Below are 57671 nucleotides of genomic sequence, written 5' to 3' on the forward strand. Positions count from 1 at the left end.
GCGCGAGACTAGATCGTCAAAGATCATAAACGTTTGTGTGTCCACAACCCCCGACAGCGGCTGAATTTCATCAAACACCACCCGACGCAGATCTGCGGTATCTTTGGCCCGGACTAACAAGATGACATCCATCGGCCCGCCGGTCAGGGTCACGTGCCAGACTTCTGGAATGTCGAGCAACTGTTGACGCAGCGCACGCCAGTTGTGTTGGCGCAGCTTGAGAATGACATGGGCTGATGCCCCGAATCCCAGTTTGAGTGGATCGACGTTGACGGTGAAACCCGTGATGACGCCGGTGTCTTGCAAATGCTGGAGTCGGGCATGGCAGTGAGCGCGCGAAATGTGGACCTGCTCAGCCAGCGCGGTCATCGATATCCGACCGTCTTGGGCCAGCACCGAGATAATGTTCCGGTCGATGGTATCCAGGGCAGGGGCTTGTGCTGACCACTCTTCGGGCATCGTCACCGGCATCACCACTTTGTTATCGCATACCCAATTTTTTGAACAATGTGTTCTTCAGTCTAGGTAAATTTTGGTGATCTGTCGCTGATTCTCCAACAAGCGCCCACTGATCGATTTCACTCGCCATACTGGATTTACTGTTATGCCGCTCACGTGAGAGGACCATCAGCCATGATGCCGGAAAATGCGCAACCTGATCTCTCAGAAGAAAAAGCCAAGAAACTCGGGATTAGTCTCGAAGATTATTTACTGCCCACTCACGGCCGGATCCAAATGATCTCGGAAACCGGTGCCCTGCTACCACCCGAGGAACAAGGCCACACCCCGGGGCATGAATACCCGATGCCCGAGATCGAAGAACTGTTAGAAGGCTACCGCCAGCTAGTCATCGGTCGTCGTGTCAACGATCAAAACTACGCGCTCGTTCGTCAGGGCCGCATGGCAGTCTACCCCTCCTCCCACGGTCAAGAGGCTTCCGAAGTCGCCGCCGCACTGTGTTTATCCCCCACCGACTGGCTGTTTCCCACCTACCGTGACACGGTTGCCGTAATCGTACGCGGGGTGGATCCGGTCCAGGTGATGACCAACTTCCGCGGCGACTGGCACCAGGGCTACAACCCGCATGAACACAACACCTCAATCCAGTCGACGCCGTTGACCACCCAGCTGCTCCACGCCGTGGGCATGGCGCACGCGGCCCGGCTCAAGGGCGAAGACGTGGTCGTGCTGGGCATGGTCGGGGAAGGGGGCACCTCCGAAGGTGACTTCCACGAAGCCCTGAATTTTGCGGCCGTCTTCCGGTTGCCGGTGATCTTTTTTGTTCAAAACAATAAGTATGCGATCTCAGTGCCGCTCTCCCGCCAGACCGCGGCCCCATCGCTTGCGCATAAAGCGGTTGGTTATGGCATGGCCGGGGAACTCGTGGACGGCAACGACCTGGCCGCACTGCTGGCCGTATTAGGTCGGGCCGTGAAATTGTGTCGGGAAGGCGGCGGACCGTTCTTGGTCGAAGCAGACACCTATCGAATCCAATCGCACACCAATGCCGATGACGCCACCCGCTACCGGCACAGCAAAGAAGTCGATGAGTGGACCACAAGGGATCCCATCACCCGGATGCGCACCTACCTGCGCTCCGAAGGTGCCTTAACCGAGGAGCTGGAGGCCCAGTATCACACCGATGCTGAAGACGTGGCATCGGTACTACGTGAGGCCATGGGGCAACAGCCCGATATTCAACCGTTGGACCTATTCGATCATGTCTACTCGGTGCAAACCCCACAGCTGGCTGAACAACGCTCCCAGTTGGCAGAAGAACTCGCCCGCGATTCCCACACCGACAATACGAGTGCCTAAGGAGCCTTAGCATGAGCAAGGAAAAATCTACCCTGACCCTGGCTGCAGCACTCAATGCGGCCCTGGCCGATGAGATGTCGGCCAATGACATGGTTGTGGTCTTCGGTGAGGATGTCGCCACGCTGGGTGGCGTGTTTAGAATTACCGAGGGCCTGAGCCAACAATTCGGCGACGACCGCTGTTTTGACACCCCGCTGGCCGAATCCGGCATTGCCGGCACGGCCATTGGGATGGCGATCGGCGGGGTGCGCCCGGTGATCGAAATGCAATTCGATGCCTTCGCCTATCCCGCATTTCAGCAGATGATCAGCCACATGGCCAAGATGCGCAACCGCACCAAAGGTGCTGTCTCGCTGCCCATCACCGTGCGCATCCCCTACGGCGGCGGCATCGGCGGCGTCGAACACCACTCGGATTCTTCCGAGACCTTCTACGCGCATGCCGCGGGCCTGAAAATTTATACCCCGGCCAGTGTTGAAGACGCGTACCTCATGCTGCGCTACGCGATCCGGCTCGATGACCCGGTCATCTTCATGGAACCCAAGAAACTCTATTGGACCAAGGCCGATGTGTCGCTGGAACAACTGCGTGAAGAATTCACCACCCGCTGGGCCCAGGTCGAGGATCGGCGCGAACACGGTGAAGCCTACGCACGAGCCGCCGTTGTTCGCCAGGGCGAGGACGCCACGCTGGTGTCCTACGGCCCATCGGTGGTGACGTGTTTATCTGCTGCCGAAGCTGCCGCTGCCGAAGACATCAGCGTCGAAGTCATCGATTTACGCACCATCAATCCGCTGGATGAGCAGACCATCATCGCCTCGGTTACCAAGACCGGTCGCGCCGTCGTCGTCGCCGAGCCACAAGGTTTCGCCTCGGTGGCCTCTGAGCTGGTCGCACGCATTCAGCAGCGGTGTTTCCACTCGCTGGCCGCCCCGGTGCTGCGGGTGACGGGCTTTGACATCCCGTATCCACCACCAATGTTGGAGAAGTACTACCTGCCCAATGTTGACCGCATTCTGGATGCCATTGATGACCTGCAATGGGATGACACACCCGTGGATTACCGTCCGATCGTGACCGCAGGAGGCAACCGATGACCACCCAAGTATTTCAACTGCCAGATCTGGGCGAAGGCCTCACTGAAGCCGAACTCGTCAAATGGCTCGTGGCCGTGGGCGACACCATTACGGTGGATCAACCCATCGCCGAGGTCGAAACCGCCAAAGCCCTGGTGGAAGTCCCCTCCCCGTACGCCGGGACGGTCGAAACCCTGCACGGCACCCCGGGCGATACCCTTCATGTGGGCAATCCACTGATCACGATTGCCCTGACCACCGACGACGGCGCGCCGCGCCCCGGTGCCCTGGATTATCGGGAAGAAGAACGCGCCGGGATCACGGTGTCCGAAGACAGCGACGACGAGGCGTCCGGTAATGAGCTCATCGGCTACGGCACCTCCGGGGGTGCCACCACCCGGCGCACACGTCGATCCAAACGCGCCACCAAGGTTTCTGGCAATGGCACCGCGGATCCCAGCCGCACCTCGGCTGCTGTCAGCGCACCCCGGGTGATTTCCCCGCTGGTACGGCTCTTGGCCAAGCGTCACGGGGTTGATATTAGCCGGCTGACCGGTAGCGGACCCGACGGCGTGATTCTGCGGGCGGATGTGATGGCCGCGATCGACCAGCCCGTCCAACAGTTTGAGGCCGCAACGCCGCAATCCACCCAGCCTGTGACCAAATCGGCCGCCGAGCATGTCGATGCACCGGCTGGCCTGGCGGTTTCCGAGCGCGTCCCGGTCACCGGCGTGCGCAAGATGATCGCCGATCAAATGGTGCGCTCACGGTCGATCATTCCGGATGCGACGTCCTGGATTGATGTTGATGTCACCGAATTGCTCGAACTGCAGGCCCGGCTCAAAGCAGATAACCCTGAGACCGCCCCGAGTCTGTTGGGGCTGATCGCCCGATTCGTCACCGCCGCACTTCGCCGCTATCCGGTGCTAAATACACGGTTTGTTGAGTCCGACGACGGCGCCGAGCTGGTGTATTTTGACGGGATCAACTTAGGCATTGCCACCGATAGCGAGCGCGGGCTCGTGGTGCCGGCGGTTGAACACGCCGAACGATATTCAGCTCGTGAGCTCACCGGCCAGATCAAGGAATTGGTGGATAAAGCACGCCGTGGTCAGTGCACGGTGGCTGAGCTGACCCGCGGTACCTTCACCCTGAACAACTATGGGGTGCTGGGTGTTGATGGTGCTGCGGCGATTATCAATGCGCCCGAGGTTGCCATCATGGGTGTCGGGCGCATCATCGACCGGCCGTGGGTTGTCGAGGGAGAATTGGCGGTACGAAAAGTCACCGAACTGACACTGTCATTTGATCACCGTGTCACCGACGGCGCCACCGGATCAGCATTCTTAACTGCCGTGGCCGATGCGATGCAGCATCCAACATCAGTGCTCGCCGACCTATAAGCACGTCCACACACCAAGTTATGCTTCCATCAATGACATTGTCTGGCTGATCAGTGCGGTGAGTCCAAACTGAAACGGCGGGTCGGCATACTGGTTTCGCGCGTCAACATCCATCCCATCAATGGCGGGATCGCTCTGGATTCTGGAGGCTTTCACCACGCGATCCAACCACGCGCTATCTGCGGTGACGTCGTCGGTATCAAAGATGGTCGACGGCGCGTCGACGTCCAAGGCCGAACCAAATAAGAATGATTCAAACGCTACGATCACCTTGATCACCAGGGCGTCAGGGATGCCAGCGCTAGCCAGGGCTTGGGCGACCGTGTTGTACATGTGCAAGGTTTTGGGTGACTCGGAGACCGCAGTGACGGCGATCGTAGGGATCAGTGAAGGGTATTCGGCAAATACGGCACGATAGGACAACGCCCAATCGCGCAGGGCCTCTTCGAGCGTGGCCTGCTGGGCAATGAGTCGCTGCATGCCTTGCAGCGAGACTTGGGATACCAGCGCGTCTTGAATCAGTAACACGATGTCGGCTTTATTTGTCACGTGGTTGTAGAGCGCCGAGGCCGCGACCTTGAGCCGCTTGGCAAGGTTCGTCATGGTTAGTTGTTCAAGCCCTCGTGCGGTGACGAGTTCCAGTGCTTGTTCACCAATGAGCTCGCGACTGAGCACCGGTTTGACGGGGCGACCTGCGGTGCGTTTGATGCTCTTCACTGTGTCCTCAAATCCAGATGTGATACATCGACCATCCTACAATTCCGGCGCGCTTTCCGAATGGATTTCCTTCGACTAGGCAACATCACCTGCAATGTGTATCATATCACTAAATGAACCGTATTCATTATTGAGGGAAGCCGTGACAAGTCTTTACGCAACAGCAGAAAACCGCCCAACCATCGAGCGCGACGTCGTCGTCATCGGCGCCGGACCAGCCGGCATGATGGCCGCATACACACTGAAGAAAGCAGGCAAATCGGTGGCAGTGCTTGAGGCGCGTCCACGCGTAGGCGGGCGCACCTGGAACGGCAAAGTACAAGATGCCTCCGGCAAAGAACACTTCATTGAGATCGGCGGGCAATGGATTTCTCCTGACCAGACGCGCCTGATTGACCTCGTCGAGGAACTGGGATTGACCACATTCTCCCGCTACCGCGAAGGCCAGAACGTCTATGTGGCGCCGGACGGCACTCGGCATACCTATAGCGGCGACCAGCTGCCAGTTTCGGACACCACGGCCACTGAGATCGACAAACTGATCGACCTGCTCAACACCAAGGTCACCGAAATGGACGTGACCCAACCCTGGGCGATGCCCGACGCCGCCCAGTTGGATGCGATCTCGTTTCGTGACTGGTTGAAACAGCATTCCGATGATCAAGAAGCCATTGATAACGTCTCGATCTACATCGCCTCGGGCATGCTGACCAAACCCGCCCATACGTTCTCCGCACTCCAGGCCATTCTGATGGCTGCTTCGGCCGGGTCGTTTTCCAACCTGGTGGATGAAGACTTCATCCTCGATAAGCGCGTTGTTGGTGGGATGCAGTCGGTGTCGCTGAAAATGGCCGAATATCTTGGCGACGACGTCTACCTCTCGTCTCCGGTGCGTCAGCTCGACTGGGCCACCACCGACCCTGAGACTGCCGATGCGCTGAATAACGTTGCTGCCGATGTGCGCAATGGGGTTGTCGATGATGGTGCACCAGCAGAGGTCACGGCGTATTCGGATACCGTGATCGTCCAGGCAAAAACCGCCGTACTGGCCGTCCCACCGAATCTGTATCACCGGATCCAATACGTCCCACCGCTGCCCCGCGAACAGATGGTCGCCCACCAGCACATCTCGATGGGCCTGGTGATCAAAGTCCACGCCGTCTACGAGACCCCGTTCTGGCGGGACAAGGGCCTATCGGGTACCGGATTTGGTGGCGGGCGCATGGTCCAGGAGGTCTATGACAACACCAACTATGGCCCGAACCTCGTTGACGACCACGATGCCGAAAATCCCCACGGCACGCTGGTGAGCTTCATATCCGATGTGCACGCCGAAACCATGTGGGCGCTACCGGCAAAGGAACGCAAACAGCGCATCTTGGCAGAACTCGCCGCCTATCTAGGCGATGAAGCCCTGGAGCCCATCGCGTTTTTCCTATCGGACATGGCCGCCGAGGAATGGACCCGCGGCGCCTATGCCACCAGCTATGACCTGGGCGGACTCAGCCGCTGGGGGCACCTGCAGAACCGTCCAACCGGTTCGATCTACTACGCCTGTTCTGATATTGCCGCCGAAGGCTACCAACACGTCGACGGCGCAATTCGGCAGGGCGAACTCGTGGCCGGCCGCATCCTTGAGAGGCTGCAATGAACACTCCCACCTTCCGAAACCTGGTCGTCGCCTACACCGCAACCGACACCGGCCGCGATGCACTGAATCTCGGCATCGCCATGGCCCGGACCTCGGGCGCTCACCTGAACTTGGTGACCGTTGTCCCCCAGGACAATATTTATGCTGCGGTGTATCCATCGGACCGCGGGCACATGCCCATTATCCAGGAACAAGTGCGCGAGTGGCTCGAACAAGCCCAAGCCTCCCTACCTGCTGACATCAGCAGCAGTATCCACACCATCACCGATTCTTCCGACGCCGCCGGACTGCTCACTGCAACCCAACAGCTCAACGGCTCGGCCATAGTACTGGGCGGTCGACGCGGCGGGCTATTGCGGCGCTTCCGACTCGGAACGACAGCCACCACGCTGCTCCATTCCAGCCCGGTTCCCGTTGCGTTGGCCCCGGGCGGGTATCAGAACCAGGCCAAACTTTCAGGCTTCACCGCGATGTTCGGTGCACGCCCCGGTGCGGAGGCGGTCATTCACTACGCGCTGCAGGCGGCCCAATCATTCAACCTACCGCTGCGATTGGTATCGCTGCTGTTCCTCGATGAGCATCAAGCCGACTTCTTGCCCGAAGGCATCAACACCGCAGATCTGATCGCTCAAGTTGAACAATTCGGCAACGAACAACTCGCCGCTCAAGCCGCCGACATGGTGGCCAATCACCAGGCCTCCACGGTCGTGGCCACCGGCAAAGACGTTCACGACGCCGTCGACCAGCTGACCTGGATGGAACAGGAACTGGTCATCTTCGGCTCATCACGCCTGGCCTCCGAACAACACACGTTCTTGGGTGCCACGGCTGCCAAAATTTTGCGACACATCCCATCCCCCATGATGGTCATCCCTGCGGAGACCACCTAGCAGTCTCGGACTCAGCTTTCGAATCCGGCTACCTGAACCGAAAGAGGTATCTTGTGAGCACCTCCCCTCCCCTGAGCACCCCAAGCTCAGCCCCATCCGGCAAAACGCCAGAACGAGGCCGCTCGGCCAAGGGCCTGGCAACCGGACAGATTGGGATCATCGGCGCGACCGTCATCGGGGTCTCGTGTATCGCCCCGGCATATACGCTGACCTCGGGGCTGGGACCGACCATCTCCACCGTCGGTACCCAGGTCCCAGCTATCCTGCTGGTCGGGTTCATCCCGATGCTGCTGGTGGCCTTTGGCTACCGGGAACTCAACGACCGCGTCCCCGACTCCGGCACCTCCTTCACCTGGAGTGCTAAAGCATTCAACCCGTGGATCGGGTGGATGAACGGCTGGGGTTTGATCGCCGCAACCGTCATCGTGCTGTCCAACCTGGCGGCGGTCGCCGTCGACTTTTTCTACATACTGTTATCCCAGGTCTTAGCCAACCCCGATATTGCCCTGTGGACCCAGAATTTGTGGATCAATATCCCCACAACGCTGATCTTCACCGCAATTGCCGCCTGGGTGGCCTATCGCGGCCTGGATACCACCCAGAAACTGCAGTACCTCCTGGTCACCTTCCAAGTCTTAGTACTGACGGCATTTGTTGTGGCCGCACTGGTGCAGGTCAATAACGGCCAGGCCTTCGACGCCACACCGGTCAGTCTCGATTGGTTCAACCCACTGGAAATCACAGATTTCTCGGTCTTTGCAGCCGGTCTGTCGCTGTCGATCTTCATGTTCTGGGGCTGGGACGCGGTACTGACCATGAACGAGGAAACCCGCAACCCCGAAAAAACTCCGGGGCGGGCAGCCACCCTGACCATTCTGATCATCATCACCCTGTACATTCTGGTGACCGTCGGCGTCATCGCCTGGGCCGGCATTGGAGATCAAGGCTTGGGCGCAGGCAACCCGGAGAATCAGGAATCGATCTTTGCGGCACTGTCCGGTCCGATCCTCGGACCATTTGCTATTTTGATGTCGGTCGCGATCCTGGCATCGTCCTTTGCATCCCTGCAAACCACCATGATCTCCCCGTCGCGAACCATCCTGGCCATGGGCTACTACAAAGCGTTTCCGCCGGCGTTTTCCAAAATCTCACCAAGGTTCCGCACCCCATCGGTTGCCACCATCGCCTCGGCGGTCGCCACCGGCGGTTTCTACACGATCACCCGATTAATCAGTGAAAACGCCCTGTGGGACACCATCACCGCACTTGGCCTGATGATCTGTTTCTACTACGGCATCACCGCCATGGCCTGCGTGTGGTATTTCCGCAAAGAACTCACCGGCTCCGTACGCGATTTCCTGTTCCGCGGCCTATTCCCCGGTATCGGTGGCGTGGTCTTATTGGTCATGTTCTTCCAGACCGCAACCGACTCAATCGACCCATCCTATGGCTCGGGCACTTCCCTGGGAGGTATCGGCATGGTATTCATCCTAGGTATGGGTGTTTTACTGCTCGGTGTGGTCCTGATGATCTGGACGCGCATCAAACACCCTGCGTTTTTCGCTGGTGAAACCCTACCGAAAACTACTTCCGTTACTGACGACACAACCACAATCACCACGATTTAGGAGAACCATTGGTCACCTCTGGCGTATTCCAAACCATCAATCCCGCAACAGGAGAGGTGCTCGCCGAGCATCCCACCATTGACGACGGCGACGTCGACGGTATCGTTACGAAATCACGCGATGCCTTTGCATCCTGGCGCAGCCTGACCATCGAAGAACGCGCAGCCAAAGTCGAAAAACTGGTATCCCTGCTGGAAGACAACGCCGATGAGCTGGCGTCGATCATGACCAAGGACATGGGTAAACCGCTGACCGAAGCCAAAGAAGAAACCGAATTCAGCGCCGAAATCTTCCGCTACTACGCCACAAATGGTCCCACATTCGCTGCCGATCAGCAGGTCAATGAGGACGACGAGACAATCTCATATATTCAGCGCCGTCCGGTCGGTCCGCTGCTGGGCATCATGCCGTGGAACTTCCCGTACTATCAGATCGCCCGGTTTGCTGCCCCCAACCTGGTGTTGGGCAACACCATCATCTTGAAACACGCTGAGTCCTGTCCCGAATCGGCGCTGGCCATGCAACGAATGATGGACCAAGCCGGCATCCCCGAGGGTGTCTATCAGAATGTATTTGCCACCCACGACCAAATCTCGGCATTCATCGCCCACCCCCACATCCAGGGCGTCTCGCTGACTGGATCCGAGCGGGCGGGGGCTGCTATCGCCGAACAGGCCGGCAAGCATCTGAAGAAAGCCGTGCTGGAGTTGGGCGGTTCGGACCCGTATGTCATTTTGAGCACCGACGACGTCAAAGCCGCCGCACAACAGGCCTTCGCCGTCCGGATGGAAAACACCGGTCAGTCCTGTAACTCGAATAAGCGCATGATCGTCATGGACGATATTTATGATGACTTCGTCGCCGAGATGGTCAGCCTGGCCTCAAACTTAAAACCAGGCGACCCGAGCCAACCCGACGCTACCGCCTATTCACCGCTATCCTCTGCCAAAGCTGCCGAGGGACTGATGGCGCAACTCCAGCGCGCCAAAGATGCTGGAGCAACCGTTCATGTCGGTGGGGATCGACCAGATCTACCCGGTTTCTATGTCCAACCAACGGTGCTGACCGACGTGCCCCAGGGCTCGGAAATCTACTACGAAGAATTCTTCGGTCCAGTGATCAATATTTTCCGGGTCGAATCCGATGAACAAGCCCTCCAGCTAGCCAATGACACCCAGTACGGGCTTGGTTCTGCCGTCTTTGCTACCGACCCCGACAGAGCACGAAAATTTGCTGACGGATTGGAAGCTGGCATGGTTGGTGCCAATACTTCCCCCGAAGAGTCGGCAGAAGTACCGTTCGGCGGAGTCAAACGCTCCGGTTACGGTCGCGAGCTCGGGCCGGTCGGCATGGACGAATTCGTCAACAAGCGCTTGCTCACCGTCAAGAAATAAACACCCCAAGTCAACAGAATGCAGGAGTCAGTTCAATGGCTGGCTCCTGCATCTCTGTTGGGTGCTGCTTGCACCATGGTCTGCTGGTGCAGTCGCTTGCCGTTATATCGAACACCGGGCACCAGCGGCGTCGACCCATATGCAGTGAAACCCATGCGTTGGAAAAATCGGACGGCACCCGGATTCTCGACAAGTGTCTGGAGATAACAGCCCGGCGAACCGGCTTGGGTCCAACGATCGAACCAAGCTTCCATCAGGGCGGATCCGGCGCCGGTTCCTCGTGCTTCTGGAGCAACATTGATGTGCAGATGCGATGGCCAGCGTGCGTCGTCAAAATCTTCTGTGGCGGGTTCTTTGCGAAGTTTGGTCCGCACCGTATCAGCGATGGCACGACCGAAAAACACCATACTTTGAGGTCGGAGGGCTAATCGATATTTTCGAATGGCAAGCTCCATGCGGGCGCCTTCGGATGGGAACGTAGCACTGTCCAGGCACCCGGTGAGATATCCAACCAACGCGCCATCGGCCTCGGCAACAAATAAGGATTCTGGTTCAAGGTCCATATACGGATCCAAGTAGACACTCGCCTCGGCTTCTGGGTGTCCCAAGAAGGATCCTGGAGGGGCCCCGTCACCGGCTCTGGCGAAGAGCGTACGCAACTCGGATCGATCTGTTTCATCAAAGGGTCGAATCTTTGCTGTACTCACGGTTGTCTCCTGTGCTGCGGCAACGACTTGCCGGACATTGATTGATGGTTCTCATAAAGGCCAGCACTCCGCAGATCCGGTGGTTACCAGCGGACTCGAATGCCCAACGGCAGACACATATCAGTAAGCCAGTTTCTGTCGGTCAGTCTGCTGAAAATTTTGGCCACGGAGGCGTCAGCGGCCAGAGCATCTGATGCAATGCGGTCCCCAAATAATGCAACCGCTACGGTGTCGTTGCAGCGATTACTCATCCACGCTACACCTTCGAACCCGGCACGGTGTGCAGCTTCTGCCCACTGCACCGTCTGAGGATACGTACGCATGTCATAAGATGTGAGTGCTTGATGTGTGGTACCAAGTGCTCGGAGTCCATTGCCCATAAATTTTGCTAATTTCAGCTGCCTAGTTGTACGAAACGCCGCCATGACAGTCCGCATATAGTCTGATGGGATAAGTACCCCGCCCGTGGCTGGAATATCCCTCAACAGCGTCTCGCATATTGCGGCCTCAGCCGAGTAGGCTGCGTACAAGACCGGAACAATAGCTCCTGCATCATCCGTGAAGAACGCGAAACGGGTCGGTTCCCCGTAGCCTGGGTTGAAGTCGGTGACTTGTCGGCCACCGTCATCATGCAGGACCCGGTACAACAGCTGGTGCGCTTCGATTGTGAAGGTCTCGGCGGCTCGCGGGCCGGTAGGCCACTGTGCTTCTACCACTGCGTACCAAAACGGCTTTGGAATACCGCCAGCACCTGTGCGGCGTCGTCAATCACGTCAACGGGTCGGTTGCCATCCAGGCTCGGCGATCCCAGGAGAAACCATTGAGCTACGTCCTCATCTGACACGCCAAGTTCCGGGGCTACCCGGAGTACGGCCAGCACCGATTCATAGATTTTCCCGGATTCGGTGAATTGGAAACCCGGATAACGATAGGCGTTACGCCGAGAAATGCCCAAAATTTTTCTGGCTTTCCGCCGGTCATTGGCGAAACCTCCGGTGGTTTGTTTTGAACCTGCGATCTGGGCTACCGTTCGGCCATCAAGTAAGCCAAATTCGGCCTCCATATCGCGCCACGCATTTTCTGTTGCAACAATGCCAGCGGCCATTTGTGGCGAAATCATGTGATCTAACGATTCCACTGCCTCGCCCAGCAACTGTATTGAACGCACCATCTGCTGGTATTCAGCAGTCTCTTTGATCGCGAATCGATCTACTTCAGAATCTGGCTTAGGTGTTGACATATCCGCTCCCGCTCCTTCGAATCCATTTTAGTGCGACAGAGAATGGAAATAAAGGGAATCATGGACATTCAAATAGCTAAGTAAGACCTTCAAAAATGCATGCTGCTCTTGATCGACAGAAACAAGGAGCAAGCGCCTACTTTGAAAAGGTGCGTTGAATCCGCTTCACTCTCGATTGCTCCCAATAACCTGTGGAGGGTCTTTTGGGCTCTATCGTGCTTCGGCGAAAGGCCCCACAAGAGCTAGGGTTTGATATATCAACGCAGATAGCCCGAAGGAGAAGGGCGGCTCGGCGTAAAAATTATTCATCGATGCCGGGTTTACAAAATGTTCGTCAGCCTTCTGATGCCTGGTATGCACTGATCGCGACGCCGCAACAGCTCGGGCAAGCCTAGCGTTTGCCGAACAGCTGGGTGCTGGCACGGTCGGGGCGAACACCTCACCAGAGGAATCCGCCGAAGTCCTTTTCGGTGGGGTGAAACGCTCCGGCTACGGTCGTGAACTCGGCCCCGTGGGCATGGAAGAATTCGTCAACAAATGCCTCATGACCGTCAAAAAATACCCGTTCATCGCACCTCAATATGGTGGCTGTTCCAAAAAGGAACGGCCACCATTTTCTGGACTTCTGTCACACCACACCTCGCACAATATGTGCAAAACTGTACCGCTTCCGGTACACTTTTGCACATAACAGGAGGTATTTGTGACGTATCAACGACAGCTGCGTCGAATAGCTGGCTATCAACATGGGATCATCACGACTATTGATGCCGACGAGGCAGATGTTCCACCGGTAGTATTACGAAAATTGGCTCAACGCGGAGTATTAAGAAAAATCGGTCATGGAGTATACCGTTTTATTGATTTCCCAACAACGACTGGGTCATCAGAAGCTGAAGCCGTCGCCATAGTTGGTGAAGATTCGTATTTAGAAGGCGAATCGGTGCTGAGTCTCCTCGAATTAGGGCACGCCAACCCAGTAAGAGTGGAGGTTGCTACCCTCCGTCAGGTGCGTCGTAGTTTACCTAGGTGGTTGAAAGTAACACGTCGAACGACGTTGCATGAAGACCAGCTCACAACCTATCATGGAGTCCCTTCGGTCACATTAAGCACTGCATTACAGCAAGTCAGAAACCGCACTCCAGAATATCGGTGGAAAGAAGCAGTAGATCAAGCAACCAGAAGAGATCTACTATCAGTGCATGAACTCGATGAGTTACTGGCAAACCGACCGCACGAGGCAGCATGACAATCATCAAGACCGTGGCCGATCTGGATCAAGCTATTAAGGATGTGGCTGCCACTTTCGATATTCCTGTTGCTCGAGTCCGTACCACCTTCATCGGTGTCGTTACCTCACAGATGCTGCCCAACTCGGTAGAACTCAAAGGTGGCTTAGCTATCAAAATGAGACTTGGCGAGCTCGGCACGCGCGCTACCTCTGATCTCGACGCTGTTTACACAAGCGACTACAAAAAGACGATTGAAGAGATCAAGTATCTCTGCAAAATCGGGTGGGGACAAGTGCCACCTTCAAAGAGGCAACTAAGGGCAAACCCTGGCGCACCAAATCGCGTTGCATTTACCGGAGCTATAAAAGAAAAACCACAACACGATCCGGGAGTGGACCGTCCGGAGTATCTGATGCGGCCTCTGCGCGTATCGCTTCAATTTCTCGGCAAACAATGGGGTGCTATCGATCTGGAGCTCGCGCATCCTGAGGTCATGGCGAACTCAGGAACTCAGGCTCCAATCGACACCGAGCTCAAAATGCAATTTGAAAGTTTCGGATTCGGGAAGATAACATCGGTTCGCTTCTTATCCGTCGAGTTGCAAATCGCGCAAAAGGTGCACGCCCTGACACATCCGAATTCCGACCGAGCGCACGATCTTGTTGATCTTCAAAAACTTTGGACTGCAGAAGTAGATACGTCCATCTTGCTAGAAGCCTGTGAATCGACATTTCGGTATAGGCGAGATCACAGCTGGCCTCCATTGCCCCTTCGACCAATGGCGGCGGATAGAGAACGATATCTACAAGCAGTTCAAGAAGTCTCTACGAATGGTCAAGATCCCGATGTTCGACCCGATCTGGACGACGCTCGAGAATGGCTTGAAAACCGTATAAATACTCTTCTCAATCATGAGGAGATCTAGCGCAGCGGAGTTATGCGACCCGAATTGATGCGATTTCTCTTGTGTCGGCGTCCGGCTCCTACATTCATGCTATCCAATCGACTTGGTTCCTCCACCACATTATTTTATCCGCTCAGATCGTTGGCGAGATTATAGAGCCCCGCTGGGATGTATTCTGATGCGCCAAGCCCTTGTGCTTCGTCGGTGCGCGCGGATGGGCTCTGACCGCGCCAGAAATCCAGACTGCTCACGGAATCTTCCGCAGCACTTTCGGGCAGGACCGTGTCCAAAACTTCGGCCACAGTAGCGAACACCTCGGAATAGGACACGATCTCAGAACGAACACCGTGGCTTCGACGGCGTCGGGCCAACGAATGATCAACGGCTCACGGTGGCCGTCTTCCCAAATATCGGATTTGTGTCGGCGCCAGCCATTGGATGCATCGTAGCCATATTCGCTTAACTACGGCAGATCTGCCACGCCGGAGGTGCCATTATCGGAGGTCACGATGACAATGGTGTTGTCCGCAGCGCCCCTGAGCGAATACCCTAACGCCAGAACACAGAGTAGAAAAATGCGAGAGCCAGCTGATGCTGACTCCCGCATTTTTCTACGAGGCGATAAACGCCGTCATTGGTATTTTCTAGTAGGCCTGCTGGCGCTGTTCGACGATCAGGTGGATCAACGCGAACTTACCGCTTTCGATGGCCTGGTAGGCACTTTGAATTGCGGCTGGGATCTGTGCGTTGTCGGTGACGCGGACGCCGCAGCCACCGAATGCATCTGCCATGGCGGCGAAGTCTGGGTTCTTCAGCTGGGTGCCGGAGACTCGGCCCGGGTAGTCGCGCTCCTGGTGGGTGCGGATGGTGCCGTATTCCTGGTTGTCCATGACAATGACCAACGGGGTGGCCCCGTACTGGGCGGCGGTGGCCAGTTCTTGGCCGTTCATCAAAAATTCGCCGTCACCGGCAACCGTGACCACGATCTTGTCCGGGTTATCCAGCGACGCGGTCACAGCCGAGGGGATCGAGTAACCCATGGAGCCATTGCGGGCGGAAATCAACGAACCGTAGTGGTGGGTCGGGAAGTAGCGGTGCACCCAGTTGGTGTGCTCGCCGGCCCCGAAAGTGACCATCGCGTCATACGGCAGTGTTGGCACCAGGTGAGCCATCATGGCGTCCATTGAGGCGGGGCCGTCGTTGATGCCTTCGGTGGGCAGGGCTGCGAACTCTTCTTGCTGACGGCGCATCTTGGCTGTCCAGTTTGCCCATTCGGGTTTATTTGGCAGGTCCATGCGCACTAGGTCGCGCACGAAGCTTGCTGGCTTGGCCACGATCTGGTGGGAGACCGGGCCTGAACGGCCGCGCAGGGCCGGGTCGATAGTGACCAAGAAGTTTTTCTTGTCCCAGTTCTGACGAATGGTGAAACCGTCGGTCACGGTGTCGCCTGGCACGGTGCCCACGAACACGATGAGGTCGGTTTCTTCTAGCAAGTCATAAGTTGGTTTTGGTCGGCCATAGCCCATCGGGCCAACGTAGGACGGCGAGTCAAACGGGATGGTGCCCTGGGTTCGCCATTCGACGGCACCGGCGATCTGGTGGTCTTCCAGCCAGCTGCTGAGCTGTTTGGAGGCTTCTTCGGTCCAGTCGTTGCCACCGGTAATGAACAGTGGTTTATCAGAATCCAGCAGCGCGTCGTAGAGCTCTTTCCAGTCGTCAACGGTCATACCGCCGCCGGCAACCGGGATCTGCGGGTGCAGTCGAGCATCGATTTCTTCTTTAATAATATCTTCTGGCAGACCCACGACGACGGGGCCTGGGCGACCGGAGGAGGCAGCGAACATGGCTTCGGCCACGATTTCGGAGGCGCGGTCTGGGTGGTCCAAGACCATGACGCGTTTGGTACCGGTACCAAACCAGGCGTGTGGATCGAATTCCTGGAAGGCTTCTTTTTCGCGGTGTTCGAATGGGATCAGGCCAACGAACAGCACCATTGCTGTGGAGTCCTGCCATGCGGTGTGCAACGCGACGTGGGCGTTGGCGGCGCCCGGACCACGGGTGACCATGGCAATGCCGGGGGTCTGGTTGAGTTTGCCGTCGGCTTCAGCCATATAGGTGGCGCCACCTTCGTGACGGCACACGATATTTTGAATCGGGGAGTTGGTCAGTCCATCCAGGACGTCGAGATAGGATTCACCGGGCACCGAGTAGATGCGTTCGACTCCGTGCGCTACCAGGGTGTCGACAATGACGTGACCGGCGGTTTTGCGTTGACCATTACTATTAAGAGGGTATGCCATGTATGGAAAGCTCCTTGACTGAATTTCTTTGCGTTCAGCCCAGTCGCCATTGACCAAGGGCAAGCGCTAACCCCTACAAAATACCAGCGATATAGGGAATAGTGGAATTTCAGACGTTTGTTTCACGTCACAAATACGCCGCAACGAACATCCAGCACAATCGATCCCGATTCAGGAGAAGATTCACGTATGTCCAAGGTTATGATCATCGGCGGTCACGGCAAAGTCGCTCAACTCGCAACACCTTTACTGGTGCAGGCCGGCCACACGGTGACCTCAATTATTCGCAATCCCGGCCAAGAAGACACCATTCGTACCCTGGGTGCTATACCCATGGTCTTTGATATTGAACAAGCCGACCGCGAGGAGTTCGCCGAAGCATTCCGTGGTCAGGATGCGATCATCTGGGCAGCCGGCGCCGGTGGAGGCAACCCCGACCGTACCTATGCGGTTGATCGTGACGCCGCGATTGCCTCGATCGATGCAGCACAACAAGTCGGCGCCAACCGCTACATCATGGTGTCGTATCTTGGCTCTTCGCTTGACCATGACATACCAAACGATAGCCCGTTTTACCCCTATGCACAGTCCAAGGCCATCGCTGATGATCACCTGATGCAATCGGAACTCGACTGGACGATTCTTGGCCCCGGCACGCTCACCCTGGACGATCCATCGGACAGCATCCGCCGCGTAGGGCGAATGGCTTCAGACACTTTGGCCGAAGGCGAGAACCGTGACACTTCACGTGCCAATGTCGCCCATGCAATCCTGTCAGCATTGACCTCGGATAAGAGCATCCGAACCGTCGTGGATTTTGTTGACGAGGACACCCCAATCAACCACGTATTCGGTCTCTAAGTCACCAAGCATGAGGCGCTCCAAGACCAACAGTGGTCTTGGAGCGCCTCATCATGTATATGCTCAAGACATCGACATCGCGAGGTGTCGATTTTTTAGGTCAGGTCACGTCCGCTAGATTCTTTGGTGCACAATACTGCAATCGTGCCGATGAGAATGATCCCAGCCCAGAAAGCTCCCACCAGGTACATGGAGCCTCCGCCAACAATAACCAGACCGGCGGCAATCATCGGCGTGAATCCTGCCCCAAGAACCGAAGCACCTTGAAATGCCAGAGAAGCACCTGTGTAACGGACTTTCGCGGGGAATTGTTCGGCAACAAATGCGCCAATCGGTCCATAGAGCAGCCCTTGGACGACGCCGTTAGGTCGACTGCGCCTGCCACCAAGCTACCGTTCAACTTAATCGAGGTCGGGGCAACCTGCTGTGCAGTTGTGCCAGCTCCGTCCCATCGCATGATTCGAGCATTCGTCGTTGAGTTACCGCTCTGAGTGCGCTGGTATGCATATACAGGCCCACCACTGGCTCCGATGCCAATACCGTTGTAATTGGAGCTCCCAGTTCCCATCGTGCCCTGCCGTTCGGTATCACGAGTCTGGTTATCGCCTGGCTTGATTTGGTACACATCACCATTTCCACGGATGCTGTATAGGTAGCCCGGTTCGCAGACCAGTGCCCGACCAGTAGTAGCGAGCGCATTTGGCGAAGTTTTTTCAATGGACTCATCAGAAGTCGTCTTGGTTGACTCGACGACACGAGATGAGGCCGAAGGTTGAGGAGCTTTCGTTGCCGCTGGTTCGTTGTCTACCGGTTCAGGAGTCTGCACAACATCATCCGCCACTGGCTCTTCCTCTACCGTTGAATCCAACGGTAGAGTGGAATGCGTCTCGATTTCAGTTGGATGAGGCGTATTTTGCTCATCAGCAAAAGCGGTACCGCTAGGCATGATGAAGATTGCCGATACGAGTACCGCAAGGGCAGCGGAAATTCCTCGTCGTGGCGAAACTAACGTCATATGGGGTTCCTCTTCTAAGCTTTTTGGCATCAACAAGTAACACCCCAGAAAGTGCTGGGGTGTTCTATCCAGTGAGTGGTGATTTGGACGGCGCTCAGGCGTCGGTGATGTTCAAGTTTGGCGCTAAGTCCGAGGTTAACTCTAAGAGTTAAAACGTTGAGTTCTCCAGCTGATTTGGGGGTTTGAGGCCGAATCCACCCGTTACCTCACCCATCTAGAACCACCGCTTAACCCCGAGTATCACCCGGTATCCGATACCGTTTCACACCCGTAGTCGCCCACTGGGCTCAGGCTGAAGTCCTGGCTATCGCCCACACTGGTCTTTCGGATCACCCCGGCATCACCCCGCTGGGGATTTTGGACAAGACTTCACTCAAATCGCAGCCCTTGTCTGAGCAGCTTGCCTGATTTCGGCATGGTTTTGGTCCGAGTCGGCTTGGGCCTACAACACCAGATGTGAGTTTCCTCTGGGTGCTGGGACATTCCTGTCAATATGCGGTGAAGTGACTCATCGGCTGTTTTCTTTTGACGTGCGGCTTGAGACGATGGAATAGCTAGGGAATCTAGCGTTGTCGACCAACTCAAGGAGTGTCACCATGACAATGCGAGCAGCTCGTTTCTACGACCAAAAAGATATCCGAATCGAAGACATTGAACGACCAACTCCGGGAGCCGATGACGTACTCATCGATATCGCATGGTGTGGTATCTGTGGCTCCGACCTTCACGAATACCTCGACGGTCCGATCTTCATTCCGAGCAAGGGCAATCCGCACCCGATTTCCGGTGAGGAAGTACCCATCACCCTGGGACATGAATTCTCTGGCACCGTCGCTAAAGTAGGTGCCAATGTCAGCGATCTAGACATCGGCCAACACGTTGTCGTTGAGCCATACATTATTCATGAGCAGTACTGGGGCAAGGAAAACTACCATCTCACCCCGGATCAAAACTTTATCGGGCTAGCCGGGATGGGTGGTGGCCTCGCTGAGCAAATTTCTGTGAATCGCCATTGGGTCCACCCGATCCCTGACAACATTTCCTTGGATGAAGCAGCCCTGATCGAGCCACTGGCCGTGGCGTATCACGCGTTTGAACGTTCCGGTGCCAAAGAGGGCGACGTCGCACTCATCGGCGGTGCTGGGCCAATTGGTTTGCTCACCGCTGCCGTGGCCAAGGCCCACGGTGTCACGACGATTATGTCCGAACTGTCGAAAAAACGTATCGAAACTGCCAAAGAGACCGGTGTAGCTGATCACGTGGTCAACCCAGCCGAACAAGATGTGATTGAAGAAGTCATGCGCATTACCGACAATAAGGGCGCTGATGTGGGTTTCGAAGCGACATCAGTCGACGTCGTTTTGAACACATTGTTCAGCGCGGTCAAGAAGGCCGGAGTGATTGTCAACGAATCGATCTGGGGTCACAAACCCGCAGCTGACCTGGTCAAGCTGGTCACCAGGGAACAGGATCTGCGCGGCACGATCGGCTATCACTTTAGCCACGAGCCGTCCATCAAACTGGTAAGCGAAGGCAAAATTGATCTCAAGCCGTTCATCACCCACAAGATTGCGCTGGATGATCTGGTTGATAAAGGATTCGACATCTTGATTAACCACAATGACACCGCAGTCAAAATTTTGGTCTCCCCGACGGGCAAAGGACTCGACCGATAAGCTCTAGCCCCGAATATAACCAGCACAAACACTTCGGCCGGGCTCTCAGCCACACTTTTGGTGGCGAGCGTCCGGCCGTAAACCTGTATTCTAGGGTGACTCCACTGACGCACCGGATTTCGTACGTGCGCGACCAGCCGCTCTTTGCAGCAGACGCAGGACCGAGGCCCACTGCACTGTCGTCGTGAGTACTCAAGCGTGGCTGATCCATAGCCACTTCACAGATAAAGTTCCTACACTTGAGCCATGGATGAACAGCACAGCAGACCTTTGAAAACTGCACTCGTTGCAGGGCCACCAAGTTCTCTTCCCACCGACTATGGGACGTTCACATTGCGCTCCTACACGTTCAACGGGATCACCCATGTGGCGATGACGCTGGGAGAGCTCGCCGATTCCGAGGCATCATTGGTGCGCATGCACAGTGAATGTTTGACCGGAGATGTGCTGGGCTCACATCGCTGTGATTGCGGAGATCAGCTGACCGCCTCGCTGGAGGCAATTGCCAGTGCTGGCACGGGCATCCTGTTATATTTGCGCGGCCAAGAGGGCCGCGGCATTGGGCTAGAAAATAAGCTTCGCGCCTATGCGCTGCAAGATACGCAGGGCTTGGATACCGTCGAGGCGAATGTAGCGCTCGGGCTGCCCGAGGATGCACGCGACTATCACGCCGCAGCGCAAATGCTCACGCATCTGGGATGCACTCGCATCCGGTTATTGTCCTCGAATCCTGCGAAATCCGATGCCTTGACCCAACTTGGCATTGAGGTTGTTGGACGGCTGAATCTGCAGCTGCCAGACCGTCCAGAAAATAGTGCGTACCTGCAAAGTAAGCGTTCGCGTATGAACCACGATGTGCCCAATGGGCATCCTGATGTGGATCATTCCATGAGCCTTGATGTGTACCGCACGATCGCTACCAATGACGAGGTCTTGGCCCAGCTAGCGCAAAGCGAAGATGGGTTCATTGCCACCCGCTCCGGTGATGCGATGTTCGTATCGGGAGCGTTAGATCGGCGTCATTTGCACTGCATTCGTGCGGCGGTCGGTGCTGTCATGGTAGGTGCTGGCACAGTGGTCGCCGATGATCCGCAACTGACCGTACGCGCCGTTGAGGGTGAGAACCCGGTACGCGTGATTTTGGATCCGCGAGCGCGGATTCCTCGGGACTCCAAGGTACTGCAGTCCGGGGATGCCCCCACCATTTGGCTGGTTGGCGCTGCTACCGAAGTGGAAGATCCGCTGGCAGAGCATGTAAAGATCGTGCGCTTGCCCAGCACCTCGGCACAGCGGGTGGATCCGCACGCGGTGATCGCCGTGTTGCGTGAACACATTCAGGGCTCCATCTTGGTTGAAGGCGGCGGCCAGACGGTCTCGGAATTCCTTGCTGCCGGTGCCCTGGATCGCCTCTTCCTCACCACGGCTCCGGTACTAATCGGTGACGGCGTACCGGGTATCCGGTTTGAAGGATCCGACAAAATGTCGAAGGCACTACGCTACCCATTTCGGCGCTACGTATTCGGTCAAGATGTCTGCACCGAGTACGTACTCAGTGCGGCTGCACGCAAACACTCGGCACAAACTCCAGCCCAGATACGTGAGGTTCAAGAACAAGAGCCTTCAATGGGTTGAGGCTGAGCCCAGCACTTCCAAAATCGTGTTGGCTGTTGCGCGCCAACCATACGACAGCTGTTGTCTGGCGGCACGCGCCACGGTTTGGAGACGACGTCGATACTGCACATCGGTAAGCCACTGCTCCAGTGCGTCAGCCCAGAGCTCCTTGTCCAGTGGCAGGGCTTCGCCTGACCCGAGTGCTTCTTGCGACCCGGTCCCTGCGGTGACGAACGCGGGAACGCCTGCTGCTGTTGTCTCGCGCACGACCAGCCCAAAGGTTTCGGCGTGCGAGGGGAACACCAGCAGATCGGCTTGGTGATACACCGCAGCCAGTTCCGTTTCGTCCAGTTCACCGGTGGCCGTCGTCGTACCTCCTGGCAGACGAGCCAGCGTATTGCTCAGCCGGTGTGCGTACGCGGCATCATTGAGCGGCCCGGCAAACGTGCAATGCCAGTCGGAGACGCCGCGTGCGGCCAACTCTTCTAAGACCTCGGCGATAAAAACCTGGTTCTTATTGGGCTCGACTGCGCCGACGCTGATGAGGTTTCCGCCGGTGCCACCTGCTGCCATGGGACGTTCTGCAACCCCGGGCGCTGCCACGATCGCCCACACGTCGTGTCGATTCAACAGCTCATCTGCGGCAAAATGACTGGTGACAACCACCGCATCAGCTGCCTGCAGGCATGCTTGCTCGCGTCGTGTAGCCTCTGGGGTCTGAGCTAATGCATGTACTAACTGAAGAATTGGCACCTTGGCCCTGACCGGGGTGGGCAGCGAACAGCCAATGAGCCCATCCAGTACCACGGGCCCATCAACAGACTCGATCAGGTGCACCAGGTCTGCAATATCTTGGTCACTCGGTTCGGGCCATCCACCGGCAAGTGTGTGGCGCGCCAACTGGCCGTTGGCGGCATCAACAACTGCCCAGTTGTAGCGCAGTCCCCCGCTGATGCGCCCCAGATCGGGTTCGATCAGATGGAACATTAGCCCCGGTCGGCAACCGTGTAGCTCACGCGAGCTCGCGGGTTTTCGTGCAGCGTGACACTTATGCCGATATATGGTTGTTCGGCCAGGCTTGCCGCCAGTGCGTCACCAATGTATTGGGCAATGACTTCGGTGGTGGAGAGTCGACCTGCAAAATCTGGATGCGAATCTAGATCCGCGTAGCGCAGTGGTGCCAGTGCGTCGTCGAGCAGCTGGGTGGCGTGCCCAATGTCGAGCACGACTGAATGTTCATCGAGCGCAGCCCGGGTGAACGTTGCCTCAACGGTCAGGGTTGCGCCGTGCAGTTGCTGGGCGGGGCCGAAGAATTCATTGGGCAGGCTGTGGGCGATCATCACGTAGTCGTTGACGGTCAAACTAAACATCCGGTGGTCCTTCCTATGGTTTAAGGGTATTCAAAGACGTGGCACAGGGTCGCATCGGCGAAGTCACCGGGGGTCGTGGCCTGGTGCATGATCTGTGGAAGTTGGGTCCAGTGGGATACTCCGGTGATCAGATCATCAAAACGGTCGTCTCTCAGCGCGGCCAGACCGGCAGCTTTGCGTTGTGCGGTGGTGCGTCGATGCCGGTGGCCGGGCGGTACTTGGCCCACCTGGCTTGCGATAATATTCAGACGCCGGGCGTGGAAATCGGCTCCCAGTGGGACGGCGGGCGCGTTGTCGCCATACCAGGAGGCTTCAATGACCACGCCGTCGTCGCCAACAATTTCTAGAGCCCGGGCAAGTCCGGCCTGATGCCCAGAGACGTGGATGACAATGTCACAGTCGGCTGCCGCGGCTTCTGGAGTTACCGCGGTGATGCCCCATTCGGTGAGTAGTTGGCGTCGGGCCGGGTTGACGTCGACGATTTCGAGGCGCTCCAGCGGCATTCGGTCTGCCAGCAGTGCTGTGGTCGCGCCGATCATGCCGGCGCCGACGATGGTCACCCGGTCGCCAAAGCGGGGCGGGTGTTGCCAGAGGATGTTGATGCCGGTTTCGGCGGCTCCGGTGAGCAGTGCGCGATGATCGGAGATGTGGTCGGGAATGGGTAGGACTTCGTCGGGGGTCACGAGGTGGTGGCTGTGGTGTGGCAGCAGCCCGAAGACGCGCTGGCCCAGCCATGGGTCGGGCCCCTGGTCGATGACGCCAACGGCAAGATAACCATAAGACACCGGATAGGAGAAGTCGCCGAGTTGTGCGGGGGCGCGCATGTGCTGGGCGATGCTGGCTGGCACCTGCCCGTTGTGGACGAGGGTTTCGGTGCCTTTGGAGAGAGCTGTTGCCGTGGTTCGGATGCGCAGCGGGTGCGCAGCATCGACGTTTGGGGTGGGGACTTCGCGCCAGCTACTGCTACGCGGCGCGGTAGTCCAGTACTGCCAAGCCATAAGTGCAGCCTAGCGGGAATACCGCTGGCGAGACCATGGTTGGGTGCTGAGAGTTTCCCAACGGTTTGGGCAATCGGAAACGTTTGAGGGGTAGAACAACAGCGTTCTACCCCTCAAACATGCGTTCACTGCCTCAAGCGGTTGGCTAGTGCAATTTGGCTTCAGAGAATTCGGCCTGCCAGGCCTCGTCGTCATGCAGTAAAGCCTCCGGTGGCACCGCAGCTGCACTGTGTTCATGCTGGGAGCCTGGGGCTTGGTCGGCAGGCGTGGCAGTTTGCATCGCGGCGGCCTGTTGCTGTGCAGAGCGTAGCCCTGCGGCAATGCGCTTGCGGAAGACCACGATCAGCACGATCGCGGCAACGACCACTACGAAGATGACACCCAGGGTGATCAACCCGGACAGTGTGGGCCCAGAGGCCACGACCGTGTAGTCCGTTTGATCCGCAGCCAGGTCGTCATTGATACCGGTGCTGGCATCCTGGTTGGCGGAGTGCATGATCGGCAGGTTGATGCTCTGGACCGGAGTGGCCCCGAGGGCCTGCACACCATAGGAACTCACGTTCACACGGTATTCGGGCCAGATGCCCTCAAATCCAGAGACGCTAATGCTGGACCCGGGCAGAAACTCTTCAAGGGTCGCATTAAGTTCTGCTGGTTCTGCAGCGTCCAGCGTGGTCACAAACACGGTGGCGTCGTCTGTGGTTTCGGTTTCGATGCTGCCGGCACCTTCCGGTGGGGCAAAGACACTTTGGAGATCCTCACCGAAGGCTTCCACCTGACTGGAATCGACTGCGAACCGGTAGGTTTGTCCGATGTTTCCTGACATGCCAACGGTGGTTTCAACATCGACCTGTTCGACGCGTACACCGCGTTCATAGCTGACCTGGAAGGTATCGCCTTCGGCTTCTTCATCTATCGGGGTGATACTGTCACTGCCCCACGACACCCCGATGGACGGAGTATCGCGACACACCGCGGCACAGCTAAACCCGGTACCGTTCAGGGTGGTCAGCAGGGTGCCGTTTTCACTATTGGCGGTTTCTTCGACCTGGATTTCCAATTCCTCCATACCCAGGAGCCCGGAAAGCTGTTCTTGCAGGGAGGCCGAGTCGTCGAGCGTCACGGTCCAATATCCGTCGTCGGTACTTTCTAGTTCGCCAACCCCGGTGTCTTGCAAGTACTGCTGGCCAAGTTCAAATCCGGTGTCGTAGTCACCCGAGTTGAAAGCTGCCGCTAATTCGACAACCGTGCCACTATCGGTCATGGTCACCGAGACATCGCTGAAGCGGTGGTCCGTGCCCTCAGAGACCGAGAATGGTTCGCTCGATTCATATTCTTCACCGCCAATCACAACACGGCTTTCGGTGCCGGCGGAACCAATGATGCTGCTGGATTCTTCTTCGGCGACGACACCTTCTTCCACCAGGGCATAACTGGCCCAATCCAGCAGTTCGGCGCCGGTGAAGTTTTCGTCGAGGATGACACCGTCTAGCAGTGGGCCGTCGCTTTGTTCGAAGACGACTTCAGCAGTTTTCTGTTGGACCTCGCCCTGGCTGCTATCGCGAACGGCTTCTTCTTTTTCTACCGCCAGGTCAAGGAGCGCTTGCGCTTTGGCCGCGTAATCTGCCCGGTCAGAGAAGTCTAGTTCGAAGGTCGCCACGTAGCTGTCGGAGGCATCTGCGGCTTCTTCGGCCTCGTCGCTGGCTTCGGCAATTCCTGCGAAGGAAAGTTGCTCTGGCAGGTGAGCTTGCAGTGCTGCCTCGGTGGCTTCGATGCCGCCTTCCAGGTATTCCAGGTCTTCTTCGGCGATGGTCGCTACGAGGGTGCGGGTACCGGATTCGTCGTCGGAGAATTCAAGTTCCGAGCTGACTTGTGCCCCACAGGCCGCTAGCACAAACAGGGCTGCGGTCACGAGAGCCGTGATGCGAAATCGGCGAGCCACCGGCTGTGGTGCGGTGTCGAATGTGTCTGGGGAACTCATAGCATCCCGCCCAGGGCGTCAAACGCGATTTCGCCCACGATCATGCTGGCCAACAGGTAGATAATGACGACGGCGATCATCCAGATACCAGTGGCAATCACGTGGGCACGCAGTGGGGATGCTGCGAATCCGGTGGTGCGGTTCAGACCGATATAGATCAGCAGTTCGGCAACCAAAGTGAATAGGGTCCACAGGAAGGTGCCGATGGCGGCCATGATCATAGCCCAGGTGCCGCCGGGAATGAGGATGAGCACCAGCACGATGGCCATGATTGGCAGAAACAGACTATAGGAGGTGGCCAGCAGGCTCATGGAGGTCCGGAAGGGCTGCGGTTTTCCGGCCAATTGGAAGGTGAGGTGCAGTGCGATGGCGCGCAGCAGCATGACCAGCGCGCCCACCATGATGCTGGCGAAGACCAGGCTGAACCAGGCTCCTGCGGTCATGCCGAAGTAGACGGATGAGCCGCCGAAAAATGAGCTAATGGAGCTCATCGCGGCGCCGGATAGGCGGGCCGTGGCGGTTGTCAGCAGGATACTCAGAAGCACCATGCCGGCGATCAGGGTCACAAGCCACAGCAACGGTGAGCGGGAGGTGACTTGGAAGGCCTGAATGGTTTGGCCCTTGGCCAGGTGGGTGATGACGGTGAGTTGGTCGCGGAGTCCGATCGCAAAGTTATTCGGTCCAGCGGGTTGTTGTGGTCCGTGTGGCTGGGGACCTGCGGGATACTCGGGTGGTGGTGGCATGGTCTCCGTGGCCTGGTGGTGGCCAGACACGTTGCCATCATTGGGTGTTGAATTGCTCATGACGCTCCTCAAGCAAAGTGAGTGATACAGGACCTGGCAGTTTCTGTGGCAATACAGCCCCAGGTCAGCGTCAACTTCTATCAACGATTGCCCAACACCTGAAGGTATGCCCGCCGAAAACACAAAGGTTTAACTAAACTGTTATAGATATTTCATGTTGTAGTCCTGCCACGGCTGCTTTTCTATACTCGTCAGCAGCCCACGAGCATGGGGCATCAGGTGCACAGCTTTCGCGCGGTTTATCTACGGTTTAACGACCTGTCGTATCCCGCTGTTCGATGTCTTGGAGCAGAGCTGTTTTCGAACACGGTACCGATGATTGACCAAGACTGCCGAATTTCGCTGAGACATCTTCTGTCCCCACGGGTGCGTGGGCCACGACCCCGTAGTGACCATTCGATCCGTTGAGAATCAGCACCGATGTTCGTCCGTGTTCTGGCCGGTATCGAATCATGTGCGCCCAGCTGGCTACCGTCCAGTGATCAATTGTGTGTGGGCCGTAGCCGGGCAGTGCACAGGCCAGACCGCCTGGCTCAAAGACGTGCGACATCCATGCTTTGACCAGACCATCATCGTCGATGATTTTGCGTAACACCAACAACAGGTCAGCAGCGGTTGTGGTGCCGATAAATGCTTCACCGGCCGAGGTGTCTTTTTCAAGACCGGTGACTTCCGTATTTTTCAGCTCGGCAAAGCACGATTGTGCTCGGGATAGGACATCGATTTCGCGACCGTGTAGATAATCCAGTAGCGCCAGGGCTGCAGCACCATCGCCGCTGCCCATCATGAGTTGGATCGCGTCCTCTACGCCCAGCTGCAGTGGGCCGGTCAAATGTCGCAGCGTACCGGTTTCAGCACGTTGGCGATGTTCGAGCGTAATCTCCAGGGTGCTGTCCAGCAGGTCAGCGTGCTCTACGGCGAGTTCAGCCAGGATGACGGCGAAAAAGACTTTGCCCACTCCGGAGAAGTTGAAGGTCATGTCTGCATTGACGGCACGGCTGTTTTCGGCAGTGTAGAGCAGTTCGCCAAATTCTTGTTCCCAGAAGTCGGGTTGGATGATGTGGCGCTCAGCCATAGGTGCCAGCGTGCCGTCAAGGAAGTGTTCTTCGAGGAGCTGGCCGAAGTTGACGAAGAGTTCGATTGCGCGGGCACGCCCGGGAACATCGTCAAACAGTGCCACCGGAATCGACTCGGCAAAGACGGCTACGGAGGCGACCGGGGCATCGTCGTCGTCCAGCAGCAGCCCCACCTGGGATAGGCCGCGGATGCCGCGACCGTTCTTTTCCACAAATCGCCCGTTGTCGACGCGTGCGCCCAATAGCGGGGTGTAAATATGGCTCATGAATTCAATGGCCAGTTGGCACAGCTCCGGGGTGAGGCCCATGCCGTCGGCGACGTCTTCGTTTCCAATGCCGTGGGCCAGACGTTCCAGCAGGAGTGCCTGGTCATGAGCGGAGGTGACCGTCATGGATTCAATCGAGTGGTGCCAGGGCAGATCCCCCGAGCGTGGGAAGACTTCGCGGTTAAGGGTGTCGAACATGCCGGCCTGAGCGCAGTAGTCATTGACCCACTGTAGGGCGTTGCCGGTGGCTTGTTCGATGGCTTCGAATACTAACTGGGTGCAAATGTTGTCAGAGGTGATCATCATCTGCGCCAAGTGATCGCGCAGGCTCAGAGCAATACCCGGTGAGAGGTTTCGCATGATGCCCGCCTGCACGCCGTCTTTGAGTTCCTCAGTGATCACGAATGTGTCATCAAGTGAGAGTTTGCGAGCGCGTACCAGCGCCAGGCAGGCCAGCAATACACTCACCTTGCGGGTGCTAAAGGAGCCAAGAACAGTGCGGTCTTCGTGCCCGATGGTTTGCCCGGTGGCGATGTCACGCACCTGCCAATGCACGGCAAAGGGGTACCGTTCAGTGAGGTGTTGAATACGCTGACGAAGTGCAGTGATGTTTCGTGTCATGATCTCCACGCAGGCTGCCGCTAAGGTTTGCGGTGATTAGTGTGTCTAATCACTGCTAGGAACAATACTTGTTGAAACTTTGAATTTGCCCTATGTCGCGTCATGTTTCATTGACATGGTGCACGTCAGATGCGAAATGCTGCGCATTGGCCTTCGCTCGGCGTAGCAACGCTCGAAATTGCGCTTCTTCAGTTGGCGCCATGCCCTGGGATAATGCGGCGTCAAAGGTGGCGATTTTGGGTTCCAGTTCGCGCATCAGCTCCGCCCCGGATTCGGTTATTGAGATGACGCGCTCACGGCGATCCTGGGTGGTTTGCACGCGCTCAATGTACCCCTTGGCTTCTAGTGCGCGAATGGTGTCCTGTATTGACTGGGGCCGCACAAAAGTACGCCGAGCCAGCGCTGCACCAGACAGCGCCTCATGTTCCAGGAGCACGCCCAGGGTCAGATACTGCATGGTGGTGACATTCGTGTTGCGCAAGAGTGCATCCATCTCGGCCCGGCTAGCCGCTTCCGCTGACTTTAGTAAGTAAATCAACGATGGGATTTCACGAAATTTATCGGAGTGCGGCATCTGTTCTGCTGCGGTCATATAGGCACTCTAACCGATTGCATCATGAAGTGAGCCATGACATACTTATCATCAGGAAACCTGATCATTTATATTTTCATGGATTTGGAGGGGATTATGTTGTCAGGACAGAATATTGGCCTCGGTTCGTGGCCCGCTCGCCGAGCTCGACTCACCCCCGACGCAGTGGCGTTACGCTACGGTACACGCGAAGATACCTACCAGCAGCTTGCTGCTCGAGTGGAATCATTGGCCGCGGGTTTGCTTGAGCGCGGTATTTCGCGCGGCGATCGAGTTGCCTATTTTGGCGCCAATCACCCAGATTTACTGACCGTATTATTCGCTGCCTCACGCCTGGGTGCGATCACGGTATTACTCAATGCCAGATTGAGCCCTTCAGAGATTCAGTTCATGATTGAAGACTCCGGTGCCAGCCTCTTAGTGCACGGCTCCGAAGTTCACGACGTCGTGGCACGTGTGGAGTCGTCGCTTCAACAAGAGCTGTTATCGATCGACGTCGATTCCGCCGAATTTGAACAGCTACTGTCTGATGCGCCCGTTCCGCAGGTAGCCGTCGGCATGGATGATCCATGCTTGTTGATGTACACCTCAGGCACCACGGGTCAGCCCAAGGGTGCGGTATTGACCCACGGAAATATCTTTTTCAATGACATCAACGTACTGATTGAAACCGATCTCACCAGCCACGAAGTGTGTCTCGCAGCAGCCCCGCTGTTTCACATTGCAGGACTCAATGGTCTCGTGCTGCCAGTGTTCCTCAAGGGTGGCACCATAGAGATCCTGTCGTCGTTTGTGCCCCAGACCGTGCTAGAAGTTATTCGTGATCGAGGCGTTACCTGCATGTTTGGTGTCCCGGCGATGCTTGATGCCCTGAGTGCCGACGACAGTTTCACCGCCGAAACGCTGGGATCGCTCAAGACGGTTATTGTCGGCGGTGCGCCGGTCTCGCAGCGGACGCTGCGCGACTGGGCCAAGCACCAGGTGGAGGTTCAGCAAGGCTACGGCCTGACCGAAACCTCCCCTGCGGTGCTAAAACTCTCGGCCGAGGACGCCAGCGAGCATACTGGCTCAGCAGGCAAACCACAGTTTTTGGTCGACGTCCGCTTGCAGGACCCTTCAGGCAATGCCAATGTGGATGCCGCCGTCGGTGAGATTCTCACGCGCGGTCCGAATGTTTTTCGCAAGTACTGGAATCGGCCGGATGCCACTGACGACGCGTTTCAAGATGACTGGTTCCGCACCGGCGATATCGCTTCGGTGAGCGATGATGGATTTTATACTCTCAAGGACCGCTCCAAAGATATGTACATCTCGGGCGGAGAAAACATCTACCCTGCCGAAATCGAATCCGTGCTGATGGATCTACCGGGGATCACCGAAGCAGCGGTCATTGGTATCGATGACGAGAAGTGGGGCGAGGTAGGGCGAGCCTTTGTCGTGCCCGACTCGAACACTGAGTGGACGGAAACCAGTGTGCTTTCTGCGTTGCAGGGTCGGCTTGCTCGATATAAACAACCTAAATCAATCATTTTCGTCGAGCAATTGCCACGTACCTCGACCGGGAAATTACGCAAGAACATTCTGCGCGAGCAAGCCTAGGAGTATCATGACCACCACGTACGAGCCCCTTTTAGCTGATTTTCTGGCAACCCACACCTACCTGTCCGACCAAGAAAAAACTACACTGGCATCGTTGCGTGCCTTCTTGGAAGAACACGCTGCGCCATACGTCAACACGTGGTGGCAAGACGGCTCATTCCCCCACGATCTGCTCAAAAATCTTGCAGACGCCGGCTGGTTCCATCATCCATATGAGCAGACCCGCCCCTTTGAAAACTCAGCACTGTTTCGCGGCATGATCGCCCTAGAACTGGCACGAGTCGACGCATCGCTGGCCACATTTTTTGGTGTACATACCGGCTTGGCTATGGGTTCAGTGATGTTATGCGGATCCGAAGAACAGCGCCAAGAATTCATCCCCAAGATGGCTAACGGGGAACTGATCGGTTGTTTTGCGCTAACCGAACCCGATCACGGTTCGGATGTCGCTCGAGGTTTAGAAACCACGGCTCAGCACTCCGGCAACGGCTGGATTCTCAACGGCACCAAGCGTTGGATTGGCAATGGCACAATTGCCGGACTCGCCGTGGTCTGGGCCAAGGACACAGCAGACCAGCAGGTCAAGGGCTTTCTCGTTGACACAACAACGTCGGGCTTTAGTGCAACCAAGATTGAAAATAAGTACGCCCTGCGCATCGTCCAAAACGCAGATATCACCCTTGACAACGTTTTCGTGCCCGAAAATATGCGCTTGCAGAGCGCCAATTCATTCCAAGATACAGCAAAAGTTTTGAAGCTGACCCGCCTAGAGGTGGCCTTTGCGGCTCTAGGCAATGCGGTGGGAGCCTATGAAAAAACTGTGGCATATACCCAACAGCGAGAACAGTTCGGTCAAAGCTTGCATAATTTCCAGCTGGTCCAGGATCTGTTAGCCAAGTGTCTGTCGAATATCACCTCGTCGTGGGCGCTGACCATGGAGATCGCTCGAATGACGGACCAAGGTCGACAAGAAGACCAGCACTCGTCGATGGCCAAACTCGTTGTGGCCAGTCAAACCCGTCAAGTCGTCGCATGGTGTCGTGAACTGTTAGGAGGCAACGGCATTGTGCTGGATGAAGGCGTCATGCGCCACTTCGTTGATGCGGAGGCACTGTATTCCTTTGAAGGTACCCGCGAAATGAACTCGTTGATCGTCGCGCGTACCATCACGGGCCGACAAGCATTCGTCTAGCGGCATCGTTGACCTCGAGCGATTTTGGTTCGACCCGTCAAACTATCCCCAGAGTGAAAAACCGATTCGAACGCTGCACGTTATGTGCTGCGACAGCTCAACATCTGAGAGGTAAACCCATGAAAATTCGTCGCTCACCAAAAATCTTTGCAGGAGCCCTCGCGCTCACATTGGTGCTTGCAGGATGTTCCGATGACACGTCCTCAACTGCTGATACAGAAGACATGACAACGCTCTCAATCGGTGTCATGCCAGTGGCTGTATCCGCGGCCTTCGAGTACGGCTTTGAACAAGGAATCTTCGAAAAGCACGGCTTTGACATCAATATCCAAAGTGGTCAGGGTGGCGCAGCCGCACTACCGGCCGTATCGAGTGGGTCGTTGGATCTGGCTATCGGTAACCCGCTGTCAATCATGATTGCCGCGGATCAGGGCCTCGATATGCGAATCGTCTCGGGCTATGCCGCACCGCCGATTGAAAATGACATGACCAATGGCATCGTCGTGCAAGCGGACTCCGGTATTGAAACATGGAAAGACCTGGAAGGTAAGACCGTTGCTGTCAATGCCGTCCAAACGCAAGGCGACCTCGTCGTCAAGGGTGCTGTTGCACAGGATGGCGGCGATCCTGATGAAGTGAAATTCACCGAGCTGGGATTCCCGGACATGGAAGCCCAATTGGAAATTGGCAACGTTGATGCGATCTGGCAGCCGGAACCGTTTTTGACCTCGAACCTCAACAATCCGGATCGTGCAAACATTGGCTCCGCAAACGCAGCAGTCATCGAACAGTTGCCACCGTTGGTGACATTCACGTCCGCCGACTTTGCTGAAACCAATAGCGAATTACTCGAGACCTTTGAGACGGCACTGGCAGAGACCTTAGAAGCAGCCGCGAACGATCCAGATGGGTTCCGACAGCAAGTCTCCGAGTACCTCGACATCCCCATAGAGGTCGTGGAAGCCATGACCATTGACGATTTGGGAACTGAGATCGCGCCGAATGCTCTGCCGGACCTCGCTGATTTAGCGCTTGAATACGGATACATCGATAACGCGGTCGAACTCGACACGATTGTCCTGGAATAAAACGACGGCAAGACACTTCGAAACCAAGATCTGGACAGTACACGCAGTTGAGCCCCGACCGCATGGCCGGGGCTCAACGATATCTAGATATATGAGCTAGTTCAAGAACAGGTCTTCTTCAGACGGCGCTTCGTCAATGAAGTCGTATTTGTTGGCAAGGTCAACCATGAACATTAGCTGTTCGCGGTTCAACTCACCGTCTAGACGCTCCATAACGAGTTCTTGTGCTGCTTCTTCTGGGATTTCCAGGAACTCAACCAAAAGTTCGCGGGAGCCTTCCTGATCTTCCTGCGCGGCAGCCAGGGCTGCGGTCATGGCTTCAGCGAAATCGGCGACCATTTCCGGATCTTCTTCAGCGAGCTGACCGGAAGTAAAGGTGACCATTGTGGCCATACCTGGGTCAGTTTCCTGGAAGGAGTAGCCCACCAGTTTATTGGCGTCGTCTTCCAAGAGTTGCGACAGGAATGGTTCTGGAATCCACACAGCGTCAGTGTTACCACGCTCTAGCTGGGCTGGCATGTCGGGGAATCCGATTTCCGAGAAATTCAGCGCCTGTGGATCAGCACCGTCTTCTTCAGCAAGGTGCATGACAGTCAAGTCACCAAGAGTCTTCAGCGCGTTCACCGCGGTGGTTTTGCCTTCAAGATCGGCCCAGGTTTCAATGCCAGAGTCGGTACGAGTGACCACACCAGCCACGTCGTTGCCTTCTTCCAGGGAGTTTGAGTAGCCGGCAACGATCTTCATGTCCAAGCCTTGATCAACAGCAGTAGTGACCGACAATGGGTTCCCAACACCAAAGTCGAGCTGGCCAGCTGAGACCGCAGGCAGCATGGCTGCACCCGCGCTGGAGATTTCGTATTCGACGTCGAAGCCATGTTCTTCGAAGATGCCGTGTTCTATCCCGTAGGCCACGCCAACGCTCGGCGCGATGCTGAGCACACCGATTTTGACCTCGCGCATTTCTTCGGTCTCGCCGCCAGCTTCACCACCGCCGTCGCCACCATTACCGCCACCGCATGCGGTGAGCATCAGCGCTGCGGCTGCAGCGGTTGCAAAACCAGATAGGAATTTCTTCTTCATAATATCTCCCAGTGTGAGGGTGGCGGTTCGCTACGGACCGCCGGAGGGCATGAGATTGAGTAATTGAAGTAAATGATCTAAATATTCATTGATTGACAGCAACAATAGACGGCATTCGCCACGAATGGAAGGGTTCTGACCCGTTTTTTTGTTATGTGAGTTACAGTGCGTTTATCATACGGGACTTTGACGATGCCTTCCGTCCCAAAATTAATCAGCACTCGCTATGACAGACAGCGCACTGTCTCAGGACACCTTATGAAGATGAAGAGAGGACACTCTAAACGCCACAGCAGGATCATTTTCCTCCAATGAGTCAACGATCCTGCTGTACTAGCTCTTACAATATGTAGTTATCCAAACAGCTGGATGACCAGCTAGGCTCCTCGCTCTGCCATCATGTCCGGCAACCAGGTTGCCATCTCTGGGAACCAAATCATCAGGAATAGGAAGAGTACGGCGATCGGCAGGAACCATGACAATGAGACAAATATGTCTTTCAGACTAATGTGCTGGCCGAGATTCACATCAGGCTTCTGCGCAATGTTGTGGACAATGTAACTGAGCACACCAACCGGTGGTGTAATCATGCCAAGCTCACCAAGCAAGACCACGAATACGCCGAACCACAACACATTAATATCCATCGCGGCGAATGTTGGTAATAGAATTGGAATGGTCAGGAACATCATCGACAGGGTGTCAAAGAACATTCCCATGATGAGGTACAGGACGATAAGCGACACCAGGAAGACGAAGCGGGACATTCCCAAGCCGGTAATGAAGTCTGTGGTTGCTTGTGCCAGGCCGGTCACGGCGAGAACGCGGGTCAGCATCTCCGCACCGACGAGTAGGAAGAAGATTGCGGCGGTTGCAGCCACCGAAGACAAAGCGGCTTGGGCAATCGTCTTAAATGGTAGCTCTTTGCGCCGGTACCACAGGCATAGCAGCAGGGAAACCAACGCGGCCCCGGCACCGGCTTCAGTGGGCGTGAAAATCCCGGAAAACATGCCCGCAAACAGGACAATCATAATGAGCGGGAACGCCCAAATATCTTTCAGGGACTGCAGCCGGTCACCCCAGGTGACGGTCACAGTTGACTGTGTCTTGTTTTTGTACCTGCCAAAGAGCTGGGGCGCAGCCAAACCGAGAATCAGCAGGAACAGTGCGAAAGTCGCTGCAACTAAAATACCGGGAAGCGCGCCAGCAATCAGCTGGGGTCCCACGGGAGTATTCGCGATGCCTGCGTAAACAACTAAGAGAATACTTGGCGGAATGAGGTTGCCGGGCAGTCCGGAAATAATGACGGTCCCAACGGCAACGCGACGATCGTAGCCTGCCCGCAGCATCTCTGGAATACCTGCTTGCCCTAAGGCATACGTCATTCCGATCGTGGAGCCCGAAACAGAAGACAGCCCAGCGCCGGCTGCCGTAGTGCCGATACCGAGACCCCCCGGGAGCCAGTTGAACCAGTGACCAGCAGCCTTATACATTTTGCCGGTCATGCCCGAGACCGTCAGCAGCATGCCCATGAAGATGAACATCGGAAGAACACTCAACGACCAACTCGAGACCGCGTTATACGGTGCAACCGAGAGCACGTTCACCGTGGCCGGAACCCCGCTGATGGCATAAATCCCCACGAGGCTTGGGAGAGCGAGCGCAAATGACACCGGGATACCGGTGAAGAGCAGGATGATCATGAGCGCTATCACGAGCGCACCAGCCATCAGAGCGCTAGTGCTCAAGAAAATTCCTACGATGCACGCAAGAATCAAACCGCCCATGATGAGACGAGGCTTCCACGAGCCTTTCTCGCGTTTCGTATCAGGGACCAATCCCACAGGGCTATCAGTTTCACTGGCCCTTATTTTTAAAGTAGACATAATTTCGTTCCCTCAAGAATATCAAGTGCCGACGAACTAACTACCCTGTATGGCTTCGTCATCTGCTACGGCTTCCTGTTGCACGCTCTCGTGTTCACCGCGACTAATCGAAAACACTTCGACGATAAAGGTGACAGCCAAGGCAAGAAAAACGATGGGCACGAGGAACATTACAGGCCAAATCTGCAGTGAGGATACACCCGCCGTCAGACCGACTTGGAAACTACTAATTGCCTCAAGCAGCCCGTACCAGGCCAACGCCAGGCTGAGCAACATGCCGAGAATTCTCCCGACAATAAGAAATTCTTTTTTGTTCTGTCTGCGAAGCCTGTCAGTCACCAGCGAAACGCTGATGTGCTCCCTTCTGAAGTGCGCAATAAGGAAACCACCGAGCGTAATCACTGGCAGGTACCAGTAGGCGACGACCTCGTTGGTGCCGTCCAACGGAGTCTTCAAGAAATAGCGGCCCAGTGCGTTGGCCACAACGTGCAGCATCAAACCAATGAGCATCAGCACTACGACGGTCGTCAAGAAGGTATCAAGACCTTTTATGAGTTTCTTCATATTTACTTCCCATAGTTGAGGGCGGGGTGGCCGGCGAACCTCAAAAATCTTCGCCGGCCATCCTCTCCGACCGACTAGCGACTACTAGTTTGGGCGGTGTTCCGCCATTACATCGTCATAAACTTTTTCGGCAAAGTCACGGACAGCGTCAGTTTCTGGGTTGTACCATTCACTGAACGACTGCAGGTCGCCCTCATCCCCTAGTCCCATTTCTGCTGCGGTGGCTCGCCACTTTTCGATCGATTCGGTCAGTTCGTCATAGAAGCCTTCTGGCACGACGCCGGCTTCCACTTTTTCGTCGAGCAGTTCAGCGGACACATCAGTCAACTGTGCGACTTCTTCGTCATTAAGCGTGCGGGCTGAGCCGTTGTGCTCGTCAATGGCGTTGGAAATGTTAATGTTGCCCTGAATACTGGTGATCAACTGCTGTTCAAACAGGGTGAGCATTTCGTCAAAGATCAGCTGCTTGGCGGCAAGTGGCAGTTTCTCGAAGTTGCTGCCGGCAACCACGGATTGTGCACCTCGTCCAAACGAGACTTCGTCGGAATAGACGTAGTGCGGTGCAACCTCAAGGAAGCCATTTCCGGTTGCTGCTGCACCGTGCGCCATAGCGCAATCGATCGTACCGCGCTGCAGGGCTTCATAGATTTCTGGGTATTCCAGGGAGACCGGGCTGGCACCTAGCGCACTGATTTGCTCATTCTGAGTCGATGATGAAACTCGGTTTTGGAGGCCACTCCATCCTGAGTCTTCCGATACTTCACTACTACACATAGCAAACTGGTTGCCGTCACCATAGAACGGAATCAGCGGCACGACACCGTGCGAATCAAGTTCGGCCAAGAATTCTTCAGAGTTCCACGCAACCTCCAAAAGAGCCGCGTTGCTTGCTAACTCACCGGCAAGAGGAGAGGAACCACCCAGGGTACTTCCGACAATAAACGCGTCGTTTACTGGGAATTCGGCGGGGCTATAGATTGGCAGAATGGTCGCGATATCAACGCGACCATCACCCAATGCATCGACAACCTCGGAGTAGCCTGCAACAGCCTGACCCCAGACGATTTCGATCTTCAGCTTGCCGCCCGAGACTTCTTCAACGCGCTTTTTGAATTCGAGTGCTCGAGGCGAAGAAATTGCCTCCCCGGAAGGTGCTTCTGGCTGGTACACGAGCGTGGTTTCAGGCATATCCGCCAGCGCTTCTTGATATTCAGCTGCCGTCGCTCCGAGAGGAAGTCCTTCTGATTCGTTGCTGTCTTCAGACCCTCCAACCGATCCTGCACATCCGGACAGGACCAGTCCAAAAATCGAAGCAGTCGCTAGCGCAGCGAACTTTCCTCGTGTCGTCTGCCAATTGCTACCTTGAAAACCCATATTTTTCCTCTTCTTCATAAAATCTGCTGCGCCCAAGACAGGGGCCAACGCGTAAATACAGCTCTCCGTCACCGCTCGATGACGTCAATATCCGTGAGATAACGTGCCGGAAAACAGTTTCACCTAGTGAACTATTTTGAAGTTTGGTCGGCATGATCTGACGGATGATGTGATTGGAATAACAGCGTGAGTGACAGATTACCGCCGTATTAGGCGCAAGTCAACAAAAACTTCACAACGAAACCTGAGCTGCCACCTGAGGACTCAAAAGTCCATCTATTGAACTTTTTTACTAGCTGCTTCAGCCGACTTCAAACCTCAAAAACCGCGAGATCTTCGGCAATATGCACCAATCCGTCGAAAGTATTTGAGGCCTGCTGCCAGTTAGCAAGTGGCGTATCGGCTGGGACGAGGTGGTGTAGCACTAATGCTTTGGCACCTGCACTTTGTGCAACACGTCCAGCATCTTCGGCTGTCGTGTGTGCCCGGCGGTGATGCGACATGATCGCTTCGCGGCGCTTCGGATCCGGGTAATGTCGCATACGCACCTCCATCACCTGCAAGTCGATCGCTTCGTGGAACAAGAGATCACTTCCTTCAGCAATTCGGATCGTATTTTCGCAGTACCCGGTGTCACCGGAGATGACGATCGAGCCATACCGAGAGTCAAATCGAAATGCGAATGCCGGCGCCGTTGGGTGATGGTCTACCAGGATTGCGCTCACACGGACTCTGGGGTCCTCAAACACCACAAAGGGCTCCATTTCGGGTGCGACATTGTTATTTGCATCGAATGGAACCGTAGCGGGAAGCGCAATATCTGTCACAGCAAAACTCTCAAGTGGCGACGGGCTGCCATAGTCGAACATTCTGTCGTTGATATCGGTCGAGTACGCGCCCTCGAGGCGCTTCAGTGTCTCAGCGATCCCCGGCGTTGGTTCATCGGCGCGCACAGTATTGGGCTGGCTGTTTGCAAACTCGGTGAGCGGCGGCAATTTACCTCTGGCAGCTGGCCCAATGACCGGGACCTGTCGCGGTCCGACGTCGCTATAACCGAACAGGAGCATACTTGCGAGGTCGACTGTATGATCCGAGTGCATATGCGTGATAAACACCGCCTCAACGTCACTGTAGCCATATCCAGCTCTCGCCAGCTGACGCGATGCCCCCGAACCGAGATCGACCAGGTAGACGCGACCATCAACGATGATCGCGGTGCTTATGCCCGCATCGACATCATTCCGACCCCACCATTTTGGCCCACCAGCGGCACCGAGCGTGATGGCACGCATTCCTACATTTGAGTCTTCTGCCATGATCAATCCTTCATGTCTCTCATTTTTGAAATCAATTGTTGAATCTTCTCGAAGATCACGAGCTATTCTTCGTGCAGCAAGACCGCCTACAAAGCAGTCCGGTCGTCGCGGTTTCCCTGCCCCTCGCCCAGGACCTGCTCGACTTGAGCTACCGCATTGCTCAACAGCTCATGGAGTCGCTGGAGTCGCTCCGGTTGAAAACGACTGTTAATCCCCGACAGGCTGACGACAAGATATGGCTTGCCGTGCCGCACCGGAACAGGCATTGCCATGCCTGAAATCCCGGGCACCACGACATCGTGTCCAAAGATGTAGCCGTTGTCTTCATAGGCATTCACTGTCTGCCGCAGAATTTCCACGTGTTCAGAAGAGCTGCTCTCGCTCCACTCCAGAGCTGGATGATTAGTCTCCGCACGCGCCAGATGCTCCTCACGCTTATGTGGTGGGAGCTGAGCCAGGAAAACCAGCCCCGAGTAACTTGCCGTCAGCGCCATCAGCTCACCTTGCTCTACCGACCGTGCGCGAACCGGGTATGCGCCTTCAGTGCGCACCAGGTAGTACGTGGCGCCGAACGTTCGCATGGCGACATACGTGGTGTCACCAGTCTGGTCGGAAAGTTCCTGCGCGATATCCTGCAATGCAATCACGTCGAGTTTCGGACTCGGCGCGGCCATACTCACCCGAGCCAACGTTTGACCTAGGATGTGGCGCTTATTGGGCAACTGCTCCACATAGCCGACTGCACGCAATTCCCCTAACATCCGATGCACGGTTGGCCGGGCAATACCTGTGACGTCAGCGAGCTCAACCAAGCGCACACCGTGAGGCCCGCCCTCAGCGATGGCCGCGAGGATCGCCGCAACTCGAGAGATCACTTGTTTTTTGTCGGGATCATGCCCGGCCGGTTGTTCAATCATGTATCAGAGTATAAACCCACGACAAGTCCACTGTATAGACTTAAGTCACGAAATTTCTGCGATTTTATATGAAGTGGCCCTTTTCCTGTTGACACATTTCCATTTATAAAGGCATGATGTAGCCATACACGCCACAACCATCCGCGCCGGATCAAAATTTCTTCAATTCCATCTAGCGGACTTCTATGGTTGTTTTCATTTGATCGAAGCAAACGAAAGGGCATATATGCTCACCGAAGAGCTCTTGGTTCCAAAACACGCTGAACTCGCTAGCCTTGAGATGACTTACTACGACTCACAAGACGATAAAAACCGTGATGATGTGCTCGTGCTAGTCCATGGGACTGCCGGTTCTACCGCATCTCACTTTGGCTTTCTCTTTCCGGTCCTCGCGGCAAAACAACGCGTAATTTCGATCGACTGGTCGAATCCCTCAGAAGAGAGCGGCTCTTCCCCGTTACAGCTTGAGCATTTGGCAAACCAAGTCATCGAACTGATCGAACGAACAGTTCCCGGACGAAAAGTCGCACTGCTGGGATACTCGCTTGGAGCGGTTGTGACCGCAGTCGTTGCGGCACAACGCCCTGATCTCGTCGATCGGCTCATACTGGTTTCGGGATGGATCAAGACCGATCAGCAGCAATTGCTGCGCAATGATATTTGGCGGACCCTACGAGACCTCGACGACGATACGGTCCTGCGCCAATACTCCACGTTTTGTGCATTCGGCGGACCATTCCTCGCGGACAAAACCAGAGACGACCTGGCACCCGGGATGAACGCCATGAAGTTTGATCACTTCGGTGATCGCCAAATGGATTTGAATCGTCGGATCGATATCACCGAATCAGCTCATACGATCGAGTGTCCGACTCTCGTGGTTGGTTGCACACATGATCAGATGGTCCCGGTGCGACATCAGCAAGCGCTCTTTGGTGCGATCCAAGATTCACGATATGTCGAGATCCCGACCGGTCATGCAGTGGTATTTGAACGCCCCAGCGAGCTGAGCCATCATATTCAGCAATTTATGGACCTTCCAGACCAGTACCCCGCCGGCACCATCATCCCCACTCCAGCCCCGTAACGGGCCTGCCCCGCATTCTCAAGGACAATTACATGACACTCAATACTTCGCCACGACAACACGTCAAAACTATCATCGTCGGGACCGGCTTTGCCGGACTGTGCATGGGTATGGCTCTCAAACGACGAGGCGATAATGATTTCCTACTCATCGAACGTGCTGACGATGTCGGTGGCACCTGGCGCGATAATACGTATCCCGGTGCTGCTTGCGACGTACCAAGTCACCTGTATTCATTTTCGCATCGGCTGAATCCTGACTGGTCGCGCACCTTTTCTCCGGGCCCCGAAATTCAGGAATACCTGCGCAGCAGTGCACGCGAGGCGGGGCTGCTGCCACATACCGTTTTCAATGCTGACATGACCAGCGCTCAGTGGGATTCAGCCGAACAGCGCTGGCACGTTGCAACGACTGCAGGCGCTTACACCGCGCAGTTCGTCATTACTGGAACCGGCCACCTTGCGGATGAATCATACCCGTCAGTTCCCGGGCTCGAAAGCTTTACCGGAGAACTCTTCCACTCAGCCCGCTGGAATCATGATGTGTCACTTGAAGGCAAGCGTATCGGCATCGTCGGTACCGGAGCCTCAGCTATTCAGATCGTGCCAGAGCTAGCCAAGATTGCGTCCGAACTCGTGGTCTTCCAGCGCACCGCGCCATACATTATTCCTCGCCAGGAACGTGAATATACCGACGGAGAAAAGCGACTCTTCCGACGAAATCCAGACACCATGCGTCAGTTGCGTTCCCAGCTGTTCTGGGAAGGCGAAAACTCCTACGCTCAGCGGCGAGCGATCCCGCAGTTTTTGGAAGCTGGCAAAAATATGGCCCTGCGCCATCTTGCCGACCAAGTCGAAGATGCCGACCTACGCGCAAAGTTGACTCCCGACTATGAGCCAGGATGTAAACGCGTACTGATTTCTAACACTTACTATCCTGCGCTGCAGGCGCCCGTGACTACGCTGGAAGCCTCAGCGCTGCAGCATGTTGAAGGCTCGACAGCCATCGCGGCCTCGGGTGAAACCTACGATCTCGATGTACTGGTCTTTGCAACCGGCTTCGAAGCAACAGAGCCTCCTTATGCGCAACTTGTCTACGGCAAGGAAGGCTTGAACCTCTCGAAACACTGGGAAAAAGGCATGCAAGCTTATGACTCGGTCACAGTCGCAGGATTCCCCAATCTGTTCAGCATTAATGGTCCGAACACTTCCCTGGGGCATAACTCCATCGTGTACATCATCGAATCCCAAGTGAACTACATTCTCGGTGCACTGGATTATGTGGCGGCGAACCAAGCGAAGTCCATTGAAGCCGACCCTGCAGCCGAAGAAGCCTACGTCGAAAAAATTCAGCAAAACGCCCAAGGAACGGTCTGGATCAACGGCGGCTGTAAGAGCTGGTACGTTGATGAACGCTCCGGGCGTCTCACGCTTATTTGGCCGGATTTCGGATATGCCTTCCGCGATGAAAATGGGGAGTTTTCCCCAGACGGCTACACACTCGACCAGTCGGTAGCTGCCCCGGTCACCACGTCTGTCTAACCCCTGAATGTTGCAAGACCTCGATACGTAGAGAAGGAACTTTTATGCAAATTGACGCATATGTTGTAGAAACCAAGAACGCTCCTTTTGTTCAAGAAACCCTGGAACTTGACGCTCCAGGACCCGGTGAAATCCTGGTGCGGGTCGTTGGCACCGGGGTTTGTCACACCGATATGAATACCCAGTCGGGTGACATGCCCCTGCCACTGCCAGGTGTGCTAGGGCACGAAGGTTCTGGGGTTGTCGAGAAGATCGGGCCCGACGTCACCTCGGTACAAATCGGCGACCATGTCGTCATGGGATGGCCATTCTGCGGAGAATGCCGGAATTGTGTGCGAGGCGAACACCGCTACTGCGAGCGCATCGGTGAAGCACTCGTGGGCGGTCACCGCCTCAAAGGCCCCAAAGCCGGCGAATCTGGCTATACCCGTCAAGACGGCTCAAAACTTTCCGGCCACTTCTTCGGGCAATCAAGTTTTGCTACCTACTCGCTAGCGTTGGCTTCAGCCGTTGTCGTGGTGGACAAAGATATTCCGTTGGAACTTGTTGGTCCGCTGGCCTGCGGTATTACCACGGGCGCTGGTGCCATTTTCAACACCGCCAAACCACAAGCCGGCGAATCTGTGGTGATCTTTGGTGCCGGGGCGGTTGGTCTCGCAGCCATTATGGCGGCAAAAAACACTCCTGCGACACGCATTATTGCCATCGACCTCCACGATTCTCGCCTGGAATTAGCCAAAGAACTTGGCGCCACGGATACGATCAACTCAGGCGCTGTGGATCCCGTCGAAGAAATTCTGCGGATTAATGGCGGGCCTGCTGACTATGTTTTGGACTGCACCGGTGTAATTTCGGTTATCGAAAAAGCGATGGAAGCCGTGGGCATGCTGGGCACCATGATTCTCATCGGTGGCGCGCCCGTTGACGCAAGCTTCTCGCTCGACCACTTCCGCACACTGTGGGGACAACGAGTCGTCGGCACACTTGGCGGTTCAGGAACCTCAGCTCAGCTCATCCCTGCGCTGTTGGAGCTGTACAAACAAGGCCGCTTCCCGTTTGACCGGCTCATCAAAACCTATGGTTTCAACCAGATCGATACTGCCATCGAAGAAGCCGGTACCGGTGCCACGATCAAACCTGTCTTACTACTGAATACCGACGCAAACTAATAGCACCAGTTTAAGGAATCCATGACTACTACGGAAACGACGACGCAAACCATATCGAATAACGGCACCGCACCCACCATGATCGATAAGATCCCAACACAAATATTTGTCGATGGCTGGAGGAACGGGAGTTCAAAGAAGACTCTGCAGACGATCAATCCCTTCGACAACACCGTATTGGCTGCAATTCAGCAGGCAAATACTACCGATGTGGATGACGCCTATACCACCGCAGCTGCTGCTCAATCTGCTTGGGCAGCCAAGGCACCGCAAGAGCGTGCAGCAGTTTTGGTAGCTGCAGCTGATTACATGCAAGAGCATTTTGACGAACTCGTGGAGCTGCTCTCCGCCGAATCAGGATCATCTGCAATCAAAGCGGGCATCGAAGTAGGAGCAGTAATCGCACACACGCGTGAAGCCGCCACCTACCCGACTAGGACCCACGGCAAAATTATGCCGTCTGGAACCCCAAGGAAGCAGAACTACGTATTCCGTGAACCGCTGGGAGTCGTTGGCGTTATTAGTCCATGGAACTTCCCGATGGTCCTAGCGCAGCGCTCAGTTGCACCAGCATTGGCGCTTGGCAACGCAGTGGTGCTCAAGCCTGCTTCGGATACTCCGCTCACCGGAGGGCTGCTATTTGCGCATGTGTTTGAACAGGCTGGCTTGCCCCAGGGACTTCTCAACGTGGTTGTTGGTAGCGGATCAGAAATTGGCGACTACTTTGTCGAACACGAAATACCCTCGCTGATTTCTTTCACTGGGTCAACGGAGATTGGTCAGGCCGTCGGAGAGAAGGCCATCGGCGGGACGCACATGAAGCAAGTTGCTCTTGAACTCGGGGGCAACGCACCATTCGTGGTGCTCGACGACGCGGACCTTGACGAAGCCATCAAGGCGGCGGTGCTGGGGAAATTCCTTCACCAGGGCCAGATCTGCATGGCGATCAACCGGATCATCGTTGATGCGAGCATCTACGATGAGTTCGTGTCTAAATACGCACAAGCTGTCAAGGAAGTCCAAAGCGGTGACACCCGTAATCCTGACAACCTAGTGGGACCGATTATCAATGATCAACAGGTCACCTCAATACTGGACAAGATCCACAATGCTCGGGCGGAAGGTGCCCGGGAGGTTGTCTCTGCTGAGCCACGCGGACGCGTCATTCCACCTCATGTTTTTGCAGATGTCACCGAGGAGATGGAACTCTTCCGAGACGAGATCTTTGGCCCCGTCGTTGGTATCACAAAAGCACAAGATGAGGCCGACGCACTGCGGCTGGCCAATAACACACAGTATGGTCTTACCAGCGCTGTGTTCACCCAGGATTTGCAACGCGGCATGAACTTTGCTCGCGGAATCAAAGCCGGCATGACGCATATTAACGATATAACCGTCAACGATGAACCACACGTGATGTTTGGTGGGGAGAAGAATTCCGGTATCGGCCGTTTCAACGGAGACTGGGCGATTGAGGCGTTCACTACCGACCATTGGATTGGCGCTAAGTCCCTTTAGTATCGGACACCTTCTTGATCGGCTGGCGAGGAGCACACTCGCCAGCCGATCAACCTATAAGGACCACTAGTCCTAGCTGTTAGCGCAGTGGGAATGGCCCTATCTAGGAGCGCTCCCGTCGGTGGGCTCCCACCAGATTGATGTTAGTCTCGAGAGTAAATGCGGCATGGTCGGTGTCACCCCGCCGCATATCAGGGTGACACCGACCGTGCCGCAATCTGAAGGTTAGTAGGTTGCCCGACCACCCGATAGGTCAAACACTGCACCCGTGCTGAATGAGACCGATGGACTTGCCAGGAAGGCGATCATTTCAGCGGCCTCTTCCGGTTCGCCCACGCGTCCCATCGGGATACGTCCCAGCAGCTTCTCCTTCACCTCGTCAGAAAACCACGGCTGGTCCAACATGCCAGACCCGATCAGTGCGGGAGCGATGGCGTTGACGATCACGCCATCTTTGGCAAGTTCTTTGCCCAGGACCTTGGTCATGGCAATAACTCCGGCCTTCGCTGCAGCGTATCCGCCGGCCAGCGCATGGCCTTCCATGCCTGCGGCAGACGCCGTATTGACGATCCGGCCATAGCCGGCTTCAACCATGTGAGGCACGGCAGCCTGGATCATCATGAAATAGCTCGTCAAGTTCACTTCTATATCGCGACGCCAGTCTGCCAGGTCAATCTCCCAAATGGGTTCCATGGCACTGCCCATGCCCGCATTATTGACCAGAATCTCTAGGTCACCAAAGCGTTCTTTGGCTAGCTCAACGGCAGCACGTCCAAGCTGCTCGTCGGTGACGTCACCAGCGAGCACCGCGATGTTGCCGCCTGCCTCCGTGACATCTTGCTCGAGTTGGGCCAAGCGCTCAGCGTTGAGATCGAGGGCTACGACATTCACGCCCAAACGTACGAGACGCATAGTCGTGGCGGCACCGATTCCACCGCAGGCTCCGGTCACAATGGCCGTTTGGTCTTGCATGTTTTCAAACACAGGAAAATCTCCGATTCGTTCACAAGGGATAGCAAGAGGGAAGATATTGGCTTACGTGGCCTGGGCGATGTTGAGTCCCCCGGCGATCCATAACGGTTGTCCCGTCATATAAGGCAGCGCCCCGGAAGCCAGGGTCGCCACGGCCTGTCCGACGTCGTCAGTGCTCCCCCAACGGCCCAGCGGGACACTGCCGTCTTCCATCTTCTTGTCGATGGGCGCGGTGCTCGCAGACGCCGTCATCTCGGTGCGCATGAATCCCGGACGGATTTCGTGCACGTGAATACCTTCGGGACCCAACCGTGTGGCAAATACCTCGGATGCCATAGAGACTGCGGTTTTGGTAATGCAATATTGCGAGCGGTCGGTTGAGACCAGCTCCGCTGCGATAGACGTGACAAACAGAATCGAACGGTAGACACCGTCGGTCAAGCGCGATGGATCCGCAAGCATGCTCTTCGCGACCGCTTGGCTGAGGAAGAAAGTGCCGCGCAAGTTGATATCTGAGGCCCTATCAAACGCCTCGGGTTCTAAATCTAAAACATCGACGAGCGGACGCGCTGCGATACCTGCATTGTTATGCAGGCAGTCCAGTCGGCCAAAATCAGCCCAGACCTGATCAACGAATGCCGCATGTGCGCCAAGATCTGCGATGTCGAGCTGGTAATACTCGGCTTTTGCGCCGGTCTCGCGGAGGGTCGCCAACAGCTCGCCAATGGCCACATCATCCTGAAGCGCAGGTAGATCCGCAATCGCGACATCGAATCCTTTGCGGGCTAGATGCACGGCGGCACCTCGTCCCAAACCTTGCCGCCCGCCGGTCACCACCGCGACTGGGCGGATCGGTTCGGCGGCATCTTGTGGAACGGGTATGGACATGATCATCAACTTTCGAGCTATTTTGGTGCGGTCTACAGAGGTTAGATTGCCCGTTCGGCCTGAGCACTCCCGGCACGAGCGTGGCAGTCTTCTCCCCCTTAAGTATTATGTCCTACTTTACGAGCGTCAATGCCCTATTTTTTAGGACACATGCTAGTGTCAGTGCGGGGGTAGAAACATGAATGAAACGGTTCGCAGTCGAAATACCACGGTCGACAAAGCCCTGGGTATTCTGGATTTAATCTCAGCCGAACGACTATCGCTCACCGCGATTGAAATCGCTAACCACCTAGGCGCATCGCGCTCTACGGCGTATCGATATATCGACACCTTGGTTGATCTTGGCTTTCTCCAACAAAACCTCGCCGGTGGGTTCTGCCTTGGTCACAAGATTTTTGAGCTGGCCCGGCTGGGAAGCGGCACCAATAAGACACTTGACCTGGCCTCGGCCTGGATGTCGCAGCTCCGGGCCGAGTTCAACGAGACGCTGACCTATACGCGGCGACGCAATTCCACACACACGGTTATTGACGCTGTGGAAGCTTCTCAGCGGCTAGTTCGCGTGGGATATACAGTCGGCGAACTCATGCCCATTCACGCCGGTGCACCATCGGTCGTGCACTTAGCGAAAGATACACCAGATCAGATCCGGGCTCTCATGCGTGAAGTCGAACTCACGCAATTCACAGACACCACGCCCAGATCTGTGGATGACATCCTCCGCAGTCTGGACCGCTTGCACACCCACGGCTACTACACATCGCGGGGAGAAAAAGATGCGGAGGCAGTATCCGTTGCAGTGCCCTTATATTCGCCCGACCACTCCCGAGTACTTGGCGGTCTGGGCTTTATCGTCCCGGTGAACCGCTTTAATCTGGAACTTGAAGAAGCCATGGCTGCGCGACTCATCAGCGCGTCTGACGACATCGAGGCGAGACTCAACTTTTATCAGCCGTAAACGCACCCGTCAGATATTCTAGACTTCTGATGAGGCCTCACAGCTCGGACAGCTCCTCATAAGATTCGGCATTGAGACGCACTCGCCGCAGTACGCCCCCAAAGAACCGTCTCTTCTTGCTCGGTCAGCTCGGAACACAAGCGAGGCGTCAAAAGTTGCGATCCGCGATTCCAGGCTCCGCATGAACACCGGACCCTTCGCGGTTATCAGAATCACGTACTGACGGCGATCACCCGCCTGAGACTTCCGCTCGATCAGCTCGTTAATCTCCAGATTCCGCAGAATACCCTGCATACTCTGGGGACACATAAACACTCTCCTGGCCAAGGCAGCCTGCGTCAGGGCATCATGCTCCTTGAGTACCGTTACAACGCGACAGCATGCGACAGATTCGGCTCCGATTCCACCACACTGGCGGTATCTTGTTGCCACACCCGTGCCCAATAATCATCACACCGATAACGAGGTAACCGCACATGCCAATGGGTGGGCCGCCAACCAATCAGCACATGAGTGACTTTCCATACCAGCCTGCCCTGAACCTTGGTTTGGCTACCAGAGGCGCGACAGAAATTATCGGATGCAATCACCGGACATTCCAACGCGGTCTGATCACGGTTAATTCGTTGCCCAGTCGCGGTAACTCCGTAGCCATCCAGCATGCAAAAATATCAAAGTCAGGGGTCGAAAAGTACGGTGTGACAAGTCGAGGACTTTCTTTGTGATAGCTAGTTTCATCAGTGCCATCATTGGAATACCTCGACACTTTTATGCCTTCAATACGCCCAAATCCAAAACCCGACCTACACCCCAAATGCGAACAGTCCAATTAAATAACAACAGGCTGTGGGAACGGTCTCGTTCCACAGCCTGTCGCTGATATTACTTCGATGTACTTACGCGTAAAAGCGTGACAGGAATGTTGCCACGACAGCTGGGCGTTCTTCGCCTTCAATTTCAATGACGCCGTTGGTCACCAGGTGCAGGCCGTTGCCTTTAACTTCCTGGACCTCGGAGATTTCGGCCTTCATGCGGATACGGGCGCCGGCTTTGACCGGGTTGGTGAAACGGACTTTGTCCAGCCCGTAGTTGACCTTGGTGGTCACGCCGGTCACGTCAAATAGTTCCGACCAGAATAGGATGATCAGCGACAAGGTGAGGAAACCGTGTGCGATCGGAGCACCGAATGGGCCTTCTTTGGCGCGTTCCACATCGGTGTGGATCCACTGGTGGTCGCTGGTGGCATCGGCGAACGTGTTGATCATGTCCTGGGTGACGGTCATCCATTCGGTGACGCCCAGGTCCGTACCGGCCAGGTTGGCAACTTCTTCGAATGGGACAACAGTGCGTGCTTGAGTTTCAGTCATGGAGATCAAGTTCCTTTAGGTAGTAAACGGTCGAGTTAGACAAATGCGCTGACGCCGGTGATTGAACGACCGACGATGAGTGCATTAATTTCGTGGGTGCCTTCATAGGAGTAGACAGCTTCGGCGTCGGCGTGGAAGCGTGCCACATCGGTATCCAGTGTGATGCCGTTACCGCCGCAGACTTCGCGGGCCAGGGCTACGGTTTCACGCAGTTTGGTAGCGGTGAACATTTTGGCCATCGCCGAGTTCTCGTCTTTATAGACGCCGGCTTCCTGCTGGTCCACTAGCTGCAGCGCCATGGCCACCGAGGCGGTCACGTTGGCGAGCATGGTGGCCAGTTTTTCTTGGATCAGCTGGAACCCGGCAATCGGTTTGCCGAACTGTTCGCGCTGGGTCGTGTAGCGGACGGCGGCCTCATAGGCGCCCGCCATGGCACCAGCCGCAATAAATGATGCATCCGAACGCATCAAGCGCAGGCACGCGGCCACATCTTTGAACGAGTTGATGTTCTTCAACCGTGCGTCGTCGTCCACCTGGACGTCGTCATAGGTAATGTGGGCGTTCTGCATGATGCGCAGTGAAGCTTTGCGCTCGATTTTCTCCAGTGTCACCCCTGCGGCTTCACGCGGCACGAGGAAGGCCTTGACTTGGTTGTCGGCGGTGTCGCGGGCAAATGTGCAGATGACGTCGGCGCGGAAGGCGCCACCGATCCAGCGTTTTTCACCGTTGATGGTCCAACTACCATCGGCACTTTGGGTTGCCGTGGTTTGCAGGCCGCGGGCCACATCCGAACCATTATCTGGTTCGGTCAGCGCGAAGACGCCCAGCAGGTCATAGTTGGTGACCTTCGGATCAAGTTCAGCAACCTGATCAGCGTCGCCGCCTTGATTGATGACGGTGCGGAACAGGCCTGCTTGTGCGTTGAAGAACGTGACGACGTTGATGTCGCACCGGGCGAGTTCAAAGGTTCGCATGGCTTCGAAAATGCCACGGACTGGCTCGCCGGCTGCTTTGAGCGCGGGTGGATCCATCAGGCGCAGCGACTCCAGCGGCTCGATGATCTCTTCTGGCAGGCGGTCTTCACTCCACGCATCGTTGAGGTACGGGTGCACCTTGTCGTCAAGGGTGGTGCGAAGTTCTGCTAACACCGCTTTTTCAGTGTCGGTGAGACGGTCCGAAAAACCGTAGACATCCCAGATTGGTTCGCGGCTCATGCGCTGGCCTCCTGGTCGAGTCCAAGGAGTTTGACCGCGTTATCTTTCAGGATCAGCGGACGGACCTCATCCTTGATCGGCAGGTCTTCGAATGCTGCCAGCCATTTGGTCGGTGGGATCAGTGGGTAGTCGGTACCAAACAGTACTTTGTGTTTCAGCACGTTATTGGATTGGCGGACCAATGATTCTGGGAAGTACTTTGGCGACCAGCCCGACAGGTCAATATAAACATTGGCCTTATGGGTGGCAATCGAGTTGGCTTCGTCCTGCCAGGGCACCGATGGGTGGGCCATGATGATGGGCAGGTGTGGGAAGTCAGCGGCGACTTCATCCAGCAGCAGCGGGTTCGAGTACCCCAGCTTGATGCCAGCGCCTCCGGGCAGCCCTGCACCCATACCGTTCTGGCCGGTGTGTGACAGGATCGGCAGGCCGATTTCTTCTAGTGCCTCCCACAGCGGGTAAAACTGGCGATCCGAAGGGTCGAAACCCTGCACTGAAGGGTGGAATTTGAAACCGCGGACACCTAGCTCGTGAGCTTGGCGTTTGGCTTCTTCGATGGCGGCTTCACCATTGCGTGGATCGACCGAGCCAAATGGCAGCAGCACGTCGTTATTGCGCAGTGCTCCGGCGACCACATCGTCGATGGAGTTTGGCAAGTGACCGTCGAACTGGGTGCGAGCATCCAGGGTAAAGACGACGGCGGCCATACCCAGGTCGCGGTAGGTTTCAGCGATCTTATCAATCGACGGGGTGCGGTCTTCGGATTTGAAGTATTTTGCGGAAGCTTCGTAGAAGACTTCTGGCATGGGCTTGTGGCCCTGGTCGTCCATTTCAATATGGACGTGGACATCGACCGCGGAGATTGCGGAGACGTCAATCTTGGATTCGTATTTTGCCACAAATATCACTTAGGCCTTTGGCTGCAGTTCGGCGGGCAGTTCCAGGAATTTTTCGCCGACGTCCTGGAGGTTGTTTTCGATAAGCTCACGGCCTTCGGACTGCATGGCTTCGTAGCTCCAACCGCCTTCGCGGAATTCAGTGGCCACTGGTTCTGGGTGGCCCCAAACCTGCAGGCGGTCGCCACCGACACCGATGGCCTGACCGGTGATGTTCGCAGCTTCGTCAGAGGACAGGAAGGCGATCAGACCGGCCACGTCGGCTGCGGTGCCAAAGCCCAGTTCTTTGCGGAAGAATGCTGGCATTGCTTCGCCAGCTTTATCAGCTTCGATGGCAGCGGAGAAGTATGGGACAGTTTCGGTCATGGCAGTAGCGGCAACCGGGATGATTGCGTTGACGGTCACGCCGGCGCGTTTCATTTCCAGGGCCCAGGTGCGAACCATACCCACGATGCCAGCTTTGGCTGCCGCGTAGTTGGTCTGACCGAAGTTGCCGCGCTGACCGGTTGGCGAGCCAATGGTCACGATGCGACCTTTGATTTCGTTTTCTTTGAAGTAAGCAAACGCTGCACGAACACAGGTAAAGGTGCCGCGTAGGTGAACATTGATGACGGCGTCGAAGTCATCGTCGGACATCTTTAGCAGGCTGCGGTCACGCAGAATGCCGGCATTGTTCACCAAAATGTCGAGAGTGCCGAATTCTTCGACGGCAGCGTTGACGAGTTTTTCAGCGGTTTCAGTGGAGCCAACCGGTGCGGTCACGCCAATGGCGGCGCCACCTGCAGAAGTAATGGATTCAACTGCTTGTTTTGTGACATCTTCGTTGACATCATTGATGACAACTTTGGCACCCTGGCGTGCGAGCTCTTGAGCGTAAGCCAGTCCAAGACCAGCGCCGGATCCGGTAACGATTGCGACTTTGCCGTTCAGTGACATTGCTTGTCCTCACTTCTGGTTGGCCTAGAACCAACATTCCGTTGACTCTAGAAATAATTGTGAATAACACCTATTGTCTATCTCAACCGATATTCTTGTAGATGTCAATAATAGATGGGAAAATGTTTCACATGAACGCCGAACTACTAGAAGCCAATGAGCTCGATCCGTCGCCATTGCGGGATACCGAGATGGCCAAAGAAATCCAATTCCTTACAGCACGCCTTGCCGCCAAGGGCAACGCGTACGCCAATAAGTTGCTCGAAGAAGTCGACCTCAATGTTCGGCAGTTCTCCGTGCTGGCACTGGCAGCCTCTGAATTAAAGCCCACCCAGCGCGAAATGTCTTCGTTTGTGGCCTTGGACCCTTCGCAGATCGTGGCCCTAGTGGACACGCTAGAGGACCGCAACCTGGTCAAACGCGAAACCGACCGGCGGGATCGTCGTTCCAAGAATATCGTGGCCACCACCGAGGGCGAGAAGCTCTACCGTCAGGCGCGAGCAATCACCATGACCGCTGAAGATCATGTTTTAGCCAACCTAACGACTTCAGAACGCGATCAACTGCGTGCCCTGTTGACCAAAGTCACCCTGTGAGACCCATTTTCCCTATGATTGGGGCGCAGCGTATGCTGCGCCCCAATATTTTTTAACTCTTAGTCGCCGTACATTTCCCTCAGTTGCGGCTTACGGACCTTACCGGATGCGGTGCGCGGCATATCCTCAACAAACACCACAGACTTCGGAATCTTGTAACGGGCCAGTCGGCCATCAAGATACGACAAGACTTCTTGCTCTGTAATCTCATGCCCCTCTCGAACCATGATCGCAGCCCGTCCGACTTCGCCCCATTTCTCATCGGGCACCCCGAACACTGCTGCAGCGGCAATGGATTCGAGTTGAGCGAGCTCTTGTTCAATCTGTGCCGGGTAAATGTTTTCTCCACCCGAAATGATCATGTCCTTGAGACGATCCGAGATGAATAAGAACCCATCTTCGTCCAGGTATCCCATATCGCCGGAGCGGAACCAGGTGCCTGAGTCATCGGTAATAAAGGAGCTTCTATTGGCTTCCTCTCGGTTCCAGTACCCCTTAATGACGTTCGGTCCCTGGATCTGTACTTCGCCGACCTCTCGTGCGGGAAGCACATTGCCATCAAAGTCTGCGACACGAATATGCGTGTGCATTTGCGGCAGACCAGCCGAGCCCATCTTTTCGCAAGAATAGCGCGCCGGCAACGTCGTCGCTCCCGGCGAGGTTTCCGTCATGCCGTACCCCATGGTAAAACTCAGACCACGATCCTCATAGGCCTCCAAAATGCGCAACGGCACAGCAGAGCCACCACAGGTGAGGTTTTTCAACGAGGAAATATCGGTCGTATCCCAGGCAGGATGCTCGGCAATCATCTGGTAGGTAGTCGGCACACCTGAAATAAAGGTAGCCTTGTGGCGCTCAACCAATTCCAGGGCCCGACCGGGTTCGAATCGTGGTTCGAGAATGACCTGCCCACCTTTCAGGAAGGTCGGCAGGACACCCATCCCCAGGGCAGCGACATGGAACATCGGTGAGATCATCAGTGCGACCTCATCGTTGGTGATTGGCATATCCGAGATAACGTTGATGGCGTTCCAGGTCAGGTTGCTGTGGCTAAGCATTGCACCCTTGGGATTGCCGGTCGTACCTGAGGTATACAAGATGATGGCCAGGTCTTCCAGAGCCACGTTGACACGTGGACGCTCCGCATTTGCGCTGGCAATGACGTCGTCATACTGTTGTGACGACAGCTGCAGCCGACCGTTTTCAGCGGGAACACGTTCGCCGTCGTTTACGAAAATCACGCGCTCAATATCCGTGCCTTCGACGCCAGCCACGGCAAGCGGCTCCATAGTATGGGATGCGATGAGCGTCTTGGAACCGGAATCCTCGAGGTGGAACGTGACCTCTGGGCCGGCCAGTCGTGTATTGAGAGGAACGAATACCGCACCAATACTGCCTAGAGCAAAGAGAGTTTCCAGAAATTCCACGGAGTTTTCGCCCAGGTACGCCACCCGCTCACCCTGCTGCACTCCGCGGTCGGTCAGAGCATTGGCCAGACGATTAATGCGGTCACCGAATTCCCCGTACGTAAGTTCCAGATCGCCTGCGGTCACCGCAAGTCGACCGGCAGATTTGACCCGACGTCGTTCAATCCAGTCGCCAATTCCGTGGTTTGTCATCTCACTCCTTGTGTGAATTCTTATGTGAGCGCCATCATACTGCTTACATTCTGCCTGAAACTATTGGCATTCGCAACGATTGTAAAAATGACTCATAGTAAGGGGACTTGGTCACCTCAGCGCCAAACACTACTCAGTGCCGGGAATGACCCAGTAACAGTGGTCGCGAATAATATCGCAGCCATCCGCCATAGCTTTCCACCCCACAAGATGGTCTGGACCGAAGATGGTTTCGACCATGCGCGCCAGGATAACCTGCTCAGCCAGTCACCGAAGCCTTCGGCTAAAGAGTCGATGAACCCCCAGTCGACGATCGTGCCGGGATTTTCGGCTTACACACGCAGCAATATGTGACCGGATGCTTGGAAGAACGCTTGATCGCCATCGACCTTGATCTGCAAGAACTCGTCGCTCACACGGTCGCCAAATCCCGCGATCCGCCTTGGAGTCTGTGGACCCTTGAACCGCCACACCCTTCAGGTCGGCCGCAGCTTCTGCAGGTTCAGTGACCTACAGATTCGCTTCCTTGATATCCTCAAATTCGACTCTGCAATACCTGAGGGCTGTCATGTACCTGCCCTGAAGCCTAGAAATTACAACACACCACTTCGCAACTCACCAAGGGTTGTTACGTCAGTCACCACGCTGGAGCCAACTCTCCACGAGGCTCAAATGTCATTTCCAATCATTGGAAAAATCACCTCATCACATGTGACTCATGTCATAGCATTTCGTATGGGCTTACTGATCCACACCGAAGCGAAGAACTTTATTTCAGTTAATACGTTGAATCATTACGAGTACCTAGCTCTAGCGCGTGAGCGGCCCCGGATCTTCCTATGTATTCACTCCATGGATTGAAAATAACCAGCAACAAACAATCCTACTTCCTCACCCTCAAGGAGAACCTCATGATCAAAAAGACTGCCAGCATCGCGAGTGTAGCGGCGCTCTGTCTAGCACTGACATCGTGCACGACGACATCAGCAGATAGCAATGTCAGCGCAGATGGCGCGGATGGGCTTACGCCAGTCACTGTTGGGGTATTGCAGATCGCAACTTCGACGACGGTTCAGCTAGCGATCGATGAAGGAATTTTTGAGAAGCACGGACTAGATGTCAGCCTTGAATTTGGCCAAGGAGGCGCTGCGCTCCTGCCAGCAGTTTCAAGTGGTTCCATGGAGTTTGCCGTGGGCAATCCCTTGTCACTGCTAACCGCAGAATCTCAGGGCCTGGAAATGAGCATCCTGTCGGGTTATTCCCTGAGCTATGAACATCCCACAGACCCGGAAGAGTTCGCACCATCCGCAATCATTGTCCAGGAAGACTCTGGCATTGAAACATGGAGTGACCTTGAAGGCAAACGCGTCGCCACAAACACTCTGCAAACCCAAGGGCACCTGACCACCTTGGCTCTGGTGGATGACGACGGCGGCGATTCCGCCCAGGTCGAGTTCAACGAGATCGCTTTCCCCGACCAGCTGGCACAGCTTGAACAAGGCAACATTGATGCCATGTGGGTTCCGGAACCGTTCTTGACGATGGCTCTCAACACCGATGGCACAAGAATGTTGGGGGATCCGCTTCGAGCCATCGACGATCTCAACTCCATGGTGACGTTTAGTTCCCGAGACTTCGCCACCGAGAACCCTGACCTCGCGAAAGCCTTCACCGACTCGATTGCCGAGGCGGCAGAACTTGCGATGTCAGATGAGACCGAATACGTCCAAGCAATCTCAGACTTTAGCGACATGGAAGTTGAGCTCGTTGAATCCTTGAATCTGGAATACATTACTGCGGAGATGAATCCCACTTCGCTACACGAACTAAATGAGATGGCCGTTGAATACGGTTTCTTGGACCAACCCGCAGATCTGGATGCACTGATAACCACTGCCGACGATAACTAGTTCTCCCTCAACGAGATGATGATCTGAGTCGCGTGAGGCCTGCTCACCAACAGGTAAGCAGGCCTCACGCGCCTCACTATCAACTTCAGGTCATCCGTCTCGTAAGTACGGTGGTCAAAAGTCTAAAGATAGCTAAAGGTCCAGCTTCCCTACT

The 57671-nt window shown here is 55.8% G+C and carries 54 protein-coding genes (1 of these 54 only partly in view); 24 read left to right on the forward strand and 30 right to left on the reverse strand.

Annotated features, from left to right (window positions below; genetic code table 11):
* A protein-coding gene (locus tag A6F49_RS06090) for an Lrp/AsnC family transcriptional regulator (protein ID WP_043057674.1) crosses the window boundary here: on the reverse strand, nt 1-459 show its 5' portion. 15 nt of this gene lie to the left of the window's left edge; the window shows 459 of its 474 coding nt (coding positions 1-459); the start codon lies at nt 457-459; its stop codon lies off the left edge, out of view.
* Between the two features lie 177 nt (nt 460-636).
* Here A6F49_RS06090 and A6F49_RS06095 point away from each other — a divergent pair, with 177 nt between their 5' ends.
* The 3 genes from A6F49_RS06095 to A6F49_RS06105 are packed head-to-tail and all read left to right on the forward strand — an operon-like array spanning nt 637 to nt 4297.
* The gene (locus A6F49_RS06095; protein ID WP_052504824.1) at nt 637-1818 is read left to right on the forward strand and encodes a thiamine pyrophosphate-dependent enzyme; all 1182 of its coding nucleotides are present in this window, start codon (nt 637-639) and stop codon (nt 1816-1818) included.
* 11 nt (nt 1819-1829) lie between these two features.
* Nucleotides 1830-2915, forward strand: coding sequence for an alpha-ketoacid dehydrogenase subunit beta (locus A6F49_RS06100; RefSeq protein WP_043057582.1), 1086 nt, complete (start codon nt 1830-1832; stop codon nt 2913-2915).
* The gene (locus A6F49_RS06105) at nt 2912-4297 is read left to right on the forward strand and encodes a dihydrolipoamide acetyltransferase family protein (RefSeq protein WP_043057581.1); all 1386 of its coding nucleotides are present in this window, start codon (nt 2912-2914) and stop codon (nt 4295-4297) included. The genes A6F49_RS06100 and A6F49_RS06105 overlap by 4 nt, the downstream gene beginning before the upstream one ends.
* An 18-nt stretch (nt 4298-4315) precedes the next feature.
* Here A6F49_RS06105 and A6F49_RS06110 read toward each other — a convergent pair whose 3' ends face one another.
* Entirely contained in the window at nt 4316-5014 is a 699-nt protein-coding gene (locus A6F49_RS06110) for a TetR/AcrR family transcriptional regulator (RefSeq protein ID WP_052504804.1), read from the reverse strand.
* A gap of 142 nt (nt 5015-5156) precedes the next feature.
* Here A6F49_RS06110 and A6F49_RS06115 point away from each other — a divergent pair, with 142 nt between their 5' ends.
* From A6F49_RS06115 to A6F49_RS06130, 4 genes are all read left to right on the forward strand, one after another.
* Nucleotides 5157-6665 carry a flavin monoamine oxidase family protein gene (locus A6F49_RS06115; protein WP_043057579.1) on the forward strand — a complete coding sequence of 503 codons (1509 nt, stop codon included), beginning with the start codon at nt 5157-5159 and terminating at the stop codon, nt 6663-6665.
* Entirely contained in the window at nt 6662-7555 is an 894-nt protein-coding gene (locus tag A6F49_RS06120; RefSeq protein ID WP_043057578.1) for a universal stress protein, read from the forward strand. Before A6F49_RS06115 ends, A6F49_RS06120 begins: the two co-directional genes overlap by 4 nt.
* 71 nt (nt 7556-7626) lie before the next feature.
* Nucleotides 7627-9183: an APC family permease gene (locus tag A6F49_RS06125; protein WP_043057673.1), complete on the forward strand. Its 1557-nt coding sequence runs from the start codon at nt 7627-7629 to the stop codon at nt 9181-9183.
* Nucleotides 9184-9191: 8 nt separating this feature from the next.
* Nucleotides 9192-10577 (forward strand): NAD-dependent succinate-semialdehyde dehydrogenase, encoded by a 1386-nt coding sequence (locus A6F49_RS06130; RefSeq protein WP_043057577.1) that lies wholly within the window; start codon nt 9192-9194, stop codon nt 10575-10577.
* A gap of 32 nt (nt 10578-10609) precedes the next feature.
* On the opposite strand, the gene A6F49_RS06135 is transcribed toward A6F49_RS06130, so the two are convergent.
* The 3 genes from A6F49_RS06135 to A6F49_RS06145 form a co-directional block, all read right to left on the reverse strand.
* On the reverse strand, nt 10610-11284 hold the full coding sequence (locus A6F49_RS06135; protein ID WP_043057576.1) for a GNAT family N-acetyltransferase: 675 nt from the start codon (nt 11282-11284) through the stop codon (nt 10610-10612).
* An 83-nt stretch (nt 11285-11367) separates the two neighbouring features.
* Nucleotides 11368-12000, reverse strand: coding sequence for an RES family NAD+ phosphorylase (locus A6F49_RS06140; RefSeq protein WP_052504803.1), 633 nt, complete (start codon nt 11998-12000; stop codon nt 11368-11370).
* Nucleotides 11994-12524 carry a hypothetical protein gene (locus tag A6F49_RS06145; RefSeq protein ID WP_043057575.1) on the reverse strand — a complete coding sequence of 177 codons (531 nt, stop codon included), beginning with the start codon at nt 12522-12524 and terminating at the stop codon, nt 11994-11996. The genes A6F49_RS06140 and A6F49_RS06145 overlap by 7 nt, the downstream gene beginning before the upstream one ends.
* A 409-nt stretch (nt 12525-12933) precedes the next feature.
* Here A6F49_RS06145 and A6F49_RS17685 point away from each other — a divergent pair, with 409 nt between their 5' ends.
* The 3 genes from A6F49_RS17685 to A6F49_RS06150 are packed head-to-tail and all read left to right on the forward strand — an operon-like array spanning nt 12934 to nt 14681.
* Entirely contained in the window at nt 12934-13215 is a 282-nt protein-coding gene (locus A6F49_RS17685) for an aldehyde dehydrogenase family protein (RefSeq protein ID WP_407643829.1), read from the forward strand.
* 12 nt (nt 13216-13227) lie between these two features.
* Nucleotides 13228-13773, forward strand: a complete 546-nt coding sequence (locus A6F49_RS17280; protein WP_082911626.1) for a type IV toxin-antitoxin system AbiEi family antitoxin domain-containing protein — start codon at nt 13228-13230, stop codon at nt 13771-13773.
* Entirely contained in the window at nt 13770-14681 is a 912-nt protein-coding gene (locus tag A6F49_RS06150) for a nucleotidyl transferase AbiEii/AbiGii toxin family protein (protein WP_052504802.1), read from the forward strand. The genes A6F49_RS17280 and A6F49_RS06150 overlap by 4 nt, the downstream gene beginning before the upstream one ends.
* Nucleotides 14682-14785: 104 nt before the next feature.
* Here the strand turns inward: A6F49_RS06150 and A6F49_RS18030 are convergent, their stop codons facing one another.
* Both A6F49_RS18030 and A6F49_RS06155 read right to left on the reverse strand, forming a co-directional pair.
* Nucleotides 14786-14962 (reverse strand): hypothetical protein, encoded by a 177-nt coding sequence (locus A6F49_RS18030; protein ID WP_161485782.1) that lies wholly within the window; start codon nt 14960-14962, stop codon nt 14786-14788.
* A gap of 342 nt (nt 14963-15304) precedes the next feature.
* Complete coding sequence (locus A6F49_RS06155; RefSeq protein WP_043057574.1) at nt 15305-16960, reverse strand: thiamine pyrophosphate-dependent enzyme; 1656 nt, start codon at nt 16958-16960, stop codon at nt 15305-15307.
* Between the two features lie 189 nt (nt 16961-17149).
* Between A6F49_RS06155 and A6F49_RS06160 the strand changes: the two genes are divergently transcribed.
* The gene (locus tag A6F49_RS06160; protein WP_043057573.1) at nt 17150-17821 is read left to right on the forward strand and encodes an NAD(P)-dependent oxidoreductase; all 672 of its coding nucleotides are present in this window, start codon (nt 17150-17152) and stop codon (nt 17819-17821) included.
* Between the two features lie 95 nt (nt 17822-17916).
* Here the strand turns inward: A6F49_RS06160 and A6F49_RS18585 are convergent, their stop codons facing one another.
* A complete protein-coding gene (locus A6F49_RS18585; RefSeq protein WP_268751177.1) occupies nt 17917-18051 on the reverse strand; it encodes a hypothetical protein in 135 nt (44 codons plus the stop codon).
* A complete protein-coding gene (locus A6F49_RS06165; RefSeq protein WP_043057572.1) occupies nt 18048-18836 on the reverse strand; it encodes a hypothetical protein in 789 nt (262 codons plus the stop codon). The genes A6F49_RS18585 and A6F49_RS06165 overlap by 4 nt, the downstream gene beginning before the upstream one ends.
* Before the next feature lie 602 nt (nt 18837-19438).
* Between A6F49_RS06165 and A6F49_RS06170 the strand changes: the two genes are divergently transcribed.
* Together A6F49_RS06170 and ribA are read left to right on the forward strand one after the other, a co-directional pair.
* Nucleotides 19439-20512 (forward strand): 2,3-butanediol dehydrogenase, encoded by a 1074-nt coding sequence (locus A6F49_RS06170; RefSeq protein WP_043057670.1) that lies wholly within the window; start codon nt 19439-19441, stop codon nt 20510-20512.
* 246 nt (nt 20513-20758) lie between these two features.
* Entirely contained in the window at nt 20759-22144 is a 1386-nt protein-coding gene (gene ribA / locus A6F49_RS06175; RefSeq protein ID WP_043057571.1) for a GTP cyclohydrolase II RibA, read from the forward strand.
* Here ribA and A6F49_RS06180 read toward each other — a convergent pair.
* The 7 genes from A6F49_RS06180 to A6F49_RS06210 all read right to left on the reverse strand — a co-directional run bounded on the left by A6F49_RS06180 (nt 22133) and on the right by A6F49_RS06210 (nt 29830).
* Nucleotides 22133-23110, reverse strand: a complete 978-nt coding sequence (locus tag A6F49_RS06180; protein WP_043057570.1) for a glycosyltransferase family 4 protein — start codon at nt 23108-23110, stop codon at nt 22133-22135. The two genes, ribA and A6F49_RS06180, sit on opposite strands and share 12 nt — an antisense overlap.
* Nucleotides 23110-23493: a 6-pyruvoyl trahydropterin synthase family protein gene (locus A6F49_RS06185; protein WP_043057569.1), complete on the reverse strand. Its 384-nt coding sequence runs from the start codon at nt 23491-23493 to the stop codon at nt 23110-23112. Before A6F49_RS06185 ends, A6F49_RS06180 begins: the two co-directional genes overlap by 1 nt.
* Nucleotides 23494-23513: 20 nt before the next feature.
* Nucleotides 23514-24491: a zinc-dependent alcohol dehydrogenase gene (locus A6F49_RS06190; protein WP_043057568.1), complete on the reverse strand. Its 978-nt coding sequence runs from the start codon at nt 24489-24491 to the stop codon at nt 23514-23516.
* A 145-nt stretch (nt 24492-24636) separates the two neighbouring features.
* Entirely contained in the window at nt 24637-26472 is a 1836-nt protein-coding gene (locus tag A6F49_RS06195) for a hypothetical protein (RefSeq protein WP_043057567.1), read from the reverse strand.
* Nucleotides 26469-27275 carry a hypothetical protein gene (locus A6F49_RS06200; protein ID WP_043057566.1) on the reverse strand — a complete coding sequence of 269 codons (807 nt, stop codon included), beginning with the start codon at nt 27273-27275 and terminating at the stop codon, nt 26469-26471. Before A6F49_RS06200 ends, A6F49_RS06195 begins: the two co-directional genes overlap by 4 nt.
* Before the next feature lie 250 nt (nt 27276-27525).
* The gene (locus A6F49_RS06205; protein WP_043057565.1) at nt 27526-29238 is read right to left on the reverse strand and encodes a serine hydrolase; all 1713 of its coding nucleotides are present in this window, start codon (nt 29236-29238) and stop codon (nt 27526-27528) included.
* Between the two features lie 100 nt (nt 29239-29338).
* On the reverse strand, nt 29339-29830 hold the full coding sequence (locus A6F49_RS06210) for a MarR family winged helix-turn-helix transcriptional regulator (RefSeq protein WP_052504801.1): 492 nt from the start codon (nt 29828-29830) through the stop codon (nt 29339-29341).
* A gap of 36 nt (nt 29831-29866) precedes the next feature.
* Between A6F49_RS06210 and A6F49_RS06215 the strand changes: the two genes are divergently transcribed.
* The 3 genes from A6F49_RS06215 to A6F49_RS06225 all read left to right on the forward strand — a co-directional run bounded on the left by A6F49_RS06215 (nt 29867) and on the right by A6F49_RS06225 (nt 33709).
* Nucleotides 29867-31429 carry an acyl-CoA synthetase gene (locus A6F49_RS06215; protein ID WP_201120260.1) on the forward strand — a complete coding sequence of 521 codons (1563 nt, stop codon included), beginning with the start codon at nt 29867-29869 and terminating at the stop codon, nt 31427-31429.
* 7 nt (nt 31430-31436) lie between these two features.
* Nucleotides 31437-32621 carry an acyl-CoA dehydrogenase family protein gene (locus A6F49_RS06220; RefSeq protein WP_043057564.1) on the forward strand — a complete coding sequence of 395 codons (1185 nt, stop codon included), beginning with the start codon at nt 31437-31439 and terminating at the stop codon, nt 32619-32621.
* 119 nt (nt 32622-32740) lie between these two features.
* The gene (locus A6F49_RS06225) at nt 32741-33709 is read left to right on the forward strand and encodes an ABC transporter substrate-binding protein (protein WP_043057563.1); all 969 of its coding nucleotides are present in this window, start codon (nt 32741-32743) and stop codon (nt 33707-33709) included.
* 96 nt (nt 33710-33805) lie between these two features.
* Here A6F49_RS06225 and A6F49_RS06230 read toward each other — a convergent pair whose 3' ends face one another.
* The 6 genes from A6F49_RS06230 to A6F49_RS06255 all read right to left on the reverse strand — a co-directional run bounded on the left by A6F49_RS06230 (nt 33806) and on the right by A6F49_RS06255 (nt 40846).
* Nucleotides 33806-34789, reverse strand: a complete 984-nt coding sequence (locus tag A6F49_RS06230; protein WP_043057562.1) for an ABC transporter substrate-binding protein — start codon at nt 34787-34789, stop codon at nt 33806-33808.
* A gap of 377 nt (nt 34790-35166) precedes the next feature.
* A complete protein-coding gene (locus A6F49_RS06235) occupies nt 35167-36537 on the reverse strand; it encodes a TRAP transporter large permease (RefSeq protein ID WP_235604885.1) in 1371 nt (456 codons plus the stop codon).
* Nucleotides 36538-36711: 174 nt separating this feature from the next.
* Entirely contained in the window at nt 36712-37239 is a 528-nt protein-coding gene (locus tag A6F49_RS06240) for a TRAP transporter small permease (RefSeq protein WP_043057560.1), read from the reverse strand.
* 84 nt (nt 37240-37323) lie between these two features.
* Nucleotides 37324-38613, reverse strand: coding sequence for a TRAP transporter substrate-binding protein (locus tag A6F49_RS06245; protein ID WP_043057559.1), 1290 nt, complete (start codon nt 38611-38613; stop codon nt 37324-37326).
* Between the two features lie 311 nt (nt 38614-38924).
* Complete coding sequence (locus A6F49_RS06250; RefSeq protein WP_043057558.1) at nt 38925-39929, reverse strand: MBL fold metallo-hydrolase; 1005 nt, start codon at nt 39927-39929, stop codon at nt 38925-38927.
* An 86-nt stretch (nt 39930-40015) separates the two neighbouring features.
* Nucleotides 40016-40846 carry an IclR family transcriptional regulator gene (locus A6F49_RS06255; protein WP_043057557.1) on the reverse strand — a complete coding sequence of 277 codons (831 nt, stop codon included), beginning with the start codon at nt 40844-40846 and terminating at the stop codon, nt 40016-40018.
* Nucleotides 40847-41072: 226 nt separating this feature from the next.
* On the opposite strand from A6F49_RS06255, the gene A6F49_RS06260 reads away from it, so the two are divergent.
* The 4 genes from A6F49_RS06260 to A6F49_RS06275 are packed head-to-tail and all read left to right on the forward strand — an operon-like array spanning nt 41073 to nt 46161.
* Nucleotides 41073-41933, forward strand: coding sequence for an alpha/beta fold hydrolase (locus A6F49_RS06260; protein ID WP_043057556.1), 861 nt, complete (start codon nt 41073-41075; stop codon nt 41931-41933).
* Between the two features lie 32 nt (nt 41934-41965).
* On the forward strand, nt 41966-43474 hold the full coding sequence (locus A6F49_RS06265; protein ID WP_043057555.1) for a flavin-containing monooxygenase: 1509 nt from the start codon (nt 41966-41968) through the stop codon (nt 43472-43474).
* A gap of 44 nt (nt 43475-43518) precedes the next feature.
* On the forward strand, nt 43519-44643 hold the full coding sequence (locus A6F49_RS06270) for an NAD(P)-dependent alcohol dehydrogenase (protein WP_043055409.1): 1125 nt from the start codon (nt 43519-43521) through the stop codon (nt 44641-44643).
* Nucleotides 44644-44664: 21 nt separating this feature from the next.
* Nucleotides 44665-46161, forward strand: coding sequence for an aldehyde dehydrogenase family protein (locus tag A6F49_RS06275; RefSeq protein ID WP_082911628.1), 1497 nt, complete (start codon nt 44665-44667; stop codon nt 46159-46161).
* A gap of 225 nt (nt 46162-46386) precedes the next feature.
* Here A6F49_RS06275 and A6F49_RS06280 read toward each other — a convergent pair whose 3' ends face one another.
* Nucleotides 46387-47145: an SDR family NAD(P)-dependent oxidoreductase gene (locus A6F49_RS06280; RefSeq protein WP_150119409.1), complete on the reverse strand. Its 759-nt coding sequence runs from the start codon at nt 47143-47145 to the stop codon at nt 46387-46389.
* Between the two features lie 51 nt (nt 47146-47196).
* The gene (locus tag A6F49_RS06285; protein ID WP_043055414.1) at nt 47197-48021 is read right to left on the reverse strand and encodes a 3-ketoacyl-ACP reductase; all 825 of its coding nucleotides are present in this window, start codon (nt 48019-48021) and stop codon (nt 47197-47199) included.
* Nucleotides 48022-48199: 178 nt separating this feature from the next.
* Here A6F49_RS06285 and A6F49_RS06290 point away from each other — a divergent pair, with 178 nt between their 5' ends.
* Complete coding sequence (locus A6F49_RS06290) at nt 48200-48979, forward strand: IclR family transcriptional regulator (protein WP_052499926.1); 780 nt, start codon at nt 48200-48202, stop codon at nt 48977-48979.
* Between the two features lie 18 nt (nt 48980-48997).
* Here A6F49_RS06290 and A6F49_RS18830 read toward each other — a convergent pair whose 3' ends face one another.
* The 5 genes from A6F49_RS18830 to A6F49_RS06315 form a co-directional block, all read right to left on the reverse strand.
* Complete coding sequence (locus A6F49_RS18830) at nt 48998-49411, reverse strand: MarR family winged helix-turn-helix transcriptional regulator (protein ID WP_161485783.1); 414 nt, start codon at nt 49409-49411, stop codon at nt 48998-49000.
* Nucleotides 49412-49875: 464 nt separating this feature from the next.
* Entirely contained in the window at nt 49876-50346 is a 471-nt protein-coding gene (locus A6F49_RS06300) for a MaoC family dehydratase (protein WP_043055407.1), read from the reverse strand.
* Between the two features lie 35 nt (nt 50347-50381).
* Nucleotides 50382-51560, reverse strand: coding sequence for an acyl-CoA dehydrogenase family protein (locus tag A6F49_RS06305; protein ID WP_043055406.1), 1179 nt, complete (start codon nt 51558-51560; stop codon nt 50382-50384).
* Nucleotides 51557-52459, reverse strand: coding sequence for an amidohydrolase family protein (locus A6F49_RS06310; RefSeq protein WP_043055412.1), 903 nt, complete (start codon nt 52457-52459; stop codon nt 51557-51559). Before A6F49_RS06310 ends, A6F49_RS06305 begins: the two co-directional genes overlap by 4 nt.
* 9 nt (nt 52460-52468) lie before the next feature.
* Entirely contained in the window at nt 52469-53392 is a 924-nt protein-coding gene (locus A6F49_RS06315) for an SDR family NAD(P)-dependent oxidoreductase (protein WP_043055405.1), read from the reverse strand.
* Between the two features lie 131 nt (nt 53393-53523).
* Between A6F49_RS06315 and A6F49_RS06320 the strand changes: the two genes are divergently transcribed.
* A complete protein-coding gene (locus A6F49_RS06320) occupies nt 53524-53988 on the forward strand; it encodes a MarR family winged helix-turn-helix transcriptional regulator (RefSeq protein WP_043055411.1) in 465 nt (154 codons plus the stop codon).
* A 59-nt stretch (nt 53989-54047) separates the two neighbouring features.
* Here the strand turns inward: A6F49_RS06320 and A6F49_RS06325 are convergent, their stop codons facing one another.
* Nucleotides 54048-55607, reverse strand: coding sequence for an acyl-CoA synthetase (locus A6F49_RS06325; RefSeq protein WP_043055404.1), 1560 nt, complete (start codon nt 55605-55607; stop codon nt 54048-54050).
* Between the two features lie 12 nt (nt 55608-55619).
* On the opposite strand from A6F49_RS06325, the gene A6F49_RS06330 reads away from it, so the two are divergent.
* Together A6F49_RS06330 and A6F49_RS06335 are read left to right on the forward strand one after the other, a co-directional pair.
* Nucleotides 55620-55961 (forward strand): hypothetical protein, encoded by a 342-nt coding sequence (locus tag A6F49_RS06330; RefSeq protein ID WP_150119410.1) that lies wholly within the window; start codon nt 55620-55622, stop codon nt 55959-55961.
* Between the two features lie 557 nt (nt 55962-56518).
* The gene (locus tag A6F49_RS06335) at nt 56519-57517 is read left to right on the forward strand and encodes an ABC transporter substrate-binding protein (protein WP_043055402.1); all 999 of its coding nucleotides are present in this window, start codon (nt 56519-56521) and stop codon (nt 57515-57517) included.
* Nucleotides 57518-57671: the final 154 nt, after the last annotated feature.

The organism is Enteractinococcus helveticum (assembly GCF_001657475.1).
GTDB classification, from domain to species: Bacteria; Actinomycetota; Actinomycetes; order Actinomycetales; family Micrococcaceae; genus Yaniella; species Yaniella helvetica.

What these genes read in the sequence shown, in the direction of transcription:
- A6F49_RS06270 (WP_043055409.1), top strand. Translation starts at nt 43,519, where the DNA reads ATGCAAATTGACGCATATGTTGTAGAAACCAAGAACGCTCCTTTTGTT.
- A6F49_RS06285 (WP_043055414.1), bottom strand. Translation starts at nt 48,021, where the DNA reads ATGTCCATACCCGTTCCACAAGATGCCGCCGAACCGATCCGCCCAGTC.
- A6F49_RS06335 (WP_043055402.1), top strand. Translation starts at nt 56,519, where the DNA reads ATGATCAAAAAGACTGCCAGCATCGCGAGTGTAGCGGCGCTCTGTCTA.
- A6F49_RS06160 (WP_043057573.1), top strand. Translation starts at nt 17,150, where the DNA reads ATGTCCAAGGTTATGATCATCGGCGGTCACGGCAAAGTCGCTCAACTC.
- A6F49_RS06105 (WP_043057581.1), top strand. Translation starts at nt 2,912, where the DNA reads ATGACCACCCAAGTATTTCAACTGCCAGATCTGGGCGAAGGCCTCACT.
- A6F49_RS06120 (WP_043057578.1), top strand. Translation starts at nt 6,662, where the DNA reads ATGAACACTCCCACCTTCCGAAACCTGGTCGTCGCCTACACCGCAACC.
- A6F49_RS06165 (WP_043057572.1), bottom strand. Translation starts at nt 18,836, where the DNA reads ATGACGTTAGTTTCGCCACGACGAGGAATTTCCGCTGCCCTTGCGGTA.
- A6F49_RS06200 (WP_043057566.1), bottom strand. Translation starts at nt 27,275, where the DNA reads ATGAGCAATTCAACACCCAATGATGGCAACGTGTCTGGCCACCACCAG.
- ribA (WP_043057571.1), top strand. Translation starts at nt 20,759, where the DNA reads ATGGATGAACAGCACAGCAGACCTTTGAAAACTGCACTCGTTGCAGGG.
- A6F49_RS18585 (WP_268751177.1), bottom strand. Translation starts at nt 18,051, where the DNA reads ATGATTGCCGCCGGTCTGGTTATTGTTGGCGGAGGCTCCATGTACCTG.
- A6F49_RS06145 (WP_043057575.1), bottom strand. Translation starts at nt 12,524, where the DNA reads ATGTCAACACCTAAGCCAGATTCTGAAGTAGATCGATTCGCGATCAAA.
- A6F49_RS06210 (WP_052504801.1), bottom strand. Translation starts at nt 29,830, where the DNA reads ATGACCGCAGCAGAACAGATGCCGCACTCCGATAAATTTCGTGAAATC.
- A6F49_RS06225 (WP_043057563.1), top strand. Translation starts at nt 32,741, where the DNA reads ATGAAAATTCGTCGCTCACCAAAAATCTTTGCAGGAGCCCTCGCGCTC.
- A6F49_RS06265 (WP_043057555.1), top strand. Translation starts at nt 41,966, where the DNA reads ATGACACTCAATACTTCGCCACGACAACACGTCAAAACTATCATCGTC.
- A6F49_RS06215 (WP_201120260.1), top strand. Translation starts at nt 29,867, where the DNA reads ATGACATACTTATCATCAGGAAACCTGATCATTTATATTTTCATGGAT.
- A6F49_RS06255 (WP_043057557.1), bottom strand. Translation starts at nt 40,846, where the DNA reads ATGATTGAACAACCGGCCGGGCATGATCCCGACAAAAAACAAGTGATC.
- A6F49_RS06150 (WP_052504802.1), top strand. Translation starts at nt 13,770, where the DNA reads ATGACAATCATCAAGACCGTGGCCGATCTGGATCAAGCTATTAAGGAT.
- A6F49_RS06190 (WP_043057568.1), bottom strand. Translation starts at nt 24,491, where the DNA reads ATGGCTTGGCAGTACTGGACTACCGCGCCGCGTAGCAGTAGCTGGCGC.
- A6F49_RS06240 (WP_043057560.1), bottom strand. Translation starts at nt 37,239, where the DNA reads ATGAAGAAACTCATAAAAGGTCTTGATACCTTCTTGACGACCGTCGTA.
- A6F49_RS06185 (WP_043057569.1), bottom strand. Translation starts at nt 23,493, where the DNA reads ATGTTTAGTTTGACCGTCAACGACTACGTGATGATCGCCCACAGCCTG.
- A6F49_RS06260 (WP_043057556.1), top strand. Translation starts at nt 41,073, where the DNA reads ATGCTCACCGAAGAGCTCTTGGTTCCAAAACACGCTGAACTCGCTAGC.
- A6F49_RS06245 (WP_043057559.1), bottom strand. Translation starts at nt 38,613, where the DNA reads ATGGGTTTTCAAGGTAGCAATTGGCAGACGACACGAGGAAAGTTCGCT.
- A6F49_RS06155 (WP_043057574.1), bottom strand. Translation starts at nt 16,960, where the DNA reads ATGGCATACCCTCTTAATAGTAATGGTCAACGCAAAACCGCCGGTCAC.
- A6F49_RS06320 (WP_043055411.1), top strand. Translation starts at nt 53,524, where the DNA reads ATGAACGCCGAACTACTAGAAGCCAATGAGCTCGATCCGTCGCCATTG.
- A6F49_RS06230 (WP_043057562.1), bottom strand. Translation starts at nt 34,789, where the DNA reads ATGAAGAAGAAATTCCTATCTGGTTTTGCAACCGCTGCAGCCGCAGCG.
- A6F49_RS06315 (WP_043055405.1), bottom strand. Translation starts at nt 53,392, where the DNA reads ATGTCACTGAACGGCAAAGTCGCAATCGTTACCGGATCCGGCGCTGGT.
- A6F49_RS06250 (WP_043057558.1), bottom strand. Translation starts at nt 39,929, where the DNA reads ATGGCAGAAGACTCAAATGTAGGAATGCGTGCCATCACGCTCGGTGCC.
- A6F49_RS06300 (WP_043055407.1), bottom strand. Translation starts at nt 50,346, where the DNA reads ATGACTGAAACTCAAGCACGCACTGTTGTCCCATTCGAAGAAGTTGCC.
- A6F49_RS06170 (WP_043057670.1), top strand. Translation starts at nt 19,439, where the DNA reads ATGCGAGCAGCTCGTTTCTACGACCAAAAAGATATCCGAATCGAAGAC.
- A6F49_RS06195 (WP_043057567.1), bottom strand. Translation starts at nt 26,472, where the DNA reads ATGAGTTCCCCAGACACATTCGACACCGCACCACAGCCGGTGGCTCGC.
- A6F49_RS06290 (WP_052499926.1), top strand. Translation starts at nt 48,200, where the DNA reads ATGAATGAAACGGTTCGCAGTCGAAATACCACGGTCGACAAAGCCCTG.
- A6F49_RS06180 (WP_043057570.1), bottom strand. Translation starts at nt 23,110, where the DNA reads ATGTTCCATCTGATCGAACCCGATCTGGGGCGCATCAGCGGGGGACTG.
- A6F49_RS06095 (WP_052504824.1), top strand. Translation starts at nt 637, where the DNA reads ATGCCGGAAAATGCGCAACCTGATCTCTCAGAAGAAAAAGCCAAGAAA.
- A6F49_RS06325 (WP_043055404.1), bottom strand. Translation starts at nt 55,607, where the DNA reads ATGACAAACCACGGAATTGGCGACTGGATTGAACGACGTCGGGTCAAA.
- A6F49_RS06220 (WP_043057564.1), top strand. Translation starts at nt 31,437, where the DNA reads ATGACCACCACGTACGAGCCCCTTTTAGCTGATTTTCTGGCAACCCAC.
- A6F49_RS06205 (WP_043057565.1), bottom strand. Translation starts at nt 29,238, where the DNA reads ATGACACGAAACATCACTGCACTTCGTCAGCGTATTCAACACCTCACT.
- A6F49_RS06275 (WP_082911628.1), top strand. Translation starts at nt 44,665, where the DNA reads ATGACTACTACGGAAACGACGACGCAAACCATATCGAATAACGGCACC.
- A6F49_RS06100 (WP_043057582.1), top strand. Translation starts at nt 1,830, where the DNA reads ATGAGCAAGGAAAAATCTACCCTGACCCTGGCTGCAGCACTCAATGCG.
- A6F49_RS06305 (WP_043055406.1), bottom strand. Translation starts at nt 51,560, where the DNA reads ATGAGCCGCGAACCAATCTGGGATGTCTACGGTTTTTCGGACCGTCTC.